This window comes from Sulfurospirillum diekertiae, from assembly GCF_011769985.2.
In the GTDB taxonomy this organism is placed as follows: Bacteria; Campylobacterota; Campylobacteria; order Campylobacterales; family Sulfurospirillaceae; genus Sulfurospirillum; species Sulfurospirillum diekertiae.
Window position 1 is genome coordinate 229,227 of record NZ_CP039734.2, and the last position, 57,671, is coordinate 286,897.

The 57,671-nt window shown below is 38.0% G+C and carries 64 protein-coding genes (2 of these 64 cut by a window edge); 43 read left to right on the forward strand and 21 right to left on the reverse strand.

Annotation, left to right across the window (positions count from 1 at the left end):
• The 6 genes from FA584_RS01255 to plsY all read right to left on the reverse strand — a co-directional run.
• A protein-coding gene (locus FA584_RS01255) for a Ppx/GppA phosphatase family protein (RefSeq protein WP_096045632.1) crosses the window boundary here: on the reverse strand, nt 1–804 show its 5' portion. Its footprint begins 663 nt before the window's first position; the window shows 804 of its 1,467 coding nt (coding positions 1–804); the start codon lies at nt 802–804; its stop codon lies off the left edge, out of view.
• The gene (locus FA584_RS01260; protein WP_087437548.1) at nt 804–1,055 is read right to left on the reverse strand and encodes a YfhL family 4Fe-4S dicluster ferredoxin; all 252 of its coding nucleotides are present in this window, start codon (nt 1,053–1,055) and stop codon (nt 804–806) included. Before FA584_RS01260 ends, FA584_RS01255 begins: the two co-directional genes overlap by 1 nt.
• 68 nt (nt 1,056–1,123) lie before the next feature.
• Nucleotides 1,124–2,434, reverse strand: a complete 1,311-nt coding sequence (locus FA584_RS01265) for a sensor histidine kinase (RefSeq protein ID WP_096045633.1) — start codon at nt 2,432–2,434, stop codon at nt 1,124–1,126.
• Nucleotides 2,413–3,084: a homeostatic response regulator transcription factor HsrA gene (hsrA, locus tag FA584_RS01270; RefSeq protein ID WP_012856039.1), complete on the reverse strand. Its 672-nt coding sequence runs from the start codon at nt 3,082–3,084 to the stop codon at nt 2,413–2,415. Before hsrA ends, FA584_RS01265 begins: the two co-directional genes overlap by 22 nt.
• A gap of 79 nt (nt 3,085–3,163) precedes the next feature.
• On the reverse strand, nt 3,164–3,499 hold the full coding sequence (locus tag FA584_RS01275) for a dihydroneopterin aldolase (RefSeq protein ID WP_167750025.1): 336 nt from the start codon (nt 3,497–3,499) through the stop codon (nt 3,164–3,166).
• Nucleotides 3,499–4,125, reverse strand: a complete 627-nt coding sequence (plsY, locus tag FA584_RS01280; RefSeq protein WP_167750026.1) for a glycerol-3-phosphate 1-O-acyltransferase PlsY — start codon at nt 4,123–4,125, stop codon at nt 3,499–3,501. Before plsY ends, FA584_RS01275 begins: the two co-directional genes overlap by 1 nt.
• A 94-nt stretch (nt 4,126–4,219) precedes the next feature.
• On the opposite strand from plsY, the gene nadA reads away from it, so the two are divergent.
• From nadA to FA584_RS01355, 14 genes are all read left to right on the forward strand, one after another.
• Nucleotides 4,220–5,218 carry a quinolinate synthase NadA gene (gene nadA / locus FA584_RS01285; protein ID WP_369805676.1) on the forward strand — a complete coding sequence of 333 codons (999 nt, stop codon included), beginning with the start codon at nt 4,220–4,222 and terminating at the stop codon, nt 5,216–5,218.
• On the forward strand, nt 5,215–6,045 hold the full coding sequence (gene nadC, locus FA584_RS01290) for a carboxylating nicotinate-nucleotide diphosphorylase (RefSeq protein WP_167750028.1): 831 nt from the start codon (nt 5,215–5,217) through the stop codon (nt 6,043–6,045). The genes nadA and nadC overlap by 4 nt, the downstream gene beginning before the upstream one ends.
• 15 nt (nt 6,046–6,060) lie before the next feature.
• Nucleotides 6,061–7,119: a flagellar biosynthesis protein FlhB gene (flhB, locus tag FA584_RS01295; RefSeq protein WP_167750029.1), complete on the forward strand. Its 1,059-nt coding sequence runs from the start codon at nt 6,061–6,063 to the stop codon at nt 7,117–7,119.
• 66 nt (nt 7,120–7,185) lie between these two features.
• Nucleotides 7,186–8,130: a DHH family phosphoesterase gene (locus FA584_RS01300; protein WP_167750030.1), complete on the forward strand. Its 945-nt coding sequence runs from the start codon at nt 7,186–7,188 to the stop codon at nt 8,128–8,130.
• Nucleotides 8,127–9,497, forward strand: coding sequence for a peptidoglycan metallopeptidase Pgp6 (gene pgp6 / locus FA584_RS01305; RefSeq protein WP_167750031.1), 1,371 nt, complete (start codon nt 8,127–8,129; stop codon nt 9,495–9,497). Before FA584_RS01300 ends, pgp6 begins: the two co-directional genes overlap by 4 nt.
• Nucleotides 9,494–10,102, forward strand: coding sequence for a septum site-determining protein MinC (locus FA584_RS01310; RefSeq protein ID WP_167750032.1), 609 nt, complete (start codon nt 9,494–9,496; stop codon nt 10,100–10,102). Before pgp6 ends, FA584_RS01310 begins: the two co-directional genes overlap by 4 nt.
• Nucleotides 10,099–10,983 (forward strand): UDP-3-O-acyl-N-acetylglucosamine deacetylase, encoded by an 885-nt coding sequence (gene lpxC, locus FA584_RS01315; protein WP_087437558.1) that lies wholly within the window; start codon nt 10,099–10,101, stop codon nt 10,981–10,983. Before FA584_RS01310 ends, lpxC begins: the two co-directional genes overlap by 4 nt.
• Nucleotides 10,984–11,054: 71 nt before the next feature.
• Nucleotides 11,055–11,438 (forward strand): hypothetical protein, encoded by a 384-nt coding sequence (locus FA584_RS01320; RefSeq protein WP_228448052.1) that lies wholly within the window; start codon nt 11,055–11,057, stop codon nt 11,436–11,438.
• Nucleotides 11,439–11,447: 9 nt separating this feature from the next.
• Entirely contained in the window at nt 11,448–12,332 is an 885-nt protein-coding gene (gene thrB, locus FA584_RS01325; protein ID WP_167750033.1) for a homoserine kinase, read from the forward strand.
• Nucleotides 12,333–12,611: 279 nt separating this feature from the next.
• Nucleotides 12,612–15,275 carry a translation initiation factor IF-2 gene (infB, locus tag FA584_RS01335; RefSeq protein ID WP_167750034.1) on the forward strand — a complete coding sequence of 888 codons (2,664 nt, stop codon included), beginning with the start codon at nt 12,612–12,614 and terminating at the stop codon, nt 15,273–15,275.
• Complete coding sequence (gene rbfA, locus FA584_RS01340) at nt 15,272–15,649, forward strand: 30S ribosome-binding factor RbfA (RefSeq protein ID WP_096045645.1); 378 nt, start codon at nt 15,272–15,274, stop codon at nt 15,647–15,649. Before infB ends, rbfA begins: the two co-directional genes overlap by 4 nt.
• On the forward strand, nt 15,642–16,070 hold the full coding sequence (locus FA584_RS01345) for an LSm family protein (protein ID WP_167750035.1): 429 nt from the start codon (nt 15,642–15,644) through the stop codon (nt 16,068–16,070). Before rbfA ends, FA584_RS01345 begins: the two co-directional genes overlap by 8 nt.
• A complete protein-coding gene (gene ribD, locus FA584_RS01350) occupies nt 16,064–17,080 on the forward strand; it encodes a bifunctional diaminohydroxyphosphoribosylaminopyrimidine deaminase/5-amino-6-(5-phosphoribosylamino)uracil reductase RibD (RefSeq protein ID WP_167750036.1) in 1,017 nt (338 codons plus the stop codon). The genes FA584_RS01345 and ribD overlap by 7 nt, the downstream gene beginning before the upstream one ends.
• Nucleotides 17,070–17,816 carry a sulfite exporter TauE/SafE family protein gene (locus FA584_RS01355; RefSeq protein WP_167750037.1) on the forward strand — a complete coding sequence of 249 codons (747 nt, stop codon included), beginning with the start codon at nt 17,070–17,072 and terminating at the stop codon, nt 17,814–17,816. Before ribD ends, FA584_RS01355 begins: the two co-directional genes overlap by 11 nt.
• Here the strand turns inward: FA584_RS01355 and FA584_RS01360 are convergent.
• Nucleotides 17,807–18,121 carry a DUF309 domain-containing protein gene (locus tag FA584_RS01360; RefSeq protein ID WP_167750038.1) on the reverse strand — a complete coding sequence of 105 codons (315 nt, stop codon included), beginning with the start codon at nt 18,119–18,121 and terminating at the stop codon, nt 17,807–17,809. The two genes, FA584_RS01355 and FA584_RS01360, sit on opposite strands and share 10 nt — an antisense overlap.
• A gap of 1 nt (nt 18,122) precedes the next feature.
• Nucleotides 18,123–20,630, reverse strand: a complete 2,508-nt coding sequence (locus tag FA584_RS01365; protein ID WP_167750039.1) for an EAL domain-containing protein — start codon at nt 20,628–20,630, stop codon at nt 18,123–18,125.
• Between the two features lie 188 nt (nt 20,631–20,818).
• On the opposite strand from FA584_RS01365, the gene FA584_RS01370 reads away from it, so the two are divergent.
• Nucleotides 20,819–21,034 (forward strand): cold-shock protein, encoded by a 216-nt coding sequence (locus FA584_RS01370; protein WP_025343528.1) that lies wholly within the window; start codon nt 20,819–20,821, stop codon nt 21,032–21,034.
• On the opposite strand, the gene FA584_RS01375 is transcribed toward FA584_RS01370, so the two are convergent.
• A complete protein-coding gene (locus tag FA584_RS01375; RefSeq protein ID WP_167750040.1) occupies nt 21,029–21,955 on the reverse strand; it encodes a sensor histidine kinase in 927 nt (308 codons plus the stop codon). The two genes, FA584_RS01370 and FA584_RS01375, sit on opposite strands and share 6 nt — an antisense overlap.
• 46 nt (nt 21,956–22,001) lie before the next feature.
• Between FA584_RS01375 and FA584_RS01380 the strand changes: the two genes are divergently transcribed.
• Both FA584_RS01380 and FA584_RS01385 read left to right on the forward strand, forming a co-directional pair.
• Nucleotides 22,002–22,463: a transposase family protein gene (locus tag FA584_RS01380; protein ID WP_025343414.1), complete on the forward strand. Its 462-nt coding sequence runs from the start codon at nt 22,002–22,004 to the stop codon at nt 22,461–22,463.
• Nucleotides 22,385–22,849 carry a transposase family protein gene (locus FA584_RS01385; protein ID WP_084613060.1) on the forward strand — a complete coding sequence of 155 codons (465 nt, stop codon included), beginning with the start codon at nt 22,385–22,387 and terminating at the stop codon, nt 22,847–22,849. The genes FA584_RS01380 and FA584_RS01385 overlap by 79 nt, the downstream gene beginning before the upstream one ends.
• Here the strand turns inward: FA584_RS01385 and FA584_RS01390 are convergent.
• The 3 genes from FA584_RS01390 to FA584_RS01400 are packed head-to-tail and all read right to left on the reverse strand — an operon-like array spanning nt 22,812 to nt 24,647.
• Nucleotides 22,812–23,123, reverse strand: coding sequence for a hypothetical protein (locus tag FA584_RS01390; protein WP_228448056.1), 312 nt, complete (start codon nt 23,121–23,123; stop codon nt 22,812–22,814). The two genes, FA584_RS01385 and FA584_RS01390, sit on opposite strands and share 38 nt — an antisense overlap.
• Nucleotides 23,113–23,772: a response regulator transcription factor gene (locus FA584_RS01395; protein WP_096045652.1), complete on the reverse strand. Its 660-nt coding sequence runs from the start codon at nt 23,770–23,772 to the stop codon at nt 23,113–23,115. The genes FA584_RS01390 and FA584_RS01395 overlap by 11 nt, the downstream gene beginning before the upstream one ends.
• Nucleotides 23,769–24,647, reverse strand: a complete 879-nt coding sequence (locus tag FA584_RS01400; RefSeq protein WP_167750041.1) for a cache domain-containing protein — start codon at nt 24,645–24,647, stop codon at nt 23,769–23,771. Before FA584_RS01400 ends, FA584_RS01395 begins: the two co-directional genes overlap by 4 nt.
• A gap of 192 nt (nt 24,648–24,839) precedes the next feature.
• Between FA584_RS01400 and FA584_RS01405 the strand changes: the two genes are divergently transcribed.
• From FA584_RS01405 to FA584_RS01465, 14 genes are all read left to right on the forward strand, one after another.
• On the forward strand, nt 24,840–25,844 hold the full coding sequence (locus FA584_RS01405; protein ID WP_167750042.1) for a c-type cytochrome: 1,005 nt from the start codon (nt 24,840–24,842) through the stop codon (nt 25,842–25,844).
• Nucleotides 25,845–25,979: 135 nt separating this feature from the next.
• Nucleotides 25,980–26,327, forward strand: a complete 348-nt coding sequence (locus FA584_RS01410) for a nitrous oxide-stimulated promoter family protein (protein WP_167750043.1) — start codon at nt 25,980–25,982, stop codon at nt 26,325–26,327.
• 29 nt (nt 26,328–26,356) lie between these two features.
• Entirely contained in the window at nt 26,357–27,997 is a 1,641-nt protein-coding gene (gene mnmL / locus FA584_RS01415) for a tRNA modification radical SAM protein MnmL/YtqA (RefSeq protein ID WP_228448058.1), read from the forward strand.
• 85 nt (nt 27,998–28,082) lie between these two features.
• Nucleotides 28,083–30,374, forward strand: coding sequence for a thiosulfate reductase PhsA (gene phsA / locus FA584_RS01420; RefSeq protein ID WP_167750045.1), 2,292 nt, complete (start codon nt 28,083–28,085; stop codon nt 30,372–30,374).
• A 15-nt stretch (nt 30,375–30,389) separates the two neighbouring features.
• Nucleotides 30,390–30,962 carry a 4Fe-4S dicluster domain-containing protein gene (locus FA584_RS01425; protein ID WP_167750046.1) on the forward strand — a complete coding sequence of 191 codons (573 nt, stop codon included), beginning with the start codon at nt 30,390–30,392 and terminating at the stop codon, nt 30,960–30,962.
• Nucleotides 30,959–31,912: an NrfD/PsrC family molybdoenzyme membrane anchor subunit gene (nrfD, locus tag FA584_RS01430; protein WP_096045659.1), complete on the forward strand. Its 954-nt coding sequence runs from the start codon at nt 30,959–30,961 to the stop codon at nt 31,910–31,912. The genes FA584_RS01425 and nrfD (FA584_RS01430) overlap by 4 nt, the downstream gene beginning before the upstream one ends.
• A 163-nt stretch (nt 31,913–32,075) precedes the next feature.
• On the forward strand, nt 32,076–34,880 hold the full coding sequence (locus FA584_RS01435; RefSeq protein WP_167750047.1) for an EAL domain-containing protein: 2,805 nt from the start codon (nt 32,076–32,078) through the stop codon (nt 34,878–34,880).
• Nucleotides 34,881–35,027: 147 nt separating this feature from the next.
• The gene (locus FA584_RS14650) at nt 35,028–36,029 is read left to right on the forward strand and encodes a molybdopterin-dependent oxidoreductase (protein ID WP_256431215.1); all 1,002 of its coding nucleotides are present in this window, start codon (nt 35,028–35,030) and stop codon (nt 36,027–36,029) included.
• Nucleotides 35,974–37,311: a molybdopterin-dependent oxidoreductase gene (locus tag FA584_RS14655; RefSeq protein ID WP_256431216.1), complete on the forward strand. Its 1,338-nt coding sequence runs from the start codon at nt 35,974–35,976 to the stop codon at nt 37,309–37,311. Before FA584_RS14650 ends, FA584_RS14655 begins: the two co-directional genes overlap by 56 nt.
• Before the next feature lie 9 nt (nt 37,312–37,320).
• The gene (locus FA584_RS01445) at nt 37,321–37,887 is read left to right on the forward strand and encodes a 4Fe-4S dicluster domain-containing protein (protein ID WP_096045662.1); all 567 of its coding nucleotides are present in this window, start codon (nt 37,321–37,323) and stop codon (nt 37,885–37,887) included.
• Nucleotides 37,884–38,852, forward strand: a complete 969-nt coding sequence (gene nrfD, locus FA584_RS01450; RefSeq protein WP_096045663.1) for an NrfD/PsrC family molybdoenzyme membrane anchor subunit — start codon at nt 37,884–37,886, stop codon at nt 38,850–38,852. The genes FA584_RS01445 and nrfD (FA584_RS01450) overlap by 4 nt, the downstream gene beginning before the upstream one ends.
• 9 nt (nt 38,853–38,861) lie before the next feature.
• Complete coding sequence (locus tag FA584_RS01455; RefSeq protein WP_167750048.1) at nt 38,862–39,530, forward strand: response regulator transcription factor; 669 nt, start codon at nt 38,862–38,864, stop codon at nt 39,528–39,530.
• Nucleotides 39,517–40,698 (forward strand): sensor histidine kinase, encoded by a 1,182-nt coding sequence (locus FA584_RS01460; protein WP_167750049.1) that lies wholly within the window; start codon nt 39,517–39,519, stop codon nt 40,696–40,698. Before FA584_RS01455 ends, FA584_RS01460 begins: the two co-directional genes overlap by 14 nt.
• The gene (locus FA584_RS01465) at nt 40,695–41,543 is read left to right on the forward strand and encodes a cache domain-containing protein (protein WP_167750050.1); all 849 of its coding nucleotides are present in this window, start codon (nt 40,695–40,697) and stop codon (nt 41,541–41,543) included. The genes FA584_RS01460 and FA584_RS01465 overlap by 4 nt, the downstream gene beginning before the upstream one ends.
• Here the strand turns inward: FA584_RS01465 and FA584_RS01470 are convergent.
• Complete coding sequence (locus tag FA584_RS01470; RefSeq protein ID WP_167750051.1) at nt 41,533–42,798, reverse strand: coproporphyrinogen III oxidase family protein; 1,266 nt, start codon at nt 42,796–42,798, stop codon at nt 41,533–41,535. The two genes, FA584_RS01465 and FA584_RS01470, sit on opposite strands and share 11 nt — an antisense overlap.
• An 8-nt stretch (nt 42,799–42,806) precedes the next feature.
• Entirely contained in the window at nt 42,807–42,941 is a 135-nt protein-coding gene (locus tag FA584_RS14660; protein ID WP_256376040.1) for a hypothetical protein, read from the reverse strand.
• 203 nt (nt 42,942–43,144) lie between these two features.
• On the opposite strand from FA584_RS14660, the gene FA584_RS01475 reads away from it, so the two are divergent.
• Nucleotides 43,145–43,741 (forward strand): hypothetical protein, encoded by a 597-nt coding sequence (locus FA584_RS01475; RefSeq protein WP_167750052.1) that lies wholly within the window; start codon nt 43,145–43,147, stop codon nt 43,739–43,741.
• Nucleotides 43,742–43,848: 107 nt separating this feature from the next.
• Here the strand turns inward: FA584_RS01475 and FA584_RS01480 are convergent, their stop codons facing one another.
• Both FA584_RS01480 and FA584_RS14330 read right to left on the reverse strand, forming a co-directional pair.
• Entirely contained in the window at nt 43,849–44,856 is a 1,008-nt protein-coding gene (locus tag FA584_RS01480) for a transposase (RefSeq protein WP_228448577.1), read from the reverse strand.
• Nucleotides 44,857–44,889: 33 nt separating this feature from the next.
• On the reverse strand, nt 44,890–45,222 hold the full coding sequence (locus tag FA584_RS14330) for a transposase (RefSeq protein WP_228448578.1): 333 nt from the start codon (nt 45,220–45,222) through the stop codon (nt 44,890–44,892).
• Between the two features lie 132 nt (nt 45,223–45,354).
• On the opposite strand from FA584_RS14330, the gene FA584_RS01485 reads away from it, so the two are divergent.
• On the forward strand, nt 45,355–45,756 hold the full coding sequence (locus tag FA584_RS01485; RefSeq protein WP_191342070.1) for a hypothetical protein: 402 nt from the start codon (nt 45,355–45,357) through the stop codon (nt 45,754–45,756).
• A gap of 11 nt (nt 45,757–45,767) precedes the next feature.
• On the opposite strand, the gene FA584_RS01490 is transcribed toward FA584_RS01485, so the two are convergent.
• Genes FA584_RS01490 through exbB form a run of 3 tightly spaced genes read right to left on the reverse strand, consistent with a single transcriptional unit; the run spans nt 45,768 to nt 47,264 of the window.
• Entirely contained in the window at nt 45,768–46,442 is a 675-nt protein-coding gene (locus FA584_RS01490; protein WP_167750054.1) for a TonB family protein, read from the reverse strand.
• Nucleotides 46,439–46,816, reverse strand: a complete 378-nt coding sequence (locus FA584_RS01495) for an ExbD/TolR family protein (protein ID WP_167750055.1) — start codon at nt 46,814–46,816, stop codon at nt 46,439–46,441. Before FA584_RS01495 ends, FA584_RS01490 begins: the two co-directional genes overlap by 4 nt.
• Nucleotides 46,797–47,264 carry a TonB-system energizer ExbB gene (gene exbB / locus FA584_RS01500; protein WP_369805677.1) on the reverse strand — a complete coding sequence of 156 codons (468 nt, stop codon included), beginning with the start codon at nt 47,262–47,264 and terminating at the stop codon, nt 46,797–46,799. Before exbB ends, FA584_RS01495 begins: the two co-directional genes overlap by 20 nt.
• Before the next feature lie 153 nt (nt 47,265–47,417).
• Between exbB and FA584_RS01505 the strand changes: the two genes are divergently transcribed.
• From FA584_RS01505 to FA584_RS01530, 6 genes are all read left to right on the forward strand, one after another.
• Nucleotides 47,418–48,335 (forward strand): manganese-dependent inorganic pyrophosphatase, encoded by a 918-nt coding sequence (locus FA584_RS01505; protein WP_167750056.1) that lies wholly within the window; start codon nt 47,418–47,420, stop codon nt 48,333–48,335.
• 10 nt (nt 48,336–48,345) lie between these two features.
• A complete protein-coding gene (locus FA584_RS01510) occupies nt 48,346–49,122 on the forward strand; it encodes a hypothetical protein (RefSeq protein WP_167750057.1) in 777 nt (258 codons plus the stop codon).
• A gap of 90 nt (nt 49,123–49,212) precedes the next feature.
• Nucleotides 49,213–49,986: a complement resistance protein TraT gene (gene traT, locus FA584_RS01515; protein ID WP_096045674.1), complete on the forward strand. Its 774-nt coding sequence runs from the start codon at nt 49,213–49,215 to the stop codon at nt 49,984–49,986.
• A gap of 117 nt (nt 49,987–50,103) precedes the next feature.
• Entirely contained in the window at nt 50,104–50,859 is a 756-nt protein-coding gene (gene ubiE / locus FA584_RS01520; protein WP_167750673.1) for a bifunctional demethylmenaquinone methyltransferase/2-methoxy-6-polyprenyl-1,4-benzoquinol methylase UbiE, read from the forward strand.
• Complete coding sequence (gene xseA, locus FA584_RS01525; RefSeq protein WP_167750058.1) at nt 50,859–52,115, forward strand: exodeoxyribonuclease VII large subunit; 1,257 nt, start codon at nt 50,859–50,861, stop codon at nt 52,113–52,115. Before ubiE ends, xseA begins: the two co-directional genes overlap by 1 nt.
• 9 nt (nt 52,116–52,124) lie before the next feature.
• Nucleotides 52,125–52,892 carry an alpha/beta hydrolase gene (locus FA584_RS01530; protein WP_167750059.1) on the forward strand — a complete coding sequence of 256 codons (768 nt, stop codon included), beginning with the start codon at nt 52,125–52,127 and terminating at the stop codon, nt 52,890–52,892.
• On the opposite strand, the gene FA584_RS01535 is transcribed toward FA584_RS01530, so the two are convergent.
• Nucleotides 52,889–53,077 carry a CCE_0567 family metalloprotein gene (locus tag FA584_RS01535; protein WP_096045678.1) on the reverse strand — a complete coding sequence of 63 codons (189 nt, stop codon included), beginning with the start codon at nt 53,075–53,077 and terminating at the stop codon, nt 52,889–52,891. The two genes, FA584_RS01530 and FA584_RS01535, sit on opposite strands and share 4 nt — an antisense overlap.
• Nucleotides 53,078–53,394: 317 nt before the next feature.
• Between FA584_RS01535 and FA584_RS01540 the strand changes: the two genes are divergently transcribed.
• From FA584_RS01540 to FA584_RS01555, 4 genes are all read left to right on the forward strand, one after another.
• On the forward strand, nt 53,395–54,195 hold the full coding sequence (locus FA584_RS01540; protein WP_191342071.1) for a transporter substrate-binding domain-containing protein: 801 nt from the start codon (nt 53,395–53,397) through the stop codon (nt 54,193–54,195).
• 107 nt (nt 54,196–54,302) lie between these two features.
• Nucleotides 54,303–55,415, forward strand: a complete 1,113-nt coding sequence (istA, locus tag FA584_RS01545; RefSeq protein ID WP_167749319.1) for an IS21 family transposase — start codon at nt 54,303–54,305, stop codon at nt 55,413–55,415.
• Nucleotides 55,406–56,224, forward strand: a complete 819-nt coding sequence (gene istB / locus FA584_RS01550) for an IS21-like element helper ATPase IstB (protein ID WP_025344704.1) — start codon at nt 55,406–55,408, stop codon at nt 56,222–56,224. Before istA ends, istB begins: the two co-directional genes overlap by 10 nt.
• A gap of 83 nt (nt 56,225–56,307) precedes the next feature.
• Complete coding sequence (locus FA584_RS01555) at nt 56,308–57,210, forward strand: sensor domain-containing diguanylate cyclase (protein WP_191342072.1); 903 nt, start codon at nt 56,308–56,310, stop codon at nt 57,208–57,210.
• 5 nt (nt 57,211–57,215) lie between these two features.
• Here the strand turns inward: FA584_RS01555 and FA584_RS01560 are convergent, their stop codons facing one another.
• On the reverse strand, nt 57,216–57,671 hold the 3' portion of the coding sequence (locus FA584_RS01560) for an adenosine deaminase (protein WP_167750062.1). The gene runs 537 nt beyond the window's last position; only the last 456 of its 993 coding nucleotides appear in the window; the start codon falls outside the window, past its right edge; the stop codon is at nt 57,216–57,218.

The window sequence follows — 57,671 nt, forward strand, 5'->3', positions numbered from 1 at the left end:
GATACATCCTTCACGCATCGTATCGTATCGATCTTTACGCACTCCTAGAACTTTTAGTCCTAAGACATCAGAACTCACAATGGCATTAACAAAAGAGGCGTGAGTAGCTATGTCATACTCAAAGCCATGTACCGTTTTAAGAGGGTAGTTAGTGCGTTCCATAATGATTTTAGAAAGCGACCGGAGAGTCCCACCTATGCCAATCATATCATTACATGTAAAGTGTTCAGGAATTTTTTCAAGCTCTTTATAAATAAAAGAGCGAATATCTGTTAGTGGAATTTTTTTATCAAAAAAGAGTTCTTTAAGTCTAACGGTACCAATATTAAGAGAAATTGTATCAACAATGATGCCATTTTCAATTCTGGCAAGTTCTGTTGAACCTCCACCGATATCAATTGTGACAGCATCTTTCATTTCTTTAAGGTAATTGAGCGCACCAACTGCACCATAATAAGCCTCTTTTGTCCCTTCAATAACTTTAATATTAATATTAAGCTCGTTATGTATTTGATTGATAAAGGTGCTTGCATTGGGAGCGTCTCTGAGTGCTGATGTTGCAATGCAGAGAACTTTATTGCACTTAAACCCTTTGATAATATGGCCAAACTCTTCAAGTGTTGTAAAAGCACGCTTCAGAGCAGGCTCTTGCAACACACCACCAAAATTATAGGCACCTTCACCAATACGGACACGACTTTTCGTCTCGTCAATGAGGTGGAAAGCAAAACGGCTACTTTTCTCAAAGATTGCCATTCTTGCAGAATTAGATCCTATATCAATGATGGCTGTGCGTTTTGACATTAATTGTCGCTGCTGAGCTGTTCGTATTTTAGCTTTAACTCTTCAACACTTTCAATATTGTCAGGATCTGCAACAATGCATTCAACTGGGCATACAGAAATACAAGCTGGTTCATCATAGTGTCCTACACATTCTGTACAAACATCGGGATCGATGATATAAATAGGATCTGACTCCTCAATAGCACCATTTGGACACTCATCGCGACATGCGTCACAAGCGATACATTCATCTGTAATCATTAAAGACATGCTTATTTTCCTTCATTTAAAGTAAAATTTATTGACGAGTTTATACACTAAAAATACTTTAACGAAATTTAAAGCGAGCGTTTACGAAGAGGAAGTAGTAATGTAGCAATGGTTCCTTTAGTATCTTCTCTATTTTTAAGAGTTATTTTTGCTCCTAAAGCATCAGCTGCATTTTTAGCAAGGAAAAGCCCAAGTCCTGCACCTGTTTGATTGCCATAACGTTTAAAAGGTGCAAAAAGATCTTTACTCTCATCAATACCAATGCCTTCATCAATGACACAGACAAAGAAACCTTCTTTTGTTAGGTAGGCTTGAATCGTAATATTTCCTTCTTTAGGTGTAAATTTGATGGCATTTTGAACAAAATTTTGTAAAATATGCATAAGAAGTGTCGGCTGAATCGTAATCTTATAGCTTATGGGAACAATATCTTCAATGATATTTTTTTCTTCCATTTTGGCTAAGATAGTATAGTTATTGATCTGTTCTTTTAAAAAGGCGATCAGGTCAATTTCTATAGGTTTCTCAAATTGTGCACCTTCTTGTCTTCCAATCTCTAAAATATTGCTAATCATTTTGTTCATATCATTAATTGTTTGGTTATTACTTTTGAGAGTATCAATATACTTTTCATTCTCTCTCGGCTTTAAAAGGGTTACTTCATTTTTGGTTTTCATAACAGCCAATGGGGTTTTAAGTTCATGTGCAGCACCAATGAAAAGTTCTTTCTGAGAATTGACAAAGATTTGAATTCGCTCAACCAATTTATTGATACTGACACCTAACGGTTGAAATTCACTTGGCAATTTTTGGGTATCGAACATTTGTAAAAAATTTTCATTCATGCTTGCTAATTTATTAGTTAAAGAACGTATGGGTAAAACGAGCATTCGTGAGAGAAATAGGGCATAAAAGAGGATCAAAAAGATAGCGGTTAGGTTAATAATAAGAATATTTTTAAGAATTTTATTGAGCAAAATATCGGTATTGGAAATATCTTTAGTGATGGAAATAAAATAATGTTCGCGTTTTTCTAAAGGATAATAGATCGTCAGGAATTTTTGGTCATCTTTTTCACTGTGTTCAAAGGAGGGTACATTGCCTTGATTAACACGAATGGCTATAGTAACTTGTACGTCATTAGGGTTATTAATTGAACTCAAAGATGGGTCAAAAATATTGATACCCATACGTTCAATGGAGCTGGTACGAGAGGTGGCAATAATTTGGGCTTGTTTGGTAAGTTCTTGTGTAATATCTTCAAAAATAGAAATTTTGATGTAGTTGTAAAGAATGACGGAGAAGATTACAATCAGTGTCGCCGAAGCGGACACCAATTGTAATATAAAACTTTCTCTTATACTTTTTTGGGAAAGCAAAATCTATAACCTCTTCGTCTTACTGTCTCAATGGTTGAGATTTCCAATGGTTTGTCCATTTTTTGACGAATTTGGTTAATTGCAACTTCAATAACATTCGGTGTTACAAGCTCGGGCTCTTCCCAAATAGCATCAAGGAGTTGCTCTTTGGAAACAATTTGATCGCTGTGACGAGCAAGGTGCGTTAGCACTTCAAATGGTTTACCTTTAAGTTCGATCTCTTGACCTTTGTAGGTAATTTTTTCTTCATCAGGATCGATGGTAAGATCATCAATTTTGATCACATTAGTACCACCAAAACGAAGACGTGCTTCGATACGAGCGACTAAGATATCAAAATCAAATGGTTTACGGATATAGTCATCAGCACCTGCTTTAAGGGCTTTGATTTCGCTCTCTTTGTCATCTTTTGCAGAGATAATCACTGCAGCCGTTCGAGGAGATTTTTGTTTAATGAGGTTGATAAGATCAACACCATCACCATCTGGAAGCATCCAATCTGTTAAAACGAGGTCATAATTACGAATACCAATGTAGTATTCTGCATCTTTGTAATTTTCAGAGCTATCGGTTTGGTACCCGAACTCTTGTAAGCCTTCAGCAATGGTCTTATTGAGGGTTACTTCATCTTCAACGATTAAAATTCGCATTATAAATTCCTTAGTTGCTAAAATTTAAACGGGATTATAGCATAATTTTAGCTAGATTTAAAGTTTTTTTAATTAAATTTTAATTTTTGGTGTAGTCAACCGTGTGAGAAACCCCAACCATCGCATTTGACAAAATATCAGGTTTAAAGATTTTTAATTTAATTTTAGACATTTGAGGATAGAGAATTTTGAGTTTTTGACTTAAGTCTATGAGCGCATCTTCCAGTAAAAGATAGCGCAGTTGATTCATTTCCGTCTCTAAAAAAGCAGAAACTTTGGCATAATCAATCACATTATTACCATCGTAATCATACGAAATCTTTACATGTAAAACAACTTTTTGAGACGTGTGGCGCTCTTTTTCAAGAATCCCCACGATCGTTTCAAACATTAGATTTTCAATAATAATTTGCATTAGATCACTTTAGATTCTTTGCCCTGAAAGAGTCTAATAATGTTAGGAATATGCTTGTAAACAATCAAAAAAGCGATGATAAAAATAGGTGCATGCGTTTTAATGCCTTCAAGCTCTGGATGAATAATAAATGAGGCAACAATCAAAGCGACAAGTGCGAGCAAGGATGATAACGAAGAGATTTTAAGCACTTTGCCCACGACAAACCATGTTACAAAAGCAATCGCAGTTTCAATAGGCAACATCACAAACAGCACTCCAGCGCCTGTTGCAACGCCTTTTCCCCCCTCAAACTTTAGATAAGGACTATAACAATGTCCAATAATAGCAAAAATTGCAATCGCCCAAAGTGTCTCAATACTCAGACCAATGAATTTACCAACTAAAAGTAAAGCAATACCTTTTAATGCATCTAAAACAACCGTTGCAATAGCCAATTTTTTCGCCAACTTCGGATTGGATTCTTTTAAAACGCGTAGTACATTGGTTGCCCCAATACTTCCACTTCCTGCCTCTCTGATGTCTTGACCTGTAAAAAGTTTTGCAAGCAATAAACCAAAGGGAATACCGCCAATAAGATAGCTTAAAATATAAAATTGAACGTTGATATTAAAGAGAAAGTCCACCCAGTATCCTTCATTAAAGTTGACACAGTATAGCAATAATTTTGTTATTATTCCTTTAACGCTATAATGACTTTTTTCGATAGAACGAAAGGAATTGAGATTGGATAATCACACATTAAAAAAAGAAATTTTAAAACTCAAACACGAGTTACATGTAAGTATTGTGGCACACTTTTATCAAAAAGATGAAGTTTTTGAACTAGCAGATTTTTCTGGAGATTCTCTTCAACTTGCTCAATGGGCAGCAAAAGATGCCAATCCTTATTTGGTTTTTTGCGGCGTAGGATTCATGGGACAGAGTGTTAAAATTTTGGCACCTGAAAAACGTGTATTTATGCCTAAAATTGCTTGTTGTGCAATGGCGCGTATGATAGATGTGGATTATTTCGATCAAAATGTGGCTCTTTTAGAAAAAGCAGGCATTAAAAAAGAAGATATTTTGCCCGTCACATACATTAATTCCTCTGCTGATGTTAAAGCAGCTGTCGGTAAAATGAACGGTTATGTGTGTACCAGTTCTAATGCTAAAAAAATCATTATGAAGGCGCTTGAGAGTCATAAAAAGATTTTATTTGTTCCTGATCGTTGTTTGGGACAGAATATAGCCAAAGAAATGGGGCTAAAATCGTGTGTAGTAGGTGATGGAAATGATCCTAAAGAGGCCGATATTTTATGTTATAACGGATTTTGTTCCGTCCATCAGCTCTTTGATGTGGATGATATTGCTTTTTACCGTGCGAAATACCCTGATATTTTAATCGTCACACATCCAGAGTGTAAGCCTGAAGTATGTGATCTCTCTGATTTCGTGGGATCTACCAGCCAGATTATTGATTATGTCAAAAAACTCCCAAGTGAACAAAAAGTGGCGATTGGAACGGAATACAATATGATTAAGCGTCTGCGCCAAGAGAATACATACGTCCTTTCTTCTTCAAAACCGGAATGTCCAACGATGAATGAGACTACGTTACAGGATGTCTATGACGTACTCTTAAGTATCAAAGAAGGTCGCTTTGATAATGAAATTAGCGTTTTGGAAGAAACACGAAAATGGGCGCATACTGCTTTGAATAGGATGTTTGAATTATGATTAAAAAGTTTGTTAAAAAAGCACTTGAAGAAGATGTTGGCAGAGGTGATCTTTTTTCATTGGTGGGAAAAGATAGCTTTGCAAGTGCTAATATTATCTGTAAAGATAGGGGTGTTTTTGCGGGAAAGCCTTATGTTAAGGCACTGTGTAAGATGAATAAACTGGATGTCACCTTTTATTTTGAAGATGGCGATACGCTTCAAAAAGGGGATGTGGTTGCTTTAATTGAAGGGAAATCTAAAAATATTTTGCGTTGCGAACGTACGATTTTGAATTTAATGCAGCATGCCAGTGGCATTGCCAGCAATGTGGCAAGTTATAAAAAAGTGCTTCAAGGCTATGCTCTCAAACTTTTAGATACGAGGAAAACAAGACCGCATTTACGTGTTTTTGAAAAATATGCTATTCGTTGTGGTGGAGGCAGTAACCACCGAATGGGTTTGGATGATTGTTTGATGATCAAAGATACGCATCTTAAAACGATTGATGATTTGAAAGCTTTTATTGAAGAAGCCAGAGAAAAACTTCCCTTTACATGTAAAATAGAAATTGAGTCTGAAGATGTCACATTTGCCGAATTTTCGATGCGATGTGGGGCAGATATTGTCATGTGTGACAATATGTCGCATGAGGATATCAAAGCCGTTGTTGCGTATAAAAACAGTCATTTTCCCCATGTGCTTTTAGAAGCCAGTGGAAACATCACCAAAGACAATATTATAGAATATGCCAAAACAGGTGTCGATGCCATCAGTAGTGGAAGTTTGATTCATCAAGCGGTTTGGCTTGATTTTTCAATGAAAATTACCCATAAAACCGTGATTTAACAGGCATATTATACTGTGGCAGACGATCAAGAAAAGACGGAAGAAGCCAGTTCCAAGAAGATTGAAGATGCCAGAAATGATGGTAATGTTCCTAAAAGTCAAGATACCAGTGCTTTTATAACGCTTATAGTTGCCTTAGCGGTTTTTTTGGCCATGTTCCCGTGGATAGAATCGCGTACGGTGTATCTTTATCACTATTATCACTCTTTAATTGGTGTTGAAATTACCAAAGAAGTGACACTTCAACTGTCGATCATCTCCTTTAGAGAAGTTATTTTTATGGTAATTCCTTTAGCCTTAGCAGTTTCAGTGGCTGGAATTTTAGCCAATGTTTTACAAACTGGTCTGATTTTCACAACAAAACCTTTAATGCCTGATTTTAGTAAAATTGATCCAATGAAGGGTATGAAGAATCTTTTTTCAATCAAAAAATTGGTTGAAATGCTTAAAATTATTATCAAAGTCGGCACTATCTTATGGGTTTGTTACTTTTTCCTCCTTGCCTTTACTAAAGAGCTTCCAACGGTCATATCTTTTCCTTTGTATGATCAATTAGGGTGGCTAAAACACAAAATGATTATTCTTATTTCTGTTATTTTAATCCTTTTTCTTGTGTTGGCACTTGCAGATCTTTTGTTTGTTCGTTTTTCTTATTTTAAGAGTTTACGTATGAGTAAGCAGGAAATGAAGGATGAATATAAGCAAATGGAAGGTGATCCTAAGATTAAAGCTAAGATTAGACAAATTCAGATGCAAATGACAAAAAAACGCATGATGCAGGAAATCCCACAAGCGGATGTTATTATTACCAATCCGACACACTATGCTATTGCAATTCGATACAATCAAGACAAAGAAGCTGCTCCAAAAGTTATTGCCAAAGGGACAGATTTCATGGCGCTGCGTATTAAAGAAATTGCAATGAACTACAACATCCAGATTGTTGAAAATCCTCCATTGGCAAGAGAACTCTATAAAAAATGCAATTTGGGTGATATTATCCCTGAAAATCTTTATAAAGCAGTAGCAGAAGTGTTAGCATTTGTTTATAAAAGTTCGAATAAATCACACTAAAGAGCATCAATAACTTTTCAGTAAAAATTAAGTATAATTTGCACTTTAATACTAAGTGGAGTTGTAATGTATCAACAAGCGTGGAAACGAATGCTTGAGGCCGATCACATTGTTATTGTCTCTCATGTTCATCCCGATGGTGATACATTAGGGAGCGCTTTAGCTTTATTTGACGTGCTAACACGAGCAGGCAAAAAAATAACGCATTACAATAAAAACAGTGAACTTCCTTTGGTGTATGACTTTTTGCCAGGCTATTCTAAAATAAAGCATACCTTGCCAAAGAGTTTTGATTTAGTTGTCAGTTGTGATTGCTCGACACGTGATAGACTCAAAATTCCTGAAGGGGATTATGAAATTATCAACATTGATCATCACTTAACCAATCGCTATTTTGGAACGATAAATCTTGTGGTTGATCGTTTTACAAGTGCAGGTATGGTGGTGTATGAACTTCTTAAAGCTAATGCGATTGAGATGAGTAAAGAGTGCGCCATTTGTCTTTATACGGCTATTGCCGACGATACCGGTTTTTTCCTTTATGGCGATATGGATGAGGCAACATTTCAAATTGTAGCCCAATTGGTGAAATGTGGGGCAAATCCCCAAGAAATTGCTTCAAAGGTAAAACGAAGAGAGCCTCTTTCAAAAATAAGACTTTACGGTTATATGCTGAATCATTTTGATCTTTATGAGAATGGGCGTATTGCCACGATTATTTTTGATAAAGCGACTTTGGAAGCAACAGGAGCGAAACGACACGATACCAAAAATATCGTCAATATGCTCAGGAGCATTGTTAATGTAACGATTGCTATTATGATTTTGGAAGAAAAAGAGGGAGGCTATAAAGTCTCATTGCGGAGTAAAGATATTAATGTCTCAAAAATTGCTTTAATGTATCAAGGAGGCGGTCATAAGACGGCTGCAGGATTTGAAGTTCCTGTGTGTGATCCTAAAGCACTTCGAGATGAAATTGTGGAAAAAATAAAAAGGATAGATAAAGAATGAAACAGCAAAGAAAATCTTCTATAGCAGCGTATGCGCTAGGGTTTATTTTTCTAGTTTTAGTAGGTGGACTTACTTATGTGTATAACTCAAATTTATTTGAAAGAGAAGCTCCTAAAATTTCCCTTGCCAAAGAGATAGATTGGAATTTAAAAGATCCCATCAAAGTACAGATAGAGGACAATAGTGGAATTCGTTTTGTACGTGCTTCCCTATTTGATGGTGAAAAAAGCGTAGTGCTTGAAACCAAAGAGTTTAAAATCGCAGAAAAAGTAGTTGATTTAAACCTCACTTTCCCAAAAACAGGATTTGGCGCCAATAAAAAAGCATTTGAACTAACCGTTGAAGCGACGGACATAAGCAAATGGAACTTTTTTGCAGGTAATAGTGTGAGTGAAAAGTCTATTATTAAAGTTGATACCAAAAGACCTGAAGTTAATGTCATTGGAAGTTCGTATAAAATTATGAGAGGTGGCGTTGCTACCGTAATTTTCAAAGCACAAGATGAGGCAATGAAATCGCTTTATATTGAGACAAACTTTGGAAAGAAATTTTATCCAACACCTTTTTACAAAGATGGGTATTACATCTCATTGGTTGCATGGCCAACGCATATTGAAAGTTTTAGTGCTTCTGTGGTTGCCATTGATCGTGCTGGAAACTTGACCAAAGCGCATATTCCTTATTTCTTGCAGGATAAAAAATATAAAACTTCAACCATTGCCCTTGAAGATCGATTTTTAGATGGAAAGATTGCTGATCTTATTTCTGAAGTGGCACCAGAGAGGTCTTCGCTTAACAAAATAGAGAAATTTAAGTTTGTTAATGAAGATATGCGTAAAGGAAATGAAGCCAACATTCTAAAAGTAACATCAGATGTTCCTAAAGAGCTTGTCAGTGGATTTTATCTTAAAGCTTTTTACCCTTTACGTAATGGCAAAGTGGTTGCAAGTTTTGGGGATCACCGTTTTTATGAGTATGATAAACAGCCTACAAGTGAGTCTTACCATTTAGGTTTGGATCTTGCAAGCAATGCACAAGCGACAATGTTAACTTCTAATGACGGTGTGGTTGTCTTTGCCCGTGAAAATGGAATTTATGGTAATAATATTATTATCTCACATGGCTTAGGTGTTTATTCTCTTTATGGGCACTGTTCTAGTTTTATGGTGAAAGAGGGTGATGTTGTTAAGGCAGGAGAGCCTATTGCTAAAACAGGAATGACAGGCTTGGCACTTGGCGATCATCTCCATTTCGGTATGTTTGTACAAGGCGTAGATGTTAGACCTGAAGAGTGGATGGATGAGGTATGGCTTAAAGAGAGCGTTTTTAATGTAATAGAATCAGCAAAGAAGATTATGGATAGATGAAAGTAACACAAAAAAATGTCAGAGTATTTCATATTGAAATTGATGATGAAGCCTCTTTCTTAGAGTATTTTAGAAAAAATACACTTCTTTTGAAGGAATTCTTTTTGCTTGTTGAAGGGAATATAACGAAGAATATTGCTTTTGTTTTAGAGCAAAGTGGGGTTTGTTATAAAGAAATTAACAACTGCAATATTCGTTTTGGTGGAATTAAAAAAGAAACGCCTTTACTTGAGGAAGAACCTAAGAAAGAGGTAATTTCAGAAGTCTTATCAGAGCCTAAGCAACTACCAAAGCAACTACCAAAACTTAAGCTTTATGATCGTCCTATTCGTTCTGGTGAAGAAATTATTGAGAGTATTCCAATTGTTATTTTTGGCCGTGTTAACAGTGGTGCAAAAGTTTTTTGTGAAGAGAGTATGAGTATTTATGGTATTATTGACGGATTAGTGCAGTGCGACGGTGAATATATCGTACTCAGTGGTATCAGCCCAAGAGGTCATCTGATCTTTAATGGAGAGATTGTGGATAGGGAGACATTAAAACAAAATGTGCTTCAAAAAATTATTGTGCGTGATAATGTTATTGAGATAAAGGACGTTGTGTGAAACAAACCACATTAGCCAAGGCGGTTAGCGGTGTTGGAATAGGACTTCATAAAGGCACACCTATTCAAATACATTTGGAACCCCTTGAGGCAAATAGCGGTATTATTTTTTATCGAAGCGATGTAGGATTATTGGTTCAAGCATTGCCTCAAAATGTTGTCAATACACAAATGGCAACCGTCATTGGAAATTCGAATGCTTATATCTCAACGATTGAACATCTTCTCTCAGCCGTCTATGCGTATGGTATTGATAATATTCGTGTTGTCTTAGATGGAGCAGAAGTACCTGTTATGGATGGGAGTAGTGCTAGTTTTTGTATGATGCTTGATGAAGCAGGTATACGAAAACTTGAAGCAACGAAACAAGTGTTGATTATCAAGAAAGAAGTTGAAGTTCAAGACGGGAAAAAATTTGCGCGCGTCACACCTAGTTTAAAACCAACATATAACTTTATGATTGAGTTTACTCACCCTTCCATTGGTAGACAAGAGTATAGTTTTGAGTTTAGTAAAAAGAATTTTATTGAAGAAATATCACGTGCCCGCACCTTTGGTTTCCTCAAAGATGTGCAAATGCTACGCTCTCGTGGTCTAGCCCTTGGAGGATCACTTGATAATGCAGTGGTTATGGATGACAATAAAATTCTTAATCCTGAAGGATTACGTTTCTCGAATGAGTTTGTCAGACATAAAATTTTGGATGCCATTGGTGATCTTTCTTTATTAGGAGCGCCTTTTGTTGGAGATTATACCTCATATGCTGGTAGCCATAATTTAAATCATGAACTCACTAAAGCAATTTTAAGAGATCCAAGTAATTATGAAATTAGAACATTGAGTGTTGAAAAAGCACAAGAGTTTGAAAAGGTTTACGCATAAAAACAGTTGTTGATATTGTTGTTATTACACTTACTTCACCGTTACATGTAGGCATTTATGAAAATAACCAATTGATTAAAACTTTTGAAACAACAGATCAAACCAGTGAGGCATTGCCCTTATTGTTTGAAGAAGTTTTGAAAGTGTATCAACCCGTGCGACTTTTTTTTGCTAGAGGGCCTGGAAGCTTTATGGCAATTAAAATTACTTACATTTTTTTAAAAACATTGAGTATTGCATTAAAAATTCCTCTTCTGGCATGTGATGGGTTTGTCTTTAATCAGAGCAGACCTATTCGCGCGATGCGTAGTCTTTATTTTATCAAAGAGGCGCATGAGATTGTAACGAAGCGTTTGGATGATCCCATTGAACAGCCCTTTACGCTCCCTGAAGTTTTAGATGAGACCCTTTTTAACGATAATGTTGAACCACTTTATATGTTACCAGCAGTTTAGGAGCGATGTGTGAAGATAAAAATACCGGCGACCAGTGCCAATTTAGGACCAGGATTTGATTGTTTAGGTCTTGCCATTGCGCTGTATAACGAAGTTTGTATTAAACCTTCAAGTTACCAAAGTATCTCTGTTAAAGGAGAAGGTGAAGAGAATGCAAAGCTTAAGAAAAACAATATTTTCGTCTCTATTTTTTATGACATCTACCAAGAACTTACGGGCAGAAAAGATTCTTTCCGTTTTGAGTTTTATAATAATATTCCCTTTTCAAGAGGTCTAGGAAGTAGTTCAGCCGTAATCGTAGGTGCCATAGCAAGTGCTTATGAAATGGCAGGTGTAAAAGCAAGTAGAGAAAGTATTTTAAATAAAGCTATTTTATATGAAACCCACCCAGATAATATTGCACCTGCTGTTTATGGTGGATTTACAAGTTCCATAGTGGAACATGGAAAAGTAAAGACACTCAGGAAAGAGTTAAGTGAAAAATTAAAAGTAGTGATGGTGATCCCAGATCGCCCAATGTCAACAGCGCAGTCACGAACGTTACTTCCGAAGTCATATTTAATGAAAAATACGGTTTACAACCTTTCCCGTGCATCTTTACTTACAGCAGCTTTTTTTAGTGAAAACTGGGAGTTTTTAAAGGTAGCATCGAGAGATTGTATGCATGAACATCGCCGTATGAAGCAACTAAAAGAACTTTTTGAAGTGCGTGAAATTGCTTTAAAAAATGGTGCATTGATGAGTACACTCTCAGGAAGTGGTTCATCTTTTTTTAGCCTTGTTAGGGCTGAAGATGCTCAAAAGGTTGCAATTGCTCTTAAAAACGCATTTGGAATGTTTAGAGTAGAAATCTTTGAATTAGATAACAATGGTTTTGAAATCGTAAAAAGCTGAAAAACAGCTAAAATTTGATATAATCAGGCGCAAAAATGAGTCAACCCATACGAATGTGCATTGTTTGTAGAGAGAGATCTTTACAAGGAAGTTTACAAAGATTGCAGATTGTAGACGGAAAGCTCGTGCTCTTTTCCAAGGTAGGAAGAAGCTTTTATATCTGCAAGGCATGTATGACAAACAATGAAAAGAAAGTTGTAAAAATACTCAACAATAAATGCAAAACAAATCACAAAGCAATGATGGAATTTGGTAAAATTTTTAAGGAGATAGGGTCGAATGGATAAAGTTCGTATAGCAGAAATAGCAAAAGAATTGGGCATGAAAAATAAAGATATCATCGAAAAAGCGATGGGTATTGGTTTGGATGTCAAAGGACATGCAAGTGCAATTACTACAGAAGATGCCGAAAAACTCATAAACTATATTTTAAGTGGAGAAAATGCACAAGCAAGTAAACCATCTGCTCAACCTAAAACTCCAGAAATCAAAAAAGTTGAAGTTGTAGAGACGCCACCACTACCTGTCGTTGAAAAACCTATAGTACATGAAGTAATAACGCCTAAAACGAAAACTTTAAAAGAAAAAGAGCTTGAAACAGGGATTGTTGCTAAAGCAGTCCTTCACGATGATCAAATTGCCAAAGTCGCAACAGAAGCATCTAGTGACACAGAAGAGGATATGGAAGAAAAATTAGATCCAACAAATGTACGCAAGCGTAGAGGTTTGGTGATCGTCAAAAAGAAACGACCTGATGTGAAAGAAGTCGAAGTTGAAGAGAAAGAAAGTCCATCATCTTTTTATGGTGCTAGAGAAAATACACCTTCACGAAGCATCGAGTCTATGTTCTCCTCCTCAAATGCCGCTAGTGAATTGCAAAAGAAGAAAAAGAAAGTAAAAAAAGTACCTGCGGAGAAAAAAGCAAATGCAGAGAAATTAGATCTTACATTGAATATTGAAATGGCAGATACGAATATTGATACGGAAGAAGAGGATATGATTGTTCTCCCCGATCTTAATGTCGGTATTACCATTAATGAAGAAGCTAAAAAGAAAAAACAGATTGATCCAAGTCAAATTAGAACGACGAAGAAAACCAACTTTGTGATGCAGGGAATTCAGAGAGTGGGACGTAAACGTAGACGTCGCCCTTCTCAAGTTCAAGAAGTTGAAGCCATCAGTGCAATTGAAATTCCTGAAGAGATTAGAGTATATGAGTTTGCAGAGAAAATCAATAAATCGGTTAGTGAAGTCATTAAAGAGCTTTTCTCTCTCGGTGTTATGTTCACTAAAAATGACTTTTTAGATAAAGATTCAATTGAAATTTTAGCGGATACTTTTGGTGTTAATGTTACAACAGTCAATGATCAAGAAGCCTTTGACTATGTTAAAGCATACGATGAAGAGGGTGAGGCTGGTGAGCAACATCTTGTTGAGCGTGCTCCTGTTATTACGATTATGGGTCACGTTGATCACGGTAAAACTTCATTGCTTGATTACATTAGAAGTGCCAAAGTAGCAGCAGGCGAGGCGGGTGGTATTACCCAACACGTGGGTGCTTATATGGTTGAAAAAAATGGTAGAAACATTACCTTTATCGACACACCAGGTCACGAAGCCTTTACGGAGATGCGTTCACGTGGTGCAAAAGTGACCGACATCGTTATTGTCGTAGTTGCTGCCGATGATGGTGTTAAACCTCAAACGAAAGAGGCTATTGAGCATGCCAAAGCAGCAGGCGTTCCTATTATTATTGCTGTCAATAAAATGGATAAAGAAGCCGCTAATCCAGATCTTGTTAAAGCACAACTGGCTGAGCTTGGTATTACGCCTATTGATTGGGGTGGAGAGCATGAGTTTGTCCCAGTATCTGCAAAAACAGGTATGGGTATTGAAGACTTACTTGAAACTATTTTATTACAAGCGGATCTTTTAGAACTAAAAGCTGATCCAAGTAGAGAAGTTAAAGCAACGGTAATTGAGAGCTCTTTGGAAAAAGGAAGAGGTCCTGTAGCTACCGTTGTTATCGAAGATGGTACGATACGCGTGGGTGATATTGTCGTGGCGGGTATTGCTTTTGGAAAAGTAAAAGCATTGTTGAATGACTTAGGTCAGTCTGTTAAAGAAGCACTACCAGGTGAGCCTGTTGTTGTTCTAGGTTTGAGTGAAGTCCCTGGTGCTGGCGAAACATTGATTAGCGTTAAAACTGATAAAATCGCACGTGAATATGCGAAGAAAAAAGCAGAATATCTCCGTCAAAAAGAGCTCTCTAAAACAACAAAAGTAAGCTTAGATGATTTGAGTGCCATGATTGCTGAGGGTGCATTAAAAACATTACCAGTTATTATTAAAGCAGACGTTCAAGGTAGTCTTGAAGCGATCAAAGGTAGTTTAGAGAAGATCAGAAATTCTGAAACAAAAGTTCATATTGTTAGTGCAGGCATTGGTGGAATTACTGAGAGTGATGTAGCGCTTGCGAGTGCCAGTTCAGATTGTATCATCTTAGGTTTCCATGTACGTCCAACAGGTATCGTGAAAGAAAAGGCTCGCAGTGCGGGTGTTGAGATCAAAACTTATAACATTATTTATGATTTGATTGATGATGTTACCAACTTAGTGACGGGTCTGATGGCTCCTGTTATTCGTGAAGAAAATATTGGTCAAGCAATCGTTAGAGAAGTCTTTGCTGTTCCTAAATTAGGTCATATTGCAGGTTGTATTGTCACCGATGGAACGATCAATAGAGGTGTTAAAATTAGGGTTATTCGTGATGGTGTTATCATCTATGAAGGCAGTGTTTCTTCTCTTAAACGTTTTAAAGATGACGTTAAAGAGGTTGGTAAAGGCTATGAATGTGGTGTGGGCATTGAAGGCTACACCGATATTAAAGTAGGCGATTATATCGAGAGCTTTAAAGAGGTTGAAGAAAAAGCGAAACTATGATAGACAAAAGTATTAAAATTCAGAGAACGCAAAGCGTTTTAAGAGAGCTCATTCCTGAAGCACTTTCCACTTTAGAAGACGAGATGCTTCGTGGTGTTTGTGTGATTGATGTCGAGTGTAGCCGTGGAAAGTACGATGCAATTGTTTATTTAGATGGTTCAGTTTATGATGAGGCAGAAAAGCGTTATATTCTCTCTCATCTCGATCGCGTTCAGCGTCATATCCAAACACACTGCATGCAAGCGGAAGGTTGGTTTCGCTGTCCAAATTTTAGATTTCGTTTTGATGATAGTTTAGAGCGCCAAAATAAGATGGATGCGCTGTTTGCAAAGGTTGAAGAAGAGCTCAAAAAAGGTAAAAATAACGATGCTTGATAAAGAACAGATGGTCAAAATTGTTGAGAGCTGCGGCGTCTCCTTGTATGACACCGAAGTAGTTAGTGAATTTGATAAAAGAATTTTTCGCCTTTACATCACTTCCAAAGAAGGCATTAGTCTTGATAAATGTGCCGAAGTGAGTCGCATCTTATCGCCTATTTTTGATTTAGAGCCACCCCTTGAAGGTGAATACCTTTTTGAAGTCAGTTCTCCTGGAATTGAGCGCAAATTGACAAAACCTGAACATTTTACAGCTTCTATTGGCGAAAAAGTCAAAGTAAAACTGAACAGTAAAGAGAAGTTTATTGGTCTTCTTGAAGCCTTTACTAACAACGTTGCTTCTGTACGCGTTGAAAATGAGCTCAAACAGATTTCGCTGGATGAGATTGAAAGTATCCGAACTTATTTTGAATGGTAAGTGCATTTGATACTACTTTAATGCAAAAAGCACTGGATGCCGCTTGGGCCTATCAAGTGCTAACCTTCCCAAACCCTGCAGTGGGTGCGGTTGTCAGTAATGGCCAAGGTGATGTTTTAGGTATTGGCGCACATCAAAAAGCGGGAATGCCTCATGCAGAAGTGCTTGCACTTAAAGCAGCGTATGAAACACTCACCGAAGATAGACGCATTCGCACTATAGAAGATGCAACGGAGCTTCATACATTTTTAAAAGAACACCATAACTCTCTTTTTCACAATCTGACATTACATGTAACGCTAGAGCCATGCCATCATTTTGGTAGAACACCTCCTTGCTCAGGATTAATCGACGCTTTAGGTATTAAACGTGTCGTCATTGGTTCCTTTGATGAGAGTAACACTGCCAAGGGTGGTGGTGCTTTTTTACAAGAGAAAGGGGTGAATGTTACATTTGGGGTACTGCAAGAAAAATGTGATCTTCTACTCACGCCTTTTACATGTAAAGAAAAAAAACGCCCTTTTGTTTTTTTTAAACTTGCAGTGAGTAGCAATGGCGTGGCAACTGGAGGGATTATTACCTCTCTTGACTCGCGAAAAATGGTACACAATTTGCGAAATTGCTGTGATCTTTTAGTGATTGGTGGCAATACGGTACGAACCGATAGACCTATTCTTGATGCACGATTGTGTCATGGTAAAGCACCCAATATTCTTATCTTTTCCAAACAAAAATCATTTGATGTAACGATTCCCCTTTTTAATGTTCCCCATCGTTCTGTGATGATTGAAGAGACACTGGATAAAATCAATGACTATTCAATGGTCATGATCGAAGGGGGGCAACGTATGCTTGACGCTCTTTCAAAAGAGGTTAAATGGTATTTAATTTTTGAATCACCCCGTGCAAAAGAGGGCGAAGCAATTATTTTACCTCGGGGACTCCAGAAGATTTTTTCTCAAAAAGTAGGCGAAGATACTATGAGTTGGTATTACAAGCATGCAGAGTGATTTTTTTATCTTTGAAATTCTGATAGTCTTGCTAGCAGGATTCTTTCATGGGATTGTCGGTTTTGGCTTCCCTATGATTGCCACACCACTCTTTGTTCTTTTCCTAGACCTCAAGCAAGCTGTTTTATACACGCTTTTTCCTACACTGGTAACCAATGTTGTCAGTCTTAAAAAAGCAAACTCTTTTAGTGATATCTGGCAAAGGTTTTGGCTGTTGATTCTTTCAGTCATGATAGGAAGCATTGTTGGAACGTATTTACTGGTAGCCTATTACAGCCATTATTACAAATTGATTTTAGCGGGAGTCATGCTCTTATATCTTAACAAGGAGCGCTTACATCTTTCTTTAACGCGCGCTGTTGCGGAACAAAAAAATATGACGACCATTATCATGGGAGTTCTAAGCGGTTTGGTAGGAGGTATGGCAAATATCATGTCCCCCGTGTTAATTATGTTGGTCTTAGAGTTTAAATTGGATAAAAAACGTGCTATTGGTGTGATGAGTTTCTGTTTTATTGCCAATAAAACTTTGCAAATACTCATTTTTGGTTACCATGGCAGTTTTAATATGGAAAATAGTGCACTTATTATGCTTTTTGTCTTTATTTCACTGATAGGTTTTTGGATAGGAAATAAAATACATGAGCGTATCGATGAAAAGCTTTATACAGCTATTTTAAACAAGATACTTTGGGTAATTTCATTTTATCTGATCTACTCTACCTTTTACATGTAAAGATTTTTTTTCGCTAACAGTAATTTTTGAGCTTCTTCGTAGTGTGGTTTAGCCAAGGATAGAGTCTTTGGAATTAAGGGCGCATATTTTTCATAGGTTTGCCATACTTGAAGGGCTCCTACCTTTTTGCCTTTGCAGGCAAGCGCTAAGGCGGTGGAAGCGTTAATAAGACCTTTAAGGATTTTGGCTTCATCTGCATAGTCTGGGAGTTTTTTAAGGCGATGCCACTCTATTTCTAATACTTCATGACCCTCAACAAATTGGTCTTTCGAAACGACCTTTATAAATTCTTCTATGGCAATCATATTACTTCTTTAGTTTCGGTTTAGGTGAAGGCTCATGCAAATAAAATCCTTGTCCAAATTCGATACCAAGTTCTTGCACTTTTTCTAAAATATCTTTATTGTGTATAAATTCAGCAACGACTAAAATACCAAGGTTTCTTGCAAAATGAGCGATCGTTTTAACCGTTGCATAGGCATTATCATCTGTATCGAGATGTTTAATCAGCGAGCCATCAATTTTGATAAAATCAACATTTAAACGTAAAAGGTATTCAAAGTTAGAGTATCCTGATCCAAAATCATCAATCGCGAGTAAGCAGCCATGCTCTTTTGCTTGCTGTAGAAATGTTTGGACTTCTGCTGAGTTTTCTAGGCCTTCTGATTCAACCAGCTCAAGGGTGATATGTCCTTTGAGAGAAGGATACTGTTTGAGTAGATCGAAGAGCAGTTGAACTGTATCTGACGTTAAAATATCTTCTTGCGTAATATTGATTGAAATATCACAATATAGCTCAACAGCAGCTCTAAATCCCTCTTGCATAACAAAACGCGTCAGTTGATCATACAGATGGATACGCTTAGAAAGGTCAATAAAATGGTAGGGAGAGATAATATTGCCTTTCGCATCAATGAGACGAATGAGCACTTCGTATTTTTTACGTGATGGTTCCTTTACATGTAAAGGAACAATTTCTTGGAAGAAAATAGTAAAGCGATTTTCTTTAAGGGCACTCATCAGTGTTTCATTCCATTGGATATCTTTTTGAAGGCGCTCTTCGAAGCCTTTGTTGTCATCGTAAATAACGAAAGCTTTATGCGATATTCGTGCTTCTTTCATCGCAATTTCAGCGCGATTGTAGAGATAGCTCGCTCCATTTGCAATACCACAACGAAGGGAAAGAGGATAAAATGTATTTTGGATCAAAAGTCCCTCATGATTTAGAATCGTCAGGATGTGGTGGCACTCATCGTTAAATGTATTATCGGGGATAGACGTGTCACAATAAAGGGCAAATTCATCACTATGTAGGTGAAAAAATTGCCATGACTTAGACATAAGTTGTTTGATAGTGATGGCTAAATGGCGCAAGTAAAGATCACCAAAGGCTTGTCCATGCAAGGTATTGATGTCACGAAAACCAGAAATATTTAGAATGGCTAAATGGGGGTTACTAGCGTGTTCAATGGCTTCTAGGAGCACTTTACGGCTTGGTAATTCAATAAGTTTATCTTTGCGCAGATGATCCACTTGCTCAAAAAGTTCACTTACATCATAACGAATAGCAATGTACTCTTGAATATTTCCTTGATCGTCAAACAGAGGCATAATCACTGATTTAACATAGTAGGCGGTTCCATCTTTGCGTCTATTTTTCACAACACCTTTCCATGTTTTCCCTTCTTTGAGTATTGTCCACATCTCTTTAAAAAAACTAGGAGGGTTATCGGGGTGACGCACAATATTGTGGGGCTTACCTAAAAGTTCCGACTCGTTATAGCCAGAAATAGCGATAAATTGTTTGTTAGCATAGGTAATAATACCTTTGGTATTGGTTTTTGAAACGATGGTATTTTCATCTACGGCCTCTTTGTAGTGTTCTAGAAGGTTCGTCTGTTTCTCATGATCATAAATGAGATGTGCAATTTCGCCCAATTCATCTTTTTGGCGTGAGAGAGCTGCAATATAATTAAGGTTATGGCTTTTAAGTGCCATAGAGATACGCTTAATCGGTATAAAAATAATGTGTTGGGTGAGGAAATAAAACAGCACTATTGCACAGAGAATAATAATGAACCCTATCAATGCCGTAGTGTTTTGAAATTCATTCATAAAAAGCAAAAGTGAAGGGGAATAGTTAAAATCGAGATAGCCAATCACTTCATTTTGTAAGGAGAAAAGTGGAAGTTCAAAATGCTGATCACCAAAAGGGTGATTTTCTTTTTGAAACAGCGTGGCGTATCCAAGCGTCATATGTTCCATATTTGTGAGGAATGCTTGATCAAAAAGACGTCCTAAAAGCAAAAATCCTATGGGATTGCCTGCTTGTACTAAATAGGATGAAGCATAAATGGGAGTTAAAAAAAATTGAACAAATGTTCCATTTTCAAAGTGATAAAACTCTCTTAATGAAGAAGATGAGGCATTAAATGAAGATAAATCAAGATTTATGTTTTGTACTTCATCACTTTTATGGGTATAAACCTGTTTTTTTGAAGCATCCAATATAAAAATATAATGGAGTCCAAATGTAGAGAGTAGAGGTTCTAAATGATCCTTGCTTTTGGCCAAATCTGGGGTATTGATAAATGCCTTTATTTCATCCAAACGTGAATAGTTAAGACTTATTTGCCTTAACACACTCTTTTCAAGATTTAAGACAGCTTTGTAGCGCTCAAATACGCTACTTTGCTCTTGTACAATCTGACTTTCTTCTTGCGTTTTTTTGACAAACCAGACACTCGTAATGAAGATGAGTGTGAATGAAAGGATGATTGTGCTGTAAAGTGCGTATGTTTTTGCTATTTTCATGCTCTAGTATAGTTAAATGAGATTTAAATTTGCTTTATTTTAAAAAATAAGATAAACTATTTTCCTAGAAAGATGAGGTTCGAGTTCATCTTTGGTAGTTTTTTGATACGTGACCTTTAGTTAGCATCCTAAAATACTCCAAAAATACTCAATTTTCTACTTTTCGATACTTATTACAGGAGCATACGATGGCTTTATTAGAGGGAACCGTTAAATGGTTTAACAATGAAAAAGGTTTTGGTTTTATCCAACCAAATGATGGCGGAAAAGATGTATTCGTACATTTTCGTCAAGTTAATAGATCAGGTTATGGTCGTGTTTCTTTGGCAGAAGGCCAAAAAGTTACTTATGAACTAGGCGAAGGTCCAAAAGGCCCACAAGCTGAGAACGTAACAGCACTATAATTCTTCGGGGGAGATTTTCTCCTCCACCTCTTTTTTAAACCAATAGCTAAAAACACTTCCTTTTGCTTCTTCTGATTTCACTTCGATCACAATATTATATTTATCACAAATACTTTTGACAATACTTAGACCAATTCCAAAGCCACCTTTATAGATATCGCCTCGGTAATGACGCTCAAAAACTTTTCCAATCTCTTTAATTCCTACTCCTTGATCTTTGACTTGAAAGAAAAGCTGTTGATTTTCTTCTTTGAGTAGGACATGAATAGTGGTTTTAGGTGGAGAATATTTAATCGCATTGGTTACATTGTTATCAATAATGCGTTGAAGTTCAATACGGTTGATACAGACATACTGGTCAGGATCAATATGTGCGACAATGCTAATCTCTTTTGAAAAGCTCAATGCTTCAAAGTATGCAATACGATCTTCTAAAAATGTCGAAAAATTGAGCACTTCGGTTGTGTAGGTAATGGTTTTGTTTTTGATGAGGTATTCAAGATCATCATAGAGTGTTGAAAGTGTCGAGAGTGCCGCAAGGGTTCGACTGAGGCGTTTATCTTTGTATTTTTGTACCAAGCCTTCTATGTTGAGCTGCATAATGCCTAGAGGCGTTTTAAGCTCATGCATCACATCGGTAAAAAAGAGGTTCATCCGCGTGGACGTTTCGATGTAGGGTTTGAGAAGTAGTTTTAAAAGAAGGTACGAAAAGAGTAACATTCCGACTAAAACAATACCTATAATCACTAAAATATCAAAAATAACTTGCGAATGGGAGATCTCTTTTTGCACGATTAAAAACTTTACATGTAAAGCATTGGGTGCAAGAGGCTGTTTATAAAAAAGAGAAGAATTATTTTTAAAAAACTCATCGTTAAAACTAGGGATAGGCTCTTCGATCAGTGAAAAAACAATAGACATCTTGCAAAACTCAAATAAAAGGCACTAAAAATGCTTGGCAAGAGGCATGAAAAAATATGAACAAATGCAAAAGCATAAACCCAAAGATTTTAAGCGCCATATTGGCGTTAATGAAGAGACATTTAACGCAATGATAGAGGTGTTTAGGCAATACGATGAGAATCGTAAAAAAGGATTAGGTGTAGGAGGGAGGAGATCTCTTTCACCAGAAAATAAAGTACTTTTGATGCTTGGCTATTATCGTGAGTATCGCACCCTTGAACATATTGGATTTGATTATGGTGTGAGTGAATCAACGGCTTCAAGGATTGTATGTGAAGTAGAAGAAGTGTTGATTAAGTCTGGTAGATTTTCATTGCCAAGCAAGAGAGAACTCTATAAAAGTGATGTTGCCCTCTCTTTTGTTGTCATTGATGCGACAGAAACGCCTTGTCAAAGACCCAAAAAAAGCAAAGAGAGTACTACTCAGGTAAGCAAAAGCGTCATACCCTTAAAGGACAGATTGTGATTGATAAAGAGGAGAGGATTATGTGTGTGCATACCGCTAAAGGTACGACACATGATTTTAGACTGTTTCAAGAATCTAATCTCCCCTTGATGCCCAAGACCTGTGTTTATGTTGATTTGGGATATCTGGGTATTGCCAAAGAACATAGCCATTGTCAAATTCCCCATAAAGCCTCCAAACTTCATCCTTTGAGTGAGGAGCAAAAAGAGGAAAACAGACAAAAAGCAAGTGCTAGAATATGTGTTGAACATGTGAATGCTAAAATCAAAACATTTCAGATACTCACCCAAAAATACAGAAACAGAAGAAAACGATTCAATCTACGCTTTAATTTGATATGTGGATTAATCAACTTTGACCGTGGTTTTGCTGTGGAATACAAATGAGTTTTGCAAGATGTCTAATGTGGTTGTTGGCATCTAAAAGAGCGCTTTTAAAGATGATGGAGCGTGGAAACAGAAAGGTTTTTTGCAAAGGAAGAATACTCTGAATGGTTGATTCAATCTCTTTGGCGTAAGAGCGCAACTGGACTTCTTGGTTGACTTGACTCAGGCGCAACGAAACGGAGAGGTAGTTTAAAATCGGAAAAGAGACCAGTAAAAGGGTAAGAAGGGTGAGAATAATGGCAAAGATAAACGCATTTTTGGTTTCACTTTGCAATTTTATATCCTATCCCTTTAGCCGTAATAATAAAATCTTTATCGGTCTTGTCACGTAGTTTTTTAATGAGCATGCGTATATCGTTTTCGCCCACCTCTTTGCCTTCCCAGACGTATTCATGAATGAGCTCGATGGAGATAAAATTCCCTCTATTCTTGACTAAAACAAAAAGAAGTTTTCGTTCATAATTACTCAAATTAACCTGCATCTCTTCAAACCAAAGAGTCTGGTCATTACTGTGGTAAGAAAAGCCATGTGTGAGTGGTATGACATCAAGTGTGCTATGAAGGTGGTAACTTTTAAGCGTTTGCGAAACACGGTATTGAAGCTCTTTGAGTGAAAAAGGTTTGCGTAAATAGTCATTGCACCCCAGCTCATAACCTAAAGAGAGGTTGTTAATGTCGGTGAGTGAGGTAATAAAAATGATGGGTAGATCAAGTTTGGCTTTACGAATCTCTTTTAAAATTTCATACCCATCCATATGAGGAACACGTATGTCTAAAAGGGCCAGATGGTACTGTTTTTCAAAAAGTGCATCAAGGGCGAGAAGTCCATCTTCAAAGGCATCCACATCGTAGCCCATCTCCTCTAGAGAATCTTTAATACTCTCATTATAAGTGTGGTCGTCTTCAAGAAGTAAAATCTTCATCGAATGAGTACCTCACGTTTTTCGGAGTTTTGAATCGCAGGCTCTAGCGTTTTTACATGTAAAGGTGTTGTATAGGGTGTCAGAGAAGCACGAAGGAGCAAAGACTCCTTCAGTAAAGCTTCCCCAAACCAGATACCAATATAGCCAACCTGTTTGGCTTCGATGTCAAAGAGGGGTGTAAAGCCAAAGAGTACACCATTTTGTCTTGCAAAGCCTTTCTCTAAAGTTGAGGTAGAGATGATGGTACTTAAGGCATTGATGCATCCGCTAGGGCAGCTATTGCTCACAATGACATAGTTATCAATTTGATCCAGTTCTTTCATCCATTCACCAACTTCTAAAAGTTCTTTATCCATCAAAACAACGAAATTAATCTTTTTTGCATTGAGCTTTTGGGCAACTTCATCAAAACTAATGATAATCTCTAATGAACCTATAAACGTCTCTTTCGCATAAATAGGGCACAGTGCTTTAATGTTCAAACGTTTACCAAGTTCAATGGCAACGAGAGGCATTTTGGTTTGTTGAAGTAGTGCTATCCCTTTGCGAAACGTTGAAAGGTCATCTCCATAATCATCAAAATCCCAACTTCGCACATAGGCTTTTGCATCTTTAGTATGAAGTTGTACTTCAAGATTTTCAATTTGGAGATACTGTTTTATTTTAGCAATTTCGCTCTGTAATGTTTCAAAAAGTAACGCCCTGTCGTTGCTGAGGTAACCCTCTTTAAGTGTTTCATTTTGAGAGAGCATCAGTGCTATACTTAAAGCAAGTTGTTTTTCATTTGAAATGAGCTCTTGAGTGAGTCCTAGAACACTCTCCACACTGTTTTTAGCATCTTCGATATAGAGGTTATGGTTAGCGCGATAGATCAAAAAGCCAAGGCTGAGTACTAACGCGAAAAAGAGTCCAAAAAAGAGTGCAAAGATGCGAAAATTTTTGATGACAGATCCTTTTTAATAGAAACCATTGCCAAATTATACCTTAAAAGTACAATGGAGAAATTGACGATAAATTGACATGAGAAGCGTATGATAATCCCATGAATTATTCTAAAGGAGGCTTTTATGAAGGTAGATTTGATGCTAAAATTGGCATTGGTCGCATCCTGTGCAAGCGGGCTTTTTGCATTTGATGTCGGTGAACTTGCGAAACGAGGTGACCAAGGTTTTAAGCCAGTGGTGGTCAAGGATTGGCAAGCGCCTGATGAAAAAACGATTCCCAACAATCAATTTGGCAATGATGTGCGCTATGGTAAAGCATTAGTGCAAGAGACCTATAAGTACATAGGTCCTGAAGTTGCCGATAAAAAAATGCGATATGCTGGTAATAACCTTGCGTGTAATAGCTGTCACTTGGATGCAGGAACTAAAAAATACTCTGCAGGATTTATGGGTGTATTTGCTTCCTTTCCTCAATACAGTGCACGTGAAAATGCTGTCGGTACGATCGAAGAGCGCATCAACGGCTGTATGCAACGCAGTATGAATGGTAAACCATTGCCTGAAAGCTCTAAAGAAATGAAAGCAATAGTAACCTATATGTACTGGCTTGGGCAAGGTATTTCTGTAGGTGCGAAAGTGGAAGGAAGCTCTTTAACCAAAGTCGATCGTAAAATGATTATGAGTCGTGCAGCCGATCCAATTGCGGGTGAAAAAGTGTACAAAGAGATGTGTGCATCCTGTCATGGGGACAATGGGCAAGGTGTTAAACGTGAAGGCAAAGCGATGGGCTATGAGTTTCCACCACTGTGGGGCAAAGATACCTACAACACGGGTGCTGGTATGTTTAGACTGATTAAAGCAGCGGACTGGATTGTGGCAAATATGCCTTTAGGTGCAACCAGCGATGCTAAAATTTTGAGCGACGCTCAAGCCTATGATGTCGCAGCGTATATCAACAATTACGACAAAGAACGCCCAATCAAAGCCAATAAAGACAAAGACTTCCCTGATCTTAAAGTCAAAGCCGCCGATAGCGATATTGGACCTTATGATGATAACAAAACACGTCTTCAACATAAAGTGGGCCCTTATCAAGGCATTATTATCCCTGCCAAAAAAGCAGAGTAAGTACCCTGTGGCAAACTTCGGTTTGCCACTACTTCATTAAAGATTCTCTCAAAAGCACCTCACCCTTTTACATGTAATGATTTTTTGTTTATACTATTACTTTATAATAAACCTATTCCATTTAAAAGAGATCACATGACTAAAGAAAAACTGATTTCCGATACGAAAATCTTGCATCGCTTTATTCAGCTGCATTGCGATAAAAAGCATCAAGATGTTTCTAAAAAAAAAGGAGTCTTAGAAGTAAGTTTTAAAGAAGAGTCTTTATGTGAATTGCCATACCATATCTGTGAAGAGTGTGAAACATTGTTTGTTTATGGCTATGGAAAGCTTAAAAATTGTCCACATGAGCATAAACCAAGCTGTCGTAAGTGTCCTGATCCGTGTTATGAAAAACCGATGTGGAAAAAGATGGCACAAGTGATGAGTTACAGCGGTATGCAATTAGGTCTTACAAAACTGCGTAAACTTTTTTCCAAATAATGCTGCCATATCTTAGCCATAAAGCGCACATGCAACGCGTGTATGGCGAAGCGCTTTTTAGTGTCCCTGTCAATGTGGAGTTTGGCTGTCCTAACCGCGAACGCGATGGTAGTGGTGGCTGTTCCTTTTGTCCCGAACACGGTGCTCGCGCAGCTCAAATTGCGGATGCAAAGAGCGTGGAGGAGCAGATACAAAAAGCGCTCTCCTTTGCCAAAAGACGCTACAACGCTAAAGCGTTTGCACTTTACATTCAAGCCTATACCGGAACATTTGCTTCCCTTATCAAACAAAAAGAGACATATGAAAAACTGCTTGCTCTTTACCCCTTTCGCGCCTTACATATAGGCACCAGACCTGATTGTTTGAGCGAATCGACACTGGGCTACTTGGCAGAACTGAATCAAAAAATTGATGTCGTAGTGGAACTGGGCGTGCAAAGCTTACACGATGCGAGTTTAAAACGCATGAACCGAGGGCATGATGCCGTCTGTTCACTGGCAGCCATCAAACGTTTACATGGTAAAGGTTTAAAAGTTTATGCGCATGTGATTATCGGATTGCCCAATGAAACACCACAGATGTGGAAAGAGAGCGTGCAAGGCTTGGTGAATGCGGGCATTGATGGGATTAAATTTCACAATCTGCACATCATTCAAAATACTGACTTGGCACGTGAGTTTTCACGCACTCCTTTTCCTCTTTTAAGTGAATACGAATACGCCGAAGCGCTGATTGAGCTGTTGCGTTATGTGCCCTCGCACATTCCTATTTTACGTCTTGCCACCGATACGCCTGAGCGTGAGCTGATCGCTCCCAAATGGCATATGGCCAAAGGGCAATTTGGTGAGTATGTGGCACAAACAATGCGTTACCGTGGCATCAGACAGGGCAACTTAGTTGAAAAAGAGCTCGAAGAAAGTGATGCAATACCACAAAAAATAAGCCTCAAAGATGGAAGTACGACTTTATGGAATGAAATCTACCGTGATTACTACCATCCTAAAGCAGGAGCAATCCGTCAAGCCCAAGAGCTCTTTCTGGCACACTCCAACCTCAAAGAACGTCTTGAAAAAAGTGGTGTCACGCTTTTGGAGATCGGTTTTGGCATGGGGTACAACACATTTATGGCGACACAATTAGCACAAACAGTGGCTCAAAACCGTTTACATGTAAAAGCGATTGACCAAGATCGTATGCTCTTACAAAAGGCTTCTGTTGTCATTTCAGATACTTTACATGTAAAGATGTTGGACGCTCTTTTTACATGTAAACGTTACGATGATGATTTTGCCAAAGTTGAGTTTCTAAACGCCGAAGCACGCTATGCATTGCGTCTTTTAGACGAGCAATTTGATGTCATCTTTCTCGATCCCTTTATCGAGAGCAATAACGCTTCGCTTGTCACGTTAGATTTTTTCCAACACTTGCGAAAATTTCTCAAACCTGATGGCGTTTTAGTCGCCTCAACCGCTTTACAGGTAAGCCAAGTGGGGCTTAACCTTGCTGGCTTTGATGTGATGGTCATCAAAGATGCCACGAGCGACATTCAAGGTGTTGTCGCCACACTTTCATCGTCACACATTTTACATGTAAAAGAGCCCTACCGTGATATCTACGGCATATATAACGATAAGCAAATCGAAACACTGCATCAAAAATCGTCTAACTAAATCCAAAATAAACTTCATAATTTACATAAAATTTACATAGGAGGACTAAGATAGTCATACTTAAATCTTAGATAAAGGATAAAAGATGACTCAAATGCTTAGCCGAAGAGGATTTTTAAAACTCTCTTCTACCGCTGCTGCAGTTGCTAGTCTCTCAAGTATCCCAGGAACACTGGGTGCAATGGAAGAGAGTCAAAAGCACTACAAAGGCAATGCCAAATTTACACCCAGTATTTGTGAGATGTGTACAAGTTCGTGTACCATTGAAGCACGCGTGGAAGATGGTAAAGGTGTATTTATTCGTGGCAATCCAGCTGATAAAGGAAGAGGCGGAAAAGTCTGTGCTCGTGGTGGTTCAGGGTTCAATCAACTTTACGATCCACAACGATTAGTCCATCCTATTATGCGTGTGGGTGAGCGAGGTGAAGGAAAGTGGAAAGTGGTCAGTTGGGACGAAGCTTACACTTTTATAGCCAAAAAATTGGATGAAATCAAACAAAAACATGGTGCGCATACCGTAGCGTTTACGGCACGTAGTGGTTGGAACAAAACATGGTTTCATAATTTAGCACAAGCGTACGGTTCTCCAAACCTTTTTGGACATGAAGCAACCTGTCCATTGGCGTACGATTTGGCGATGGATGATATTTTCGAAAACGGTGTTAGCCGTGATTTTGCCAAAGCAAAATACATCATTAACCCAAGCCATAACGTCTTTGAAGGTATTGTTATCTCCTATGCACGTCAATATATGGAAGCATTGGAACACGGTGCAAAAGTGATTTCACTCGATCCAAGACTTTCAACGATGGCTGCAAAAGCGAGCGAATGGCATCCGATTAGACCAGGCCATGACCTTCCGTTTGTCCTTGCTTTCATTCATACGCTCATTAACGAAAACCTTTACAATAAAAAATTCGTTGAGAAATACTGCGAAGGGTTTGATGAACTTAAAGCGTCTGTAGCTGAGTATACCCCTGAGAAAATGGCGTTGGAGTGTGATATATCTGCTGATACGATCAAACGCATGGCACGCGAATTTGCCAAAGCAGCACCCAAAGCGATTTTTGATTTCTGTCACAGAGTCACCTTGACACCTCAAGAGTTAGAACTTCGTCGTGCGATTATGATGTGTAACGTTTTAGTCGGTGCCGTAGAGCAAGAGGGTGGTTACTATCTGAACAAAGGTGCTGGTTTTTACAATAAATTTTTAGGCGAAGGCGATGCTAAAGCGCCGGTACTTAAAAAGCCAAAAATTCCTGCCTATCCAAAAGTAGAATTTCCAAGAATTGATCGTATTGGTGAAAAAGACAGTGAATTTTTCTTGGCCAAAAAAGGCAATGGCATCGTTACATTGATTCCTAAAGCGACGTTAGAAGATCTTCCAGGAGTTCCTTATCGACTTCATGGCTGGTTTATCGCACGTAACAATCCTGTCATGACACAGACCAATACCGAAACAGTCATTAAAGCCATTAAAGCGATGGATTTGGTTGTGGTTATGGATATTCAAGTCTCTGATACTGCTTGGTATGCGGACATTGTCCTTCCTGATACCACTTACTTAGAGAGAGATGAAGAGTTCAATGCAGGTGGAGGCAAAAATCCAAGTTATGATGTCGGTCGACAAAAAGTGGTTGAGCCTATCGGCGAATCACGTCCTGGTTGGCGAGTTGCCAAAGAGTTAGCGGAAAAAATGGGTTTAAGTGCTTATTTCCCTTACAAAGACATTGAAGATTATCGTTTACAACAAGTGGGTGATAATATCGATCTTTTGGCAAAACTTAAAGCAACAGGTATGGCAAGTTTTGGTGTGCCTCTTCTACTTCAAGATAAAAAAAGTGTTGCAGAGTTTGTGAAAAAGTATCCGAGTGCGGCCAGCAAAGTGAATGAAGAAGGTACGATTGATTTCCCACATAAGATCAAGCTGTTTAGCCCAGAACTCGAAACGGTTTCTAAAAAAGGTGCTTTGAGTTACGAGCCTTACAAATACAAAGAAGCCGATGAGCTCTATTTTATCAATGGAAAATCAGCGGTTCGTACCAACGGACATAATGGTAACAACCTTTGGCTCAATAATCTCTGTGATGATGCAGCGGTATGGATTCACCCCAAAACGGCGGAACGCCTTGGCATCAAAAATGGTGATAAAATCGAAGTCTCTAACAAATATGCGACACAAAAAGGCAAAGCGCTTGTCACGAAAGGCGTACGTGAAGACACCGTATTTGCTTACTTTGGGTTTGGTCACATCAGTAAAGAGCTTAAACGAGCTTATGGTAAAGGTGTTAACAGCAATACGCTTTATTCGCCTTTGGTATCGCCAAATTCAGGTATGAACCTGCATGTGGTTGGCGTCAAAGTCAAAAAAGCGTAAGGGGAGGAAAGAACAATGGCAAAAAAATATGGAATGATCCACGATAATAATCTTTGTATCGGTTGTCAAGCATGCAGTATTGCGTGCAGGTCTGAAAATGAAATACCCGAATCCGTGTACCGTTTACAGGTTTGGGTTAAAGAAGAAGAGTATCCAAATGGCACGATTGGCTATGAGTATCACCGCCAATCCTGTGTTCAATGTGAAAATACTCCTTGTGTGGGTGTCTGCCCTACCAAAGCTTCACATATCACGGAAGAGGGCATTGTGTTAGTGGATGTTGATTTGTGTGTAGGTTGTTTGTACTGTGTTGCAGCATGCCCTTACCAAGCACGTTATGTTCATCCTGTCACCAAAGCACCTGATAAATGTACGTTCTGTCATGATACACGCTTGGCTCGTGGTGAAGAACCAGCCTGTGTAACTGTATGTCCAACAGACGCGCTTATTTTTGGTGACTTGAACGATCCGAAAAGTAAGATCAACCAAGCGCTATCATCTCGTGTCACGTACCGTGAAAAAGAAAAATTGGGAACGAACCCAAAAATGTTTATTGTACCTAACCATAAAGGAGGGATCAACTCATGAACCAAATCTGGGGCTCAATAGAGCAATATAACACAGTCGTATGGCATTGGCCGATTGCGGTCTATCTTTTCCTTGCAGGTCTCTCTGCGGGAGCGATTATTTCGGCAATCGTGATTAAATGGATGAAAGGCAATGATGTCTCTCCAAGCGATGGTATTATTAAAGCGGGTTCTATTTTAGCGCCGGTGACCATTGGTGCAGGTTTGCTCCTTTTGATTACCGATCTTACGCGTCCGCTTCATTTCTGGAAATTGTTAATTCACTATAACTTTGGCTCTGTGATGACACTTGGTGTTTTGGCACTGTTTGCGTATTTCCCCGTTGTTATTCTCTTTTTCATGGGTGTCTTTAAAAAAGAGCTTTTTGAAACGGGACCACTTCAATTTTTAGCACCGCTTGCCAATCTTGCATTGGCATACGCTAAATTGATCGAAAGTGTGACACTCATTTTAGCTGTAGGTGTTGGTGCCTATACTGGTTTCTTGCTTTCAGCAATGAACAGTTATCCCTTGTTTAATACCCCTGTTTTACCAGCGCTTTTCTTGGTATCAGGTGTCTCAGCAGGTATTTCTGCCAACTTGGTTGTTGGACTTCTTTTCTTTAAGAGCAGTACCAAAGATGGCAACGTCAGTTACCTTCATGGGTTAGATGTCAAAGTGAGTTTTGTCGAACTTTTCTTCTTATTCATTCTTTTTGTGGGAATGTTTTACCAAGGAGGATCTGCTGCGCATGTCGCACATGCAGCGCTTAGTACCGGTGGACTTTCAACATTGCTTTGGTTGGGTGTTATCGGTTTAGGGTTGGTGTTGCCTATTGGACTTAATTTTGCATTACCTCATGGGGTGAAACACTCTCATGGTTTTGTAATCTTCAATTCACTGATCGTTCTTATTGGTGTTATGTCACTTCGTTACTATATTCTCTACGCAGGTCAAGTCTTCGTAGGATAAATCTTCGTTACCCAATAACTCCCTCCCAGCGAGGGGGTTTTTCTTTTTAGATTAAATATGCAAAATTTGCATATTATGATAAAATAATCTTTTTATAAAAATTAGTACTATCAGGTAAATATTAGCTTACTTTACTAACAAGATTTAAAAAGAAGGCATTAATGTGAAGTCTATTAATTATAATTACAAGACACTTGAGGAATTAGAAAAGTTTTCTAGAGCAAACTTTAGCCCTAATGATCATCTCTTTATTCAACTTTTTTGTGGTGACTTTAACAAAATAAAAATTGCCTCTATTCTTCATTTTTTAAAATTGACTTTTCCCAAAAGTGTTATTGTCGGTAGTAGTACTGCTGGTGAGATTCAAGAAGGTCATATTCAAGATAATACTATTTTACTTGCATTTTGTTGGTTGGAAAAAAGTGTTGCTAAAGCCTATTATTTTGCCGATGTAAACTTTGAAAGTGGTCAAAAAGCGGCTACTTCTATTCTGGATAAAGAGACAAAAGTATGTATTGCACTAGCACATCCTTTTGGCGTGGATGACAGTGAAGATTTTCTGAAAGGATTTAATAGCTTAAGAGCTGATATGCCTCTGTCTGGTGGAAATGCTGCTGATAAATTTTTATTTCAAAGTGCTTTTATTATTTGTGAGGATCAAATTTTAGATCAAGGTATTGTGCTTGCAACATTAAGCGGTAAATCTTTACATGTAAACAGTGCGTATTCCCTTGGTTGGACGCAAATTGGTCAAGAACTGACGATTACTAAAGTCCATAAAGGGGCTCTTTATGAGGTTGATCATCAACCGATCCAAAAGATTTACCAACACTATTTAGGGAATGATATTTTGCACAATATCCCTAGCAGTGGTATGGAATTTCCTTTTATAAAAACGTGTGATGAAATAGAAGTATGTCGCTCATTGATTGGTTCTAATGAAGATGGTTCTTTGATCTTTTCAGGGCATTTAGATGAAGGGGAAAAGGTGCATTTTTCGATTGGAAATGTCGAAGAAATTATGGATAAAGCAGCGTACATACAAGAGCAGATTAATGAAAAACCTGTTGAAACCATTTTTGTCTATTCTTGTGCAGTTCGCAAACGATTTTTGCAAAAACAGCTCAATTACGAATTTGGACTTTTACAGCAAATTGCTCCAACATCTGGATTTTTTACGTATGGTGAATTTTATCATTCCAAACATAAAAACCAACTCCTTAATGTCACGACTACTGTGTTGACATTGAGTGAATCAGACTATATTATCTCTCATCCTTTAGGTAAGAAACCAGATGTGAACGGCTCAACGCTTAAGTCCTTAACCCATCTTGTCAATACAACCCAACATGAACTTGATGTTAATATGAATTTTCTTAATCAGTATAAAATGATTTTAGATGAGTGTTGCATTGTCTCTAAATCCGATATTAATGGATGTATTACGTATGCAAGTGAGCCTTTCTGTAAGGTTGTAGGGTATACAGAAGAGGAGTTGTTAGGGAAAACACATCGTATGTTTAGGCCAAGTGATGCTGATCCCGCTCTTTATGCAAATCTTTGGGAAACACTCAAACGTAAAGAGATATGGAAAGGAATTGTTAGGGTTGTTATTAAATCGGGTAATGTACATTATCTTCAAAATACCATTATGCCTATTTTTGATGAGGCAGGCAATACGTTGGAGTATCTTTGTGCTCATTTTGATATTACAGATTTAATTGTTAAAGAGCAGTTGATTGAACAGCATTTCAAAGATGAACTCACTGGTTTTGGAAACCGTGAAGCACTTTTTCATCGTCTTCGTTTAGATCACAACACAAAATTATTAATTTTACTCAATCTGATTGGTTTTTCGGAGATTAATGATTATTTAGGGTATGACGTAGGTGATGAGCTTTTAAAACAAATAGCTCATTTTTTAATGAAGAGTTTTAACAGTCATGCTGATGTTGTTTTTCGTATTAATGGTGATGAGTTTGCGGTTTTACTGACAAGTCAAGATATTAAAATGATCTCAACGGCTCGCGATAATATTAAGCAAATGATTCATAGCCTTGAAAAAAAAGTCTTTATAATCAAAGGCTATGAAGTGGTTGTTCGGATTAATGTTGGTGTAGCCAAAGGAAGTTCCGATGAGATTTATATGCAGTCCCACGTGGCACTGAAAGAGGCCAAAACACACAATCAAGCGGTCGTCTTTTATGAAGCTAACGAAATATTGAAAAACAAAACAAAGCATAATATTCAAATTATTCAAAAAATAAAAACGGCCATTGATCATGATTGCATTGTGCCCTTTTTTCAAGGTATTTATGACAACAAGCAACATAAAATTACTAAGTATGAAGTACTGATGCGGCTTCAAGAAGAGGATGGACATTATCTCAGCCCGTACTCCTTTTTAGATCAAGCTAAAAAGACACGGTTGTATGGCAAACTTACGAAGATTATGATCAATAAATCTTTTGAATACCTCAAAGATTTTAAGGTAGATTTTTCAATTAACCTTACGAAAGGCGATATTCTCTCGACTTCAGTGAAAGAGTGTTTGTATGACAATATCAAAAAATATCAGTGTGCCCATCGGGTCATTTTGGAGATCGTAGAGTCAGAAGGTATTGAAAATTTTAGCGAGATCACAGCATTTATTCGTGAAGTCAAACAGCTTGGGTGTCGCATTGCCATTGATGATTTTGGAACGGGTTACTCCAATTTTGCTTACTTGGTTAAATTGGAAGTGGATATAATTAAAATTGATGGTTCATTGATTAAAGACATTGATACGAATGAAATAAGTGCAATGACGGTAGAAACGATTATCTCTTTTGCACAAAAAATGGGTTATGAGATTGTGGCTGAATTTGTGGATCGAGAATCAATTCAAGAAAAACTTTTGAGTTTACATGTAGACTTTTCGCAAGGCTATCTCTTTAGCAAACCAAGTCCTATTATCTCCTCTTTTTAACATCCTTTTTGTAAACTACAAAAGAGGCATGAGCCACTAGCCTACCGATGATTACCTTCTGTAAAAAGAACGTCTTACTTCTTTAAAAAAGTCTCATTTTAAAGTCAAATTATCTTACAATAAAGTAAAACAATAAGAGAGTAAAGCGTGGATTACATTCAAGCCAGAAGAGACTTTTTAAAAGTTGCAACAACCAGCGCAACGGCGAGTATTTTCTTGCCTGGAAGCTTAGGTGCGCTTGGCGAAGTAGCCCTCAAAAGTGAAGATAAATTTATTCGTTCCATTTGTGAAATGTGCAGTAGCCGTTGCCCTATGGAAGCACGCGTGATTAATGGTAAAACCGTCTTGCTCCAAGGTAACGCTTTTGTAAAAGAGATGGGAACGAGTTTATGTGCCAAAGGCGTTGCAGGAGCCTCTCAGCTTTATGATCCCCAAAGACTTGTCACGCCATTGATTCGCGTAGGCAAACGGGGTGAAAACAAATGGAAAGAAGCCAGTTGGGAGGAGGCACTGAGCCTTATTGCCGGAAAGCTCAGTGCGCTTAAAGAGCGTTATGGTGCTCGTAGCGTAATCTTTTCTGCTAAAACAGGGGAGCAGTACGATCTTCTCTGCTCTTTTGCATCGGCATTTGGCTCGCCCAATATTTTTTCACATTGGAGTTCCTGTCCGATTGCGATTGAAAGTGCTTTTAAACAGACGTTCGGTGAAAAACTGCATCGTGATTTTGAAAATGCTACCTATATTTTGAATTTTGGACATAATCTTTTTGAGGGACTCGATATTCCTCTCACCAAAGCAATGGCACAATTTTCTGCCAATCCTTCTAAAAAATTGGTTGTTTTAGATCCTCGTTTTTCCATTATTGCGTCAAAAGCCAACGAATGGTATCCCATTAAGCCAGGAAGTGATTTAGCGTTTGTCCTTTCTCTTTTACATGTATGGATTAGGGATGGCAAATACAATAAAAATTTTGTTGAGCAGTATACGATTGGTTTTGAATTGGTACTCTCTGTGAAAGAAACAACACCTCAGTGGCAGCAGCCACTTACGGGCATTGATGCCAAAGTCGTTGAACGTCTTGCGGCAGAAATTTATGAAGCTTCTCCTAAATGCATTATTGATTGGGGACATAAAGCAAACCACTACTAAGGCAGAATATCAAAGAACCCGTGCTATTTTAATGGCCAATATTTTGATGGGTAATGTTGAAAAAGAGGGTGGAATTTACTTTGCAAAAATAGCTGAACGGGTTAATGCTCTTGCTAAAGAAGACATTGTCCCAGAACTGGATAATCCTTATCCAAGACCTTTAGTGAATGAGCAACGCATTGATCAAGCAGGTGAAATGGGAGCTTTACGCTTTGTCTCAAAAAGGCATGGTTCTTTGACTGCCATTCCTGAAGCGATTATAACTCAAACGCCTTATGAGATAAAAGGATGGTTTCTAACCCGACATAACCCTTTAATGACGGTAGCAAATCCTCAAAAAATGAAAGAGGCAATGGAGCAGTTAGAGTTTATTGTCGTGAATGACATTTATCTCTCCGATACAGCGATGATGGCAGATGTGGTTTTACCTGAAGTAACCTATTTAGAGAGGGATGAAGGTATTAGTAAAAATGCGTATAAAAGCCCTTATTATACAATGCGTAATCGTATCGTAGAGCCATTGCATCACAATAAAAGTGCTATAGAAATTATCCGTAATCTTGCAGAACGCATGGGGCTTGGAAGTTATTATCCATGGAAAAGTGTTCCTGAACTACGAGTCTATCAAGCCAAAGGAAATGACGTTTTACTCGAAACCTTGCTTAAAAGAGGGGCTGCAACATTTGATGTACCTCCTCTTTTGGCACTTGAGCCCACGTTTGTGGAGCATTTTTGTGAGAGGTATCCTCAAAGTCGCATCTGGTTAGATAAGCAAGGCACGTTTAGTCATCTTCTCCAAAAGCTTAAAACACCTTCGGGTAAGATAGAAATTTATTGTGAAGAGGTTGAAAAATTATTTAAAGGATATGGCGTTCCAAGTAACGTAGATATGGATGTCAAACAAGGATTCCCCTATGTTTTAACCAGTGGGAAAAGTGCTGTTCATACCAATGGACACACGCAGAATATTCCTTATTTGCACATGCTACTTTCAACAAATCCAATTTGGATGCATCCTTCCACAGCAAAAGTTCATGGACTTAAAATGGGTGATACCTTTTATCTTGAAAACGGTATTTCCAAAGAGAAGGCAACGGTCTTTATTACAGAAGGTATTCGCCCTGATACACTGTTTACGTACATGGGCTTTGGGCACGATGCTCCTGCTCTTAAGCGTACACATGGAAAAGGGATCAACTCTTCAAAGCTTTTATCGTTAGAGAGTGCCACACTTTGTGGGGCAATGATCACCAATGTTGGTGTCAACATTATCAAAATATAGGGGCATGTAATGGAAAAACAATACCGGCTTCTCTATGATGAAAACCTTTGTATTGGGTGTCAAGCGTGCAGTGTGGCTTGTCGCGTGGAACATAATGTTCCCGATGATTTTTACAGAGTGCAGGTACACATGCAAACGCTTGGGATATTCCCCAACCTTGGGATGCGTTATGAGAGGTTATCGTGTGTGATGTGTGAAAATCCTCCATGTGTGAGTGTTTGTCCGACACATGCTTCCTTCCAGAGTAAAGATGGGTTAGTCCATATTGATGAACGCGTTTGCATTACATGTAAATATTGCATCCTTGCATGCCCTTACCATGCACGGTTTGTTAATCCTTTAAAAAATGTAGTAGAAAAGTGTAATTTTTGTTATGATACACGTGTTTCTAAGGAGTTAAAGCCTGCATGCGTAACCACATGCCCTACAGAAGCTCTTAGTTTTGGGGACATGCGGCAAAAAAATTCTCTTGTGCATCAAAAATCGCAAAAAGAGGTACTGTTATTTCCCAAAGAACATCTGGGGACAAAGCCTAAAGTAGCGTTTATTCCGAGTCGTAAAGGGGTGAAGTCATGAGTCCGATGTGGGGAAGTGTAGAACAGTACAGCACGATTCATTGGTCATGGGCGATTGCAATTTACCTTTTTTTAGCAGGACTCAGTTCAGGTTCTATTATCGTCGCTTTATTAGTGAAATGGAACCGACATGAACGCAGTAACTCCTCTATTTGGGATGCGATGATTAAGGCAGGCGCTGTTGTGGCTCCTACCGCAATTTTTTTAGGCTTGCTGCTTTTGGTGATCGATTTAGGTCGACCCCTTTCATTTTATTGGCTACTCCTTCGTTATAATGTGACGTCGGTTATGAGCTTAGGGGTGCTTTTTTTGCTTATTTATACACCGATTGTCATTGTTTTTATGTTGCTTGTTTTTGAGCGAAGTGTTATTAGACATCCCATTTTAGCTCCTTTAGAAGGGCTGATTAATCTGGTTAAGAGTTTTCATTCATATGCCAAAGTCATTGAGTATTTTCTTTTTGTGGCCGCCCTTTGTGTGGGTTCATATACGGGATTTTTACTATCAGCTCTGTATGCTATTCCTTTGTGGAATAGTCCACTTTTACCTGTTATATTTCTCACCTCTAGCCTCTCTTCGGGTGTTGCCGTCAATATTCTTGTTGGGTTGCTTTTTTTTAAAAGTGCTCTGAATACGGAGAGTATCAAGTATCTTCTTGTGCTTGATACCAGAGTTATTTTAACGGAATTACCTCTTTTAGCACTCTTCTTTATCGGGTTGTTTTATGCAGGTGGCGATGCTCCAACTGCTGCAAAAGCGGCACTTACAGAGGGTTTTTGGGCAGGTATCTTTTGGCTAGGTGTTATTGGTGTGGGGCTAGGACTTCCTTTGATAACGGTCATTATAGCGCTTAAGAGCCATGTTTATCGCGTCGGTTACATTGTGACAAATTCTATGGTGGTTGTTTTAGGTGTTTTAATGCTTCGATATTACATCATTTACGCTGGACAAATTTATTTTGGTTAAGGAAAAGGTATGAAGATTTTACTCTTAGAAGATGACTATAACTACAATGAGAGCATTAAAGAGTATTTAGAGCTCTTAGGGTATGAAGTCGATGCCTTTTTTGATGGGGAGAGTGCTTTAGATGCGATTATGCAGAAGTGCTATTATCTCTTTTTACTGGATGTAAAAGTGCCGAAGCTGAATGGGCATGAGTTGATTAAATACATCAAAGAGGCAAATATTACGACGCCTATTATCATCATGACGTCATTGGTAGATATTGATAACATGGAAATTGGGTATCAGCTTGGTTGTAATGACTATCTTAAAAAACCGTTTGAGCTGAAAGAGCTTGAACTGCGGGTGAAAGAGCTGATTAAAAAGCATTATCAAACAAGTACTGCAGGGGAATTTAGGCTGAGTTGTGGATGTGTTTTTAATTTTGAATCGGGTGAGCTTAAAAAAAAGGATACAACAGTTTCACTTACCTCAAAAGAGCTTGATTTGGTGCGCTTTTTAATTCGCCGTAAAAATACATTTTGTGACATTGAACTCATTCGTGAAAATGTGTGGGAAGGTAAAGAAATTAGTTATGCGGATATTCGTATGTATATTAGAAAAATAAGGCTCAAAGTCGATGAAGAAGAGTTTATCAAATCATCTCGTGGGTTAGGATATCGCATCGATGTTCTCTCTTAATCCCTTTCGTTCGGTTTTAGTCTATACGCTTATTGTTATGGCGCTGTTTTGTGTGCCCAGTTACTTTGCAATTCAAAGTACCATCATGGAAGAGAAGTATAAAGCAACGCAAGAGATTTTAGAGTGGGTCGATGCCCATGAAAAGAGTATTTTTGAAAAAGAGCGCTTTGAAATTCCAAGAAGTGTGCGCTTTCATATTAATATTTATGATGAAACACAGCAACTCCTCTACAAAGGTATTCAAGCACATCTTACTCATAGCAATTTTAAAGTACATGTTGCTTATCCTTTTTTATATTATCAAAAAGAGATTCAAAAAGGGAGTGATGTTTTTTACCTTGTCGTAGAGCTTCAGCTTAACTATGCCAAAATTATTTTTATCGCAACGATGCTTTTTTTTATTGTACTTTTTTTAGTCTATCTGATGAGCAATATTTTTGTTCATTCCAGTATTTATCCTTATAAAAAGATGCAACGTTATGTGAATGACTTTTTTAATGATTCAATGCATGAACTCAAAACACCTCTAGGGGTTATTAATATTAATGTGGAGTTACTTTCAAGTTATGTGACGTCTTCTAAACATTTGCAACGTATTAAAGCAGCTACAAAACAGATGCAAATGACGTATGAAGATGTGGAGTATTATATTAAGCATAAAAAGGTAACGTACAATAAAGAACCTGTCAATCTTTCTGAGTATTTAAATGCGCGTATTGCTTTTTTTGAAGATATTTCTGTTGCGAAGTCGATCAGTTTGGAGCATGACGTTATGCCAAATCTGATGATCTATATCAGCAAAGTAGAACTTCAGCGCATCATTGACAATACTCTCTCTAATGCCATTAAATACTCTTTTTTTCAAGGTAAAGTAGAGATCAAACTCTATCTAAAAGATGAAGAACAGTGTGTCCTCAGTTTTCAGGATTATGGTCAGGGCATTAAAGATCTTTACAAAGTCTTTCAGCGTTTTGAGCGCGAAGATTCTGTTCAAGGTGGCTTTGGGTTAGGGCTTAATATTGTACAAAATATTTGTAATAAAAATGACATTGACATTAACATCGAATCGTATGAAAACAAGGGTTCATGTTTTACCTATATCTTTAAACTTGATAAAAAGAAGCTTTTAGATGGTGTGGATGATGCAGAAATAAAGGGTGAACGATGAAAGAAAAACGGTTTTTTCTCAGTGCCGCACTGATGCTCTTTTTTGGGCTTATTATTCTCTTCTTATACAATAAATCAATTTCGTATGAAGAGGAAGAGACGCTTAAAAAACAGATGGATGCACTTTTGTTGACGTTGCATAATAAAATTGCGGAGACCACCAAGGTTTCACTGGCAAGTTCGGTGATTTTAGCGAAAAGTCCCAATGTTGTTGCCTGCCTAAGTGAACAAAATCGAGAGGACTGTTTGCAGTATCTGCTTGAAATTAGAGATAGTATGGCACTGGCAGAGATTTTTGATAATGCAAGAATACACCTCCATACCAAAGATTTTAAAAGCTTTATTCGCCTTTGGGATTATAACAATCACAACAATGATGACTTAAGTACGTTTCGCCATGCACTCGAAAAAATAAAGCTGAGCAAACACCCGATGCAAGGTGTTGAAATTGGGCGACATGGTATGTTTATGCGCGCCATCGCTCCTGTTTTTAAAAAAGATGAGTATGTGGGAACCATTGAAACGGTTGTTGATTTTAAAGATTTAAATGCGTATTTTAAAAAAGATGGTGTGGAGTTTTATGTATTGATGAAAAATGAGTATTTATCGATTGCAAATGCGGCATCTTACGGGGAAAAGCTGATGCTCGATAACTATACGATTGTCAACCAAGAAGCCAATGGACTAAATTTTATCAAAGAGATTAATTTTCAAGGTACAGGTTATCTCAAAAAGGGAGATAATTATGTTCTTTATACACCCATTGTCGATATTAACGGTGAACATATAGGCTTTTTCGTGTTGACATGGAGCGAGAGCTTATCTCTGGCATCTTTTAAAGGATAAGGTTTTTACGGGCCTCATTGCGAATACGATCCATGCCCATGTAAAACTCTTTCATCATGACTAAAAAGAGGTAGTCACCATAATCTGTAGTGGTGATATTCTCTTTGTTCTCTTTGATTGCTTTGGCAAATTTAAGGAGCATGAGCTCTTTACCCAGTGCAGTATTGATGGATTGACCAAACATAGCCGTAAATTTTTTCTTAGAGAGGGTACCATTGAAAAGATCAACCATTAAACGATAATACATCTGTGAGTTGGCTGGAAATGTTCGCTCTTTCGTAATAGCCGAAGCTTTTTCTTGAATAAGCGTTGCATACTTATCCAAAGCAAATTCGTTGAGGTAAAGGGTATCTTTTAGAAAACTAAAAGAGCCTGAGCCGACACCGACATACTCTTCATTGTCGATAATATATTCATCAATAATTAAATCGCTTTCTTTTGAAAACGACCAACCATGACGTGCAGGATAGAGCTCTTTGAGTGATTTTTTAATAGTGCTAAAAAAGGTAAATTCATTCTCAAGGCTGAATTCACCCAATGTTTTTTTCACGCTATTTTTCACCAATGAGGAGGTCATTAGTGGATAAACGCTGGTTTGCTCTGGAGAGAGCTTTTTAAGTGTCTCCAGGTCGTGAATGAGTCCTTCTTGTGTTTGCGTAGGGAAATTGAAAATGAGATCCACGCTGGTGATGGGCAAAATTCCCAGCATGGATGCAATCTTCGCGTACACCTCTTCTCCTGAACCAAACTTCTCATAACGCCCCAATTTCTTTAAAAGGGTATCATCAAAGGTTTGAACACCCACAGAGAGACGATCGACTAAGCCATCCAACTGGAGTACGGTTTTTGGGTTGATATGGTTAGGATCACTCTCACATGAAACATGCTCAATGGAGAAGAGTTTTCGAACCAACTCAATCGTTGTAATCAACTCTTCTTCATCAATCAACGGTGTACCTCCACCTATGACTAAATAGTTAAAATCATATCCCAACTCTTTTACATGTAAAATCTCTTCACGTAAATGGCGGTAGTATATGAGGGCAGCTTCTTTGGTATAGGTGAATTTATTAAAAGAGCAGTACGGACAAAACATTGTGCAAAAAGGAACATGAATATAAAGAAGATATTTTTTATTTTCAGGAGGAGGTGGTAATCCTAAAGAGGGTTTTTCGACATGTAAATAGTGCTTCGTATATTGGCTCATAAAATAGCTTGTTGCTGTGGTGATCATTTTCGATTGACGGGATTGCATAATAATCCTTATTTATTTTTTCTTACTAAAATGTATAAAAAATTATAGTGGTTCTGCGTGACATTGAGCATGTGATTTGTGTACGGTGTTGCAAAACAGATGGTTTGATCTGCAACTATTTGGTGATGATAGATTTTCATCATGCTACTCCTTAATAAATTAATAAAGATATTTATAGGCTTATGAGCGTAATTTTTATGTAAACAAATGGTTACACAAAATAACAATATTCAAAACTATGTTGAAATATTACTGATAAAAAAGGAGAGAATCAGGGGGATTGTTTCACGATAAGTTCACTATTTAGACTATAATACGCTTTATTTACTATAGATGAAGAGTGACAATGAAATTACAAAGGCTTTTTTTAATGGGAATCGGTGTTTTGATAAGCGCATCTTCCCTCTTTGCCGCAGATTTTGATTGGATGGTAAGTCTTAATATGCGCTCCCACGAGGATCCTTATGGCTATCGCTATAGCTTGGTAGATCGTTTTGGGGTTCGAGAGCCAGATGTTATGGTGATTTTATCAAGTGTTTATGATCCTGCTGATGCCTATATGATCTTTCGTCTTGCCGAATTGTCGGGACGACCACCAGAGTATATTTTACGAGTGTATCGTGAAAGAAGACATCGCGGTTGGGGTGATATTGCCTATTTTCTTGGCATTAGACCAGATGCTGTTGAATATATAGAACTTCGTGAGCGATATGATACGCGTTATATTTACCATCCAAGGGGACATTATGAAGATCGTCGTGACATGCCTGTTCGCAGAGTCTATGTAGAGCCAAGGCATTATGACCGTCAACCTGAGCCACAACATTATGAACACCAGCCAGAACATAGAGATTATGATAGAAATGAACGAAAAGACCACAATTCACAACACCGAGATAAAGGCGATGACGATCGTAGAGATGATGGGCGAGATAGACGTTAAACAATAGACCAAAGGAGTAAGCAATGAAATTTAAAAGTATTTTATTAGCAACGGTCAGTTTTATACTTGTAAGTAGTCGAGCCTGAAAAACTCAAAAACATCACAAATTATAGCCTGCTTTCTCTTTGAGTCAACCCAAGCCAAATCCACACAGACCAATAGAGTTTCATATACCCTATACTCACCATCATTTGCCTATAATCTTTTGCTAAAAAAAGAGCATGGATGAAGAGATTCATCCATTTTTTCAGATTCCACGCACATGCAGCCATGAGTAGATTGATCTGATCTCCGATAAAGCCTTTAAGATAGTTTCGTGCCATTCTGTGGTCATGTTTGAGATGTCCAATGGTAGGCTCTATGGCAGCTCTACGTCTAAACTGTTTTCTCTTGTGTTCTTTTTCTTCTTTCGTGTCACGTTTTAAATGAATACCGGGGATGCAAATATGTGTGGTGTTGACCTCTTTAATGCCACGGTATCCTCTATCACACGTTGCCCTTTGGATAGGTGTGTGTCTGTGTGTGGACGCATGGGTCAGGACAGCCTTCAATGTTTTAGAATCGTGTTCATTGCTCTCATGGGCGACTGCTCCTACCACAATCCCATGCGTGTAGGTGGTGACAACAGAAGCCTTAACACCAAATTCATAGCTTTTATGATCTTTCCCTTTTGCCATGGCATAAATGTGAGGTTCATGCAAGGAGTAGATTTTATCCTTATCGCTTCTTTTTTGTAAAAGTACCTTTGTGTAAAGTGAAAATTGTTCAGCGTAGAATGCTATTTGTTCTAGTGTAAAACTTCTTTGCATATCACGCATCACTATTCCTGCAATGGTGCGTAAACGTTTCATAGCACTGCGTGCTTTGTGCTTCTTCTTGGGATGTCTAAAGAAGCGTAAGGTGATACGATGCTCTTTTATCTCTTTGAGGTAGGTACGTCGTAGTGCAATACCTTCCCTCTTTGCAATCTTATGCAATGCGTGAATCATCTTAATGGCAAGTTTACCATCGGTGGGATAAGTGATATGCTTTCTCTTGGGCAGTGGAGTCAATAATGACATGCGATTCATTGGATGCTTCAGGGTGTAATGCCACACTGGCACCAAAGATGGCATCTATACCTCCTTGACCAATACGATTACGAAACTTTACCAATTCTGTTGCATCACAAGGTAAGCCACATTGGTAATCACTGAGCCCACAGAAGTATATTGATAATAAGGATTTCGTTTCCATTGCACGACCACATTCTCATCAGAGAGATTCTCCAAATATTTGAGCATCAATAATCCTGCCATCAAACGCAAAGGTTTAGCCGGTCTTCCTTTGTCCATACAGTAATATCCACGCAATGCCTCTTCTATTTTATTCCAATCAATCACATCAGCCAAAGCAATCAGTGGATCATTCCTATCTAACATATCCATTAAGGAACCATAGAAAAGATTGGGTTGATTTGTAGGTGTCATTTTCGGCAGCAAAGAGATCCTTTTCGACCAGAAATAGAGGGGTAACCCCCTTGTTTATGGTCGAAATTATACTCTAAAATGACTATGAAAGCCCTGAATCTAGGGATTTTTGTGGTTTTTCAGGGGCGACTAAGTAGCTCAACGTTGATAGCAGCTGATTTTGATTGGATGGCAAGTTTAAATATGCGATCCAATTCAGATCCTTATGGCTATCAAGCAGGACTTGCTTCACGTTTTGGTATGCCAGAATCACAATTAAGCCTCATTCTAAAAAGTGTTGGTGCACCTGCGGATGCGTATATGGTGCTTCGTCTCTCCGAATTATCAGGGAGAACCCATGAAGAGGTACTCAGATATTATCATGAGAACAAACATAAAGGCTGGGGTGTCATGGCAAAAGATCTTGGTATCAAACCAGGTTCAAGCGAGTTTAAAGCGCTCAAAGTGGGTCATGATATGCGTGATTTTGATGATAGACGTGATGATCGTGACCGTGGTGACCAAGATCACGGTAAAGATAGAGATCATGGTAAAAAAGGTCACTAGTCTTTTCAGCTTTAAAGCAATGTATAGCTGAGTTCAATTTGAAATGTCATCATAGAGGTGAAGAGATCTTCGCTTAAAAGAAACGGGAAGCTTTTTTGAACAGCCTCTTCCGTAGCCTTATGAAAGACCTTTTTACCCTCTAATATTGTAAATGAAAGTAACTCTCCTCTGGGAGAGATTGTAAATTCTATCATGACTCTTCCCTCAATATGGCTATTTTGAGCAATCTTTGGATAGGTTTTATGTTCATTGATACGCTTTTTCAGGTTTTCCAAATACTCTTTTTGTTTTACATGTAAAGCCTCTTGATGGCTTATTTCTGAAGTCGTTGCTTCCGCTTTTATCTCTTCCTTGAGCGTTGGTTTTTCTAGAGTGGGTTGTTCACTTTCTTGCGAAACTATCATTTGCTCTTGAACACTATGCTGACGTTCTAGAACTTTAGGCTCTTTTTTGAGGACACTTTTTTGAGGGGTTTTCAAAAGAGGCGTAGTCGGCACTGGAGGTATGGGCGTTGGAAGTACTTTAGACTCTTCTTTTTGTGCTTCATAAAGAGTAATTGCCATCACCTCTTTCGATACATCAGTAGATGAGGGCTTGTGTATCAAAAAAGCATGGTACATCAACACAAATCCGCCTAAGAGGTACACGATTAAGGTCAGTGTAAAAGCGTGAATGTAGCGTTTCATTGTTTGGTTAAAATCCCAATTTGCGTGTAATGATGCTGCTTTAAAAGATCCATGAGTTGAACAAAAGGCTCAAAAGAAGCATGTTTGTCGCAATTAATCATAATGGGAGTTTGCTCATTAAACTCTAAAAGCTCGCTCTCAAGAGAGCCTTCCTCAACGGCTTTGTCATTGAAAAAGAATTTCTCTTCTTGCGTAATGGTAACGATAAGCTCTTTTTGCTCATTCAAAGGTTTGGCAGAACTTGCTTGTGTCAAATCCACAGGAATAATGCCCTTTGCCACAAACGTTGCTGTGGTGAGTACAATGACAAGCAAAACCAACATAATGTCGATAAAGGGCACGACATTGATCGTTTCAAAGCGACGTATTTTCATCGGTTCCACTTTGTTTTGCAATATCCCAGCACATCAGGATTTTCTCAATTTTACGCACCAGATGGTTGTAAAAAAAGATCGCTGGAATAGCAACTACAAGACCCATCGCGGTTGCTTTAAGCGCCAATGCCAAGGATGACATAATGGTCTTAACATCAATCTGCCCGCTTTGACCCATGGCATAAAACGTGATAATAATACCACACACCGTACCTAAAAGACCGATGTAGGGGGCATTTGAGCCAAAGGTTGAGAGAATATGGACGTGATTGGTCACGTCCATCTCTAATTTTTCTTTGCACGTGTAGTGCGAGATTTTTAAAGCTCGGTAAAATAAAAGTCGCTCGACCCAAAAAAAGAGTGTGATAAAACTCATAAAACCTAGTAATCCAATGACACCATAGTCTACAATGTCCTGTAACAGTGCGATAGAGATTATTCCCATCATATAGGATCCTTATAAAATTTTGAAATAAAATTATTATAAGGAAGTATGAAATTAGTGTTAAATGAAAATAGAAACAAAATTTCAAGAGGGATTATTTCAAAATATGGGGACAATCGGCTATAATTACATGTAAAAACACTAAAGGAAATTTTGATGCAAACTTATGCATGTGGACATATTAATCCGGATTCTGATTCTGTCGTATCAGCGATTGCTCTTTCATATCTCAAAACACAGCTCGGTGAGCCTTGTACACCTGCACGTCAAGGTGAAATCAGTCCTGAAACAGAGTTTATTTTAAAAACATTTGGATTTGAAAAGCCTCTTTTAAAAAATGATTTTTCAGGCGATAATCTTTACATCACCGATTATTCTGATCTTGCGCAAGCGCCACACAATCTGAAAGAGACCAATATTTTAGGGATTGTCGATCACCATAAACTAGGAGATATTACTACATCGACACCGCTTGAGTGTTGGATTAGACCTGTTGGCTGTACCAATACGATTGTCAAAGAGATGTATGATCATTATAAAATTGATATTCCAAAAAACATTGCAGGCGCAATGATGTTGGCCATTTTAAGTGACACCGTTTTATTTAAATCCCCAACGTGTACCAAAGTGGATACCAAAGCTGTCAAAGAGTTAGCCAAAATTGCAGGAATAGAAGATTTTAAAGCGCTTGGTATGGAGATGTTTTTGGTCAAATCTGCTGTGATTGGGGCAAGCCCACGTGCCCTTTTATTGCGTGATTATAAAGACTTTGAAATGGGTGGTCATAAAATCGGGATTGGTCAACTTGAAGTGGTAGATCTTAAAGTCTTTGATGGCATGAAAGAAGCCCTATTTGCCGATATGAAAGCCTACAAAGAAGAGGGCGGACGTCATACAGTAATGTTACTTTTAACCGACATTATGATTGAAGGTTCTCAATTTTTAGTCGTGAGCGATGATGAAAGTGTGGTTGAAAAAGCGATGAATACAAAACTTGTGAATCATGAAATGTGGGTCGATGGTGTATTGAGTCGTAAAAAACAGGTTATTCCTGTCATGGAAAAGCAGTTCTAAAAGCTGTTGTGTGAAAAAAGGCACTCTTAAAAGACGTTATCTCATTCAAAATCCTAAAGAAGTGATTGTACATCTTGCAACCACTTCTTCTTACAAACAAGCAATACATCAACTTTACCTTGAAAATCACCCTCGTCACACGGATCATTTTGGTGTTTTAACGTTTCAATTTAGCGCGCTAGATCAAATAAATGCTTTTGAAACAGATGCAAAGTTGCATATTATCAAAAATGTGAGTGACGATAAACGCTATAAAAATCGTTACCTTTCACTGTTCGGATTACCACTTAATTACGATTTTTCGCTTCATGAGGTGTTTAAAAAGTGCGAGATGATTGGTCTAAAAGAGCTAGATTTTTCCTTTTCTCATGGTATGAGTACCCAAAAAGTGCTGAAAGTTCTTCTGTATAGAGAAGTACAGTTTTTGGAATATGAGGTCGTGTTGTTATTAGATGATGATGCAAAAGCACTTAAAAATCTTTCTAAAATTGCTGAAAATATACGCTATATTTTAGGAATTGGCAGTGTTGTTTTTGATAGTGCTCTAATTCAGTGCTTACAAAAAGCTTTTGAAGTATTTTTGCATCATGATAGAGAAAAACTACTTCAATTTGTACAAAGTCCACATTATAAGACGTTACTATTAGATATACGCTTTTTCTTACACGAACAAAGCGGTTTTTATTTGCTTCCTAAAAGTGAAATGCCTCTTCTTTTCTTTATGAAAAAGCATCTTAAAAAAGAAGAATTTCGTATTGCAAAAAGGCTTAAGAGGGCACTTTATTAACATTTCGTTTGAAGTGAAGAGGTACTATTTTAATAATAATTTGGGATATTGCGGTACAATAGCGCACCCATTTTCTACAAAGGATAAACAATGAAAAAAACGACATTACATGTAGGTATCGCTCTTAGTGCAGCGTTAATTTTAATGAGTGGGTGTGCAACATCCGAGCTTCAGACGAGCGCACGAATGACACAGAGTGTTTTTATTAACCCTGTGGCCAAAGATAAACGAACCATTTTTGTTTCGACTAAAAATACCAGTGGTGCTCCCATTAATTTAGAAAATAGAATTATCCAAGCACTTTATGCTAAAGGATATACCATCGTAGATGATCCTGAGATGGCAACGTATGTTTTGATGACGAACATTTTGTTCTGTAATAAAAAGAGCGAAAATAATGTGGCAACAGGTGCTTTGATGGGTGGTGCTGCGGGTGCTATTGCTAATTCTGGCAGTAACGGTCGAAGTATGGCAGCTGCAGGTCTTGGTGGTGCCGTTGTAGGTGGACTGATTGGAAAAGCAACCGAAGATACGATCTTCCAAATGCAAGTGGACATTGTGATTCGTGAAAAAGCCAAAGGTAAAGTTATGGCGAGTACAGGTACTACGGGTGGACAAGCTGGCATTCGTGATGGACAAAAATCAGGTACTATGAACAGCTTCGGCGGTCCAATTCGCGATGCAGATGCGAGTGGAAAAATGTACAGCAATACCTACTCATCTAGTTCACAATCATATGAGAGTGATTATATAGAGCATAAAACAATGATGTTTGCGGAAGCCACTAAAATGAATCTCACCTTGTATGAAGCAACCCCAATCTTAGAAGATAAAATTGCACAACAAGTTGCAGGACTGTTTTAACATTTTAATTTGACACGCTTTCCAAGCAAAGCTTGGAAAGTTACGTTACACTAGGTACTAAAGCTTGCCTCTTGCGAGGCAGAATAGTTTGGTACTATGAAATATTCAAACTCGCCAATGTTTTGGCAATATATTTTACATGTAGGAATTGTTTTGGAGAATAACGACAACAAGCAACAAAAAATTGTTCAGATGTTTAATGAGATCGCAGGAACGTATGATACTGCCAACCGCGTTTTAAGTATGGGCATAGATATTCAATGGCGTAAAACGGCATGTGATGAAACGTTTGCACGCTATACTAAGCCAATAGACCTTATCGTGGATGTTGCCTGTGGAACAGGCGATATGATGGGTTATTGGGCAAAGCAAGCCAAAAAAGCAGGGCGAAACATCGGCAAAATTTTAGGTGTTGATCCTTCCACCGGTATGACGGATGTGGGTAAGCAAAAGTTTCCAGAGTTTGAGTTTGTAATCTCTGAAGCGACTGAAATTCCTCTGCCAAATGAAAGTGCCGACATCTTAAGCATTAGCTATGGTATTCGCAATGTTGTACGTCGTCAAGAAGCGTTTAGTGAGTTTGCGCGTGTTGTGAAACAAGGCGGGTATGTCGTTATTTTGGAATTTACTAAAGATGAGAAAAAAGGCATTTTCTTTGCTCTCAAGGATTTCTATCTCAACAAAGTGCTTCCTATTTTAGGAGGAATTATCTCTAAAAATAAAGCAGCGTATGAGTATCTCCCCAATTCGATTGAAGGCTTTTTAACCCCTTCCATGCTTCAAAAAGAACTTGATATTGCAGGGTTTGAAACGGAATTTATCAAAAGCTTTTCGATGGATATTTCAACCTTGGTCATCGCTAAAAAACGCTAATGAGCCAAACACTTAGTGTTTCAAGTTTAAACAATCAAATCAAGTCTCTGCTGGAAACTACCTTTTTACATGTAAGTGTGGAAGGTGAGGTTTCCAGACCCACCTATCACAGCTCAGGACATCTCTACTTTACCCTCAAAGATGCTGACTCTTCTATCTCTTGTGTGATGTTTAAAGGCAATACGAGAACCTTAAAATTCCAAGTGGAAGAGGGCATGGCGGTGGTCGTTCATGGTTCCATTTCGGTTTTTTCACCACGTGGAACGTATCAGATTAACTGTACGATGATGGAGCCTGCAGGCAGTGGTGCTTTGGCAAAAGCCTATGAACAGCTTAAAGTTAAACTAGGAGCGAAAGGTTACTTTGAAGCAGAGCACAAAAAGTCCTTGCCTCGTTTCGTGAACCATATTGCATTGGTGACTTCAGGTACGGGGGCGGCACTTCAAGATATGCTTCGTGTGGCGACGAAGCGTTGGCCGTTGGTAAAAATCACCCTGCTTGATACCCTCGTTCAAGGTGAAAGTGCAAAGTTCTCCATTGCTAAAAATATTGCACGTGCTGACGCTCTTGTGGCTGATGTCATTATCGTGGGACGAGGCGGTGGAAGTGTGGAAGATTTGTGGGCATTTAATGAAGAGATCGTAGCCGATACCATCTTTACATGTAAAACACCGGTGGTCTCAGCCGTTGGGCATGAGATAGACTATGTCATCAGTGATTTTGTAGCCGATTTAAGAGCACCAACCCCTTCTGCGGCTATGGAAATGGTATTGCCAGACAGTGTGGAAATGCTTCAACATATTGATGGTTTAATGGAACACTATAGTCTTGTTTTTGGGCGAATATTGCGTTCTAAAGAGGAGAATTTAACACAGCTCACACGCCTTTTTGCCAAACGCTCCATTGATGAAAAACTTTCTTTGTGGAAAAATGAAATTGGGATTTTACAGAGTCAATATAACGATAAAATAGCACTGCTTTACCGTGAAAAATCACGGCAGGTTACTCTACTCCAAGAGCAAATTTATTTTCAAACCAGACAAAATTTGGCTAAAAAAGAGCAACTCCTCTCCTCCTATACGATTGCCCTAAATTCGAAAGAACCCACACGCGAACAAAAAGAGTGTTATGCCCAGGTCGTTCAAAAAGGCAAAAAAATTGCCCTTGAAAAGATAGCTGAGGGTGAAATTTTTGAGCTTCAAACACCGCATACTATTTTAAAAGCCAAAGCATTAGAAAAAAAAGCCCTCAATTAGGAGTCAGCAATGCGTTTTTTGACAGTATTAATCTTAGCGGTTTTCTCTTTGTTTGCAGATGTTTCATCACGTGTTATTGATGTTCCAACCCGTGAGCGTGTTAGTGAGCGTCTTTTAATTTTAACTCCAGAAGTCCCAAAAGCCGTTGTTGTTTTATTCGCAGGTGGGCATGGTGGACTTCAACTTTCGGGTGATGGAAAATTTGGTTGGGGCGAGGGTAACTTTTTAATGCGTACGCGTGAGCTTTTTGCAAAAGCGGGATTGATGGTCGTGATTGTCGATGCGCCAAGTGATCATCAACGTGAGCCTTACCTGAATGGCTTTCGCCAAACCAAAGAGCATGTACACGATATAAGCACTATTCTTACTTGGATAAAAACACAAACAACTGCACCCATTTGGCTTGTGGGGACAAGTCGAGGTACACAATCAGTTGCATACGTAGCGACGGAAAATCCAAGCGATATTAGCGGTATTGTGCTGACTTCATCTATTTTATACGATGCTAAAAGTGATGCCGTACCCGAAATGAAACTTGAAAAACTTCAAATGCCTGTATTGGTGGTACACCATAAAGAGGATGGCTGTTCTCACTGCTCGTTTGATCTCATCCCTTCGTTAATGAATAAATTGACTTCGACCTCTGCCAAAGAGCTTTTAGCCATTGAAGGTGGACAAACCAAAGGCGATCCTTGCAATGCCTTTGGACATCATGGTTTTAATGGTGTGGAACAAGAAGTAGTAGCTCAAATTGCTCATTGGGTCATAGCCCATTAGAGGTGATGTTGTTCTTTGAACGTTTCTGCTTCATGAATTGCTTTGACAATTTTATCTGAAAGAATAGGAAGCTCATTGTATTTAACCCAAAGCGTATCTTCAACAATATCGTGAATTTCACCCGCAATTTCAACAGCCAGGCGTTTCAATCTTGCTAACTCTTTTTTGAGCTCTTTTTCATCCATAAGTTCCATCTCCTTGTGTCATATTTTTGTTACAGTTGCAAGGAGTATTCCTTGTGGAGCAAGCGTCTATTGAAGCCAAATTTAAAAAGAGTAAAGATTATCAAAGATAACGTATTAAAATTCAGGTTTATTGAATTATTTGACAAGTACAATTAAGACAACATGAACGAAAAATAAGCATATTAATTTTTAATAAGGAGCCTTTTATTAAGACTCAAAAAACTCTAAAGTTTTATCTTCTCTATTTTTTTATTTTTTTAATTACCCCTATATTGCTTTTTTCAGAAACGACTTCTATCTCTCCCACAATGGCTTCATTGCTTACCAGTAATGAAAAAGCATGGCTATTAGCGCATCCAACGATTAATGTTGGAATGGACTCCGAATATGCTCCCTATGAATGGGTCAATCAAAATGGAGATTATGTCGGTATGGCGGTGGATTACTTGCACCTTTTGGAGCAAAAGCTAGGAATTCATTTTAAAGTTGCTAAAGGTAAGTCGTGGAGTGAAGTTGTTGAGCTGGCTAAAAAAGGGGAAATAGATATTTTGACTAGCATTGTTCAAACACCTGAGCGTTTACAATATTTTCTCTTTTCTGAACCTTATCGAGATACCCAAACGATGATTGTTGACAATGGTGAAGGTAAATTTATAGGTAATTTGGAGCATTTATCGGGGAAAAGGGTTACCGTTGAAAAAGGCTATTTTACGCAAGAGTTGCTAACAACAAAATATCCCAAAATAGAGTTAGTACTGGCTAATAATATCTTAGAAGCGTTAACCTTTGTGATGGAGGGGAAAGCAGATGCCTATGTCGGTGATATGAGTGCCATTAACTATGCGATTAAAAATAATGGGCTTGCAAAGCTTCGTATATCGGGACAAACAGAATTTTCAAGTCAGCACCGTTTTGCCTTTTCAAAAAATAATCCCATGCTTGCTGCCATTATAACAAAGGCTATGGCTTCTATTTCAGCCGAAGAATCCGATACAATTTTTAATCGTTGGATTGGTATGCGGATAGAGCAAGGTATTCATACTAAAACACTTGTAAAATACAGTATAGGACTTGCTTGTTTGTTTATACTGTTCGGCTATTGTCAAACGAACTGCTAAACTGGTCAGTAGAAAATGTAATTTGAGAGTTGCATTTTGATTTAAAACCTTAAAGAACCAAGTTAAATTGGTTAAACTCCATTTTCAATTTTTTGGAAAGGAGTTGAATGTTAAAAAAAGGTGAAATTAAAATGATAAAGAAGTTTTTAGCTGAAGGGTTTAGTAAAAGTGCCATTGCTAGAAAGTTAGGTATTTCAAGAGAAACTGTAAGGCGCTATGCCAATCTTCCAGATGATTATATTCCCCATATCAATAGACCTCCTGTGATTAACAGTGTTGATCCTTATTTGCCACATATCGCCAAGATGTTAGAGACGGCAGAGCAGCAGAAAAGTGAAATACCCTTAACCGTCATTTATGAAGAGATTAAGAAGCTTGGATATGATGGAAGTCTAAGGTGGCTTCAACAAGTCATACTAAGATATGAGCTTAGAGCTCGAGCCAAATTAGATGAGCCTATTATACGCTTTGAAACCAAACCAGCCCAGCAGATGCAAGTTGACTGGGTAGAGTTTCCCAAGGATAATTTATCCGCCTTTGTAGCGACGATGGGTTACTCTAGAGCATCTTATGTGGAATACGTTAATAATGAGAAGATTGAGACCTTGATAGGGTGCCATATGAACGCTTTTGCCTACTTTGGTGGTGTTCCAAAAGAGTGTTTATATGACAATATGAAAACTGTCATATTGTCACGAAATGACTATGGTAAAGGTGATCATAGATTCAATCCCTTGTTTGCTGACTTTGCCAAACACTGTGGATTTAGTATCAAAGTATGCAAACCCTATCGCGCTAAAACCAAAGGAAAAGTTGAGAGATTTAACCATTATCTGCGGTATAACTTTCATAATGGATTACGAGTGAGACTCTCTATGAAACATTACACATTAACGCTTGATAATGCAAATGCGGAAGTTCTAAAATGGTTGGACAATACCGCCAATAAACGCATCCACCAAACGACATTACAGATGCCATTTGAGTTGTTAGCACAGGAGCAGTTACAGCTACTTCCTGTGCCTAAAGCCTATCAAGGAATCCACCCTAAAGCTTTGATTGAAAGTGTAGCTAAAAAATATTCCCCAATCAATTCTCACAAAGACTTGGAAAAATTATATATCCCCAATAGAGACATTCAATGTTACGATGAGTTTATACCCATGGTTGCAAACATCATCCTTCCTGTTGGATTTTATGGTGGTGCATTATGGAGTTAGATACCTCTATCGATGAGTTATGTAAAGAACTCAAGCTCTCTATCATAGGCGAAAAATATCATGATATTGCCAGTATGGCAGCTAAAGAGAATTGGCAATATACACAGTTCTTGGAGGAGGTATTACGAGTGGAAGTAGATAATAGACTAGGAAGGTCTAAAAATATGTTGACCAAACTCGCAGGATTCCCAGTTATTAAGACATTAGAGCAGTTTGATTACACTTTCTCCGTTGGCGTGAACCGTAAACAGATTGAAGAACTCTCAAGCCTAATATTTGTTAAAAAGTATGAGAACATCATCCTCTTAGGTGAAAGTGGTGTGGGTAAAACACATCTTGCTATTGCGCTAGCACTCAAAGCGGTGCAACATCGCTATAAAGTAAGATTTACCACCATAAGTGAGCTTTTAAGTAATGCAAATAGAGCCAAAAAAGAGAAAAAATATGATAGCTTCTTGAAATCTATCGCCTCTCCATCGGTACTTGTCATTGATGAGATTGGATATTTCAATATGAGCAAAGAAGAAGCCAATCACTTTTTTCAAATTATTTCTAAACGCTATGAAAAAAGCTCTACCATTTTTACTTCAAATCTTGTATTTAGTAAATGGGTTCAAGTCTTTGCAGGAGATAAAATCGTTACAACCGCTATATTAGATCGAGTGTTACATCACTCACATATCATCAATATTCAAGGAGATAGCTACCGACTTAAAGAGAAGAAACAAACAGGAGTTTTACACTCAGAAATCTATAAGTTTGAAGCTAAATCTTCAAACATAGAAGGTCAAAATCAAGAGGTGGTTTAAGTTTCAATTCGCAACTTTTTTACACTATAAACTGACCAGTTCTGCGCTTCGCTTGACAACGCTTGACAGAAGAAGTAACTGATGTGATTTGGAAAGTAGATCGCGACTTAAAAATTACCTATATAAGTCCAGCTGATGAGAAATTTAGAGGCTATAAAGCTGATGAAGTGATCGGTCATCATGTTTTTGAAATGTTTACACCTGAGAGTATTAACATTATTTCTGAAAAAATAAAGCAGAGGCTCGAAGCGCAACAAAAAGGAATGAATACGGAAGAATTTGTTACCTATGAAATACAACATAGATGCAAAGATGGAAGATTGATTTGGGGTGAAATCATTTCAAAACCAGAATATAATGCAAGTGGTGAGATTATTGGCTTTCATGGTATTACGAGGGAAATTACAGAGCGAAAAGCAATGCAAGATCGTGTGCAACAATTAGCATTTTATGATTCTCTTACGAAGTTACCCAATCGCATACTGTTAAGTGAGCGACTAAGTTATATGTTAGCTGAAATGAAACGGATTCAAAAGTACAGCGCACTGTTTTTTCTGGATTTAGATAACTTTAAATCGCTCAATGATACCTATGGTCATAGCATTGGGGATTTGTTATTGTGCCAAGTTGCACAAAGGCTTCAAAAGTGTGTCCGAGAAGTGGATACTGTAGCACGTTTTGGCGGAGATGAATTTGTGGTGATTTTAAATACACTTCATGAAGACAATCAGGTGTCCGTTGAACAAGCCCATCGCATTGCCGAAAAAATTCTTCAAAGCGTGTCTGCTCTTTATGTACTGAATGTATCCCATAACAAGAGTGAAGAAAAATTGGTCGAACATAAATGCACGGCAAGTATCGGCGTATTGGTATTTAAGAGTGCAGAGAAAACACCTGACGACCTTTTAAAACAAGCGGATGCTGCGATGTACAAAGCTAAAGAGGCTGGGAAAAATAAAATTTCTTTCTATGAAGCTCCATTTTAAATAGTTTAATAGATGGAGATAGTCTCTATAAAAGATCGCTTCTTAACGTCACTTAAAAAGGAGGCTTTGAAACTGTTTTTGGCTAAAGTTTTAAGCTCTTCCTTGTTTACATGTAAACTTTGCACGACTGCTTCATAGTTTTCATTGATATACCCACCAAAATAAGCAGGATCATCAGAATTGATGGTCACTAAAACACCTTGGCGCAAAAGCTTGACAATGTTATGTTCTTGCATCTGTTTCACCGCTTTAAGTTTGACATTGGAAAGTGGACAGATTGTTAAAGGAATTTGTTTTTCAATGAGAAAATCAACCAATTTTGCATCCTCTTCGCAGCGAATACCATGGTCAATTCGGTTTACATGTAAAAGGTTAATTGCTTCCCAAATATACGAACTATCTCCTTCTTCACCTGCATGCGCAACGATCTTATAGCCCACTTTTGCACACGCAGCAAAGAC

Coding starts and splice junctions, on each gene's coding strand:
- FA584_RS01260 (WP_087437548.1), bottom strand. CDS start 1,055: ATGTCTTTAATGATTACAGATGAATGTATCGCTTGTGACGCATGTCGC.
- hsrA (WP_012856039.1), bottom strand. CDS start 3,084: ATGCGAATTTTAATCGTTGAAGATGAAGTAACCCTCAATAAGACCATT.
- FA584_RS01275 (WP_167750025.1), bottom strand. CDS start 3,499: ATGCAAATTATTATTGAAAATCTAATGTTTGAAACGATCGTGGGGATT.
- nadC (WP_167750028.1), top strand. CDS start 5,215: ATGATTAAAAAGTTTGTTAAAAAAGCACTTGAAGAAGATGTTGGCAGA.
- FA584_RS01300 (WP_167750030.1), top strand. CDS start 7,186: ATGTATCAACAAGCGTGGAAACGAATGCTTGAGGCCGATCACATTGTT.
- pgp6 (WP_167750031.1), top strand. CDS start 8,127: ATGAAACAGCAAAGAAAATCTTCTATAGCAGCGTATGCGCTAGGGTTT.
- FA584_RS01310 (WP_167750032.1), top strand. CDS start 9,494: ATGAAAGTAACACAAAAAAATGTCAGAGTATTTCATATTGAAATTGAT.
- infB (WP_167750034.1), top strand. CDS start 12,612: ATGGATAAAGTTCGTATAGCAGAAATAGCAAAAGAATTGGGCATGAAA.
- rbfA (WP_096045645.1), top strand. CDS start 15,272: ATGATAGACAAAAGTATTAAAATTCAGAGAACGCAAAGCGTTTTAAGA.
- FA584_RS01345 (WP_167750035.1), top strand. CDS start 15,642: ATGCTTGATAAAGAACAGATGGTCAAAATTGTTGAGAGCTGCGGCGTC.
- ribD (WP_167750036.1), top strand. CDS start 16,064: ATGGTAAGTGCATTTGATACTACTTTAATGCAAAAAGCACTGGATGCC.
- FA584_RS01355 (WP_167750037.1), top strand. CDS start 17,070: ATGCAGAGTGATTTTTTTATCTTTGAAATTCTGATAGTCTTGCTAGCA.
- FA584_RS01360 (WP_167750038.1), bottom strand. CDS start 18,121: ATGATTGCCATAGAAGAATTTATAAAGGTCGTTTCGAAAGACCAATTT.
- FA584_RS01365 (WP_167750039.1), bottom strand. CDS start 20,630: ATGAAAATAGCAAAAACATACGCACTTTACAGCACAATCATCCTTTCA.
- FA584_RS01370 (WP_025343528.1), top strand. CDS start 20,819: ATGGCTTTATTAGAGGGAACCGTTAAATGGTTTAACAATGAAAAAGGT.
- FA584_RS01375 (WP_167750040.1), bottom strand. CDS start 21,955: ATGTCTATTGTTTTTTCACTGATCGAAGAGCCTATCCCTAGTTTTAAC.
- FA584_RS01380 (WP_025343414.1), top strand. CDS start 22,002: ATGAAAAAATATGAACAAATGCAAAAGCATAAACCCAAAGATTTTAAG.
- FA584_RS01395 (WP_096045652.1), bottom strand. CDS start 23,772: ATGAAGATTTTACTTCTTGAAGACGACCACACTTATAATGAGAGTATT.
- FA584_RS01405 (WP_167750042.1), top strand. CDS start 24,840: ATGAAGGTAGATTTGATGCTAAAATTGGCATTGGTCGCATCCTGTGCA.
- FA584_RS01410 (WP_167750043.1), top strand. CDS start 25,980: ATGACTAAAGAAAAACTGATTTCCGATACGAAAATCTTGCATCGCTTT.
- mnmL (WP_228448058.1), top strand. CDS start 26,357: ATGCAACGCGTGTATGGCGAAGCGCTTTTTAGTGTCCCTGTCAATGTG.
- phsA (WP_167750045.1), top strand. CDS start 28,083: ATGACTCAAATGCTTAGCCGAAGAGGATTTTTAAAACTCTCTTCTACC.
- FA584_RS01425 (WP_167750046.1), top strand. CDS start 30,390: ATGGCAAAAAAATATGGAATGATCCACGATAATAATCTTTGTATCGGT.
- nrfD (WP_096045659.1), top strand. CDS start 30,959: ATGAACCAAATCTGGGGCTCAATAGAGCAATATAACACAGTCGTATGG.
- FA584_RS14655 (WP_256431216.1), top strand. CDS start 35,974: ATGAAGCTTCTCCTAAATGCATTATTGATTGGGGACATAAAGCAAACC.
- FA584_RS01445 (WP_096045662.1), top strand. CDS start 37,321: ATGGAAAAACAATACCGGCTTCTCTATGATGAAAACCTTTGTATTGGG.
- nrfD (WP_096045663.1), top strand. CDS start 37,884: ATGAGTCCGATGTGGGGAAGTGTAGAACAGTACAGCACGATTCATTGG.
- FA584_RS01455 (WP_167750048.1), top strand. CDS start 38,862: ATGAAGATTTTACTCTTAGAAGATGACTATAACTACAATGAGAGCATT.
- FA584_RS01460 (WP_167750049.1), top strand. CDS start 39,517: ATGTTCTCTCTTAATCCCTTTCGTTCGGTTTTAGTCTATACGCTTATT.
- FA584_RS01465 (WP_167750050.1), top strand. CDS start 40,695: ATGAAAGAAAAACGGTTTTTTCTCAGTGCCGCACTGATGCTCTTTTTT.
- FA584_RS01470 (WP_167750051.1), bottom strand. CDS start 42,798: ATGCAATCCCGTCAATCGAAAATGATCACCACAGCAACAAGCTATTTT.
- FA584_RS14660 (WP_256376040.1), bottom strand. CDS start 42,941: ATGATGAAAATCTATCATCACCAAATAGTTGCAGATCAAACCATCTGT.
- FA584_RS01475 (WP_167750052.1), top strand. CDS start 43,145: ATGAAATTACAAAGGCTTTTTTTAATGGGAATCGGTGTTTTGATAAGC.
- FA584_RS01480 (WP_228448577.1), bottom strand. CDS start 44,856: ATGCCATCTTTGGTGCCAGTGTGGCATTACACCCTGAAGCATCCAATG.
- FA584_RS01490 (WP_167750054.1), bottom strand. CDS start 46,442: ATGAAACGCTACATTCACGCTTTTACACTGACCTTAATCGTGTACCTC.
- FA584_RS01495 (WP_167750055.1), bottom strand. CDS start 46,816: ATGAAAATACGTCGCTTTGAAACGATCAATGTCGTGCCCTTTATCGAC.
- exbB (WP_369805677.1), bottom strand. CDS start 47,264: ATGATGGGAATAATCTCTATCGCACTGTTACAGGACATTGTAGACTAT.
- FA584_RS01505 (WP_167750056.1), top strand. CDS start 47,418: ATGCAAACTTATGCATGTGGACATATTAATCCGGATTCTGATTCTGTC.
- traT (WP_096045674.1), top strand. CDS start 49,213: ATGAAAAAAACGACATTACATGTAGGTATCGCTCTTAGTGCAGCGTTA.
- ubiE (WP_167750673.1), top strand. CDS start 50,104: ATGTTTTGGCAATATATTTTACATGTAGGAATTGTTTTGGAGAATAAC.
- xseA (WP_167750058.1), top strand. CDS start 50,859: ATGAGCCAAACACTTAGTGTTTCAAGTTTAAACAATCAAATCAAGTCT.
- FA584_RS01530 (WP_167750059.1), top strand. CDS start 52,125: ATGCGTTTTTTGACAGTATTAATCTTAGCGGTTTTCTCTTTGTTTGCA.
- FA584_RS01535 (WP_096045678.1), bottom strand. CDS start 53,077: ATGGATGAAAAAGAGCTCAAAAAAGAGTTAGCAAGATTGAAACGCCTG.
- istA (WP_167749319.1), top strand. CDS start 54,303: ATGTTAAAAAAAGGTGAAATTAAAATGATAAAGAAGTTTTTAGCTGAA.
- istB (WP_025344704.1), top strand. CDS start 55,406: ATGGAGTTAGATACCTCTATCGATGAGTTATGTAAAGAACTCAAGCTC.